The organism is Thiothrix caldifontis (genome assembly GCF_900107695.1).
GTDB classification, from domain to species: Bacteria; Pseudomonadota; Gammaproteobacteria; order Thiotrichales; family Thiotrichaceae; genus Thiothrix; species Thiothrix caldifontis.
This window is the reverse complement of sequence record NZ_FNQP01000006.1, coordinates 115,343-173,013: the sequence shown is the minus strand read 5'-3', so window position 1 is coordinate 173,013 and position 57,671 is coordinate 115,343. Positions and strand designations below refer to the sequence as shown.

54 protein-coding genes and 1 pseudogene (2 of these 55 running past the window's edge) are annotated in these 57,671 nt (G+C 50.6%); 38 read left to right on the top strand and 17 right to left on the bottom strand.

The window, feature by feature from the left end; genetic code table 11:
* Positions 1-390: the 5' end (the start) of an ATP-binding protein gene (locus tag BLV87_RS06880; protein ID WP_093066758.1), read on the bottom strand. 984 nt of this gene lie to the left of the window's left edge; 390 of the gene's 1,374 nt are visible here — the first part of the coding sequence; the start codon lies at positions 388-390; its stop codon lies beyond the left edge, outside the window.
* 2 nt (positions 391-392) lie between these two features.
* Positions 393-1,079: a response regulator transcription factor gene (locus BLV87_RS06875; protein ID WP_093066756.1), complete on the bottom strand. Its 687-nt coding sequence runs from the start codon at positions 1,077-1,079 to the stop codon at positions 393-395.
* 155 nt (positions 1,080-1,234) lie between these two features.
* On the opposite strand from BLV87_RS06875, the gene BLV87_RS19780 reads away from it, so the two are divergent.
* The 15 genes and pseudogenes from BLV87_RS19780 to BLV87_RS06805 all read left to right on the top strand — a co-directional run bounded on the left by BLV87_RS19780 (position 1,235) and on the right by BLV87_RS06805 (position 17,684).
* On the top strand, positions 1,235-1,756 hold the full coding sequence (locus BLV87_RS19780) for a TolC family protein (protein WP_245706938.1): 522 nt from the start codon (positions 1,235-1,237) through the stop codon (positions 1,754-1,756).
* 15 nt (positions 1,757-1,771) lie between these two features.
* Positions 1,772-2,599 (top strand): annotated as a pseudogene (locus tag BLV87_RS19775) (efflux transporter outer membrane subunit); the annotation flags it as partial.
* A 9-nt stretch (positions 2,600-2,608) separates the two neighbouring features.
* Complete coding sequence (locus BLV87_RS06865) at positions 2,609-3,946, top strand: efflux RND transporter periplasmic adaptor subunit (protein ID WP_093066754.1); 1,338 nt, start codon at positions 2,609-2,611, stop codon at positions 3,944-3,946.
* Positions 3,943-4,641: an ABC transporter ATP-binding protein gene (locus BLV87_RS06860; RefSeq protein WP_093066752.1), complete on the top strand. Its 699-nt coding sequence runs from the start codon at positions 3,943-3,945 to the stop codon at positions 4,639-4,641. Before BLV87_RS06865 ends, BLV87_RS06860 begins: the two co-directional genes overlap by 4 nt.
* Positions 4,641-5,858 carry an ABC transporter permease gene (locus BLV87_RS06855; RefSeq protein WP_093066750.1) on the top strand — a complete coding sequence of 406 codons (1,218 nt, stop codon included), beginning with the start codon at positions 4,641-4,643 and terminating at the stop codon, positions 5,856-5,858. Before BLV87_RS06860 ends, BLV87_RS06855 begins: the two co-directional genes overlap by 1 nt.
* Positions 5,859-5,960: 102 nt before the next feature.
* A complete protein-coding gene (locus BLV87_RS06850) occupies positions 5,961-6,794 on the top strand; it encodes an SGNH hydrolase domain-containing protein (protein ID WP_093066748.1) in 834 nt (277 codons plus the stop codon).
* A gap of 83 nt (positions 6,795-6,877) precedes the next feature.
* Positions 6,878-8,434 (top strand): murein biosynthesis integral membrane protein MurJ, encoded by a 1,557-nt coding sequence (gene murJ / locus BLV87_RS06845; RefSeq protein ID WP_093066746.1) that lies wholly within the window; start codon positions 6,878-6,880, stop codon positions 8,432-8,434.
* A 58-nt stretch (positions 8,435-8,492) separates the two neighbouring features.
* Positions 8,493-10,139 carry a DUF945 family protein gene (locus BLV87_RS06840; protein ID WP_093066744.1) on the top strand — a complete coding sequence of 549 codons (1,647 nt, stop codon included), beginning with the start codon at positions 8,493-8,495 and terminating at the stop codon, positions 10,137-10,139.
* Between the two features lie 6 nt (positions 10,140-10,145).
* On the top strand, positions 10,146-11,021 hold the full coding sequence (trxA, locus tag BLV87_RS06835; protein WP_093066742.1) for a thioredoxin: 876 nt from the start codon (positions 10,146-10,148) through the stop codon (positions 11,019-11,021).
* A 116-nt stretch (positions 11,022-11,137) separates the two neighbouring features.
* A complete protein-coding gene (gene grpE / locus BLV87_RS06830) occupies positions 11,138-11,686 on the top strand; it encodes a nucleotide exchange factor GrpE (protein ID WP_093066740.1) in 549 nt (182 codons plus the stop codon).
* Between the two features lie 107 nt (positions 11,687-11,793).
* Positions 11,794-13,710: a molecular chaperone DnaK gene (dnaK, locus tag BLV87_RS06825; RefSeq protein ID WP_093066738.1), complete on the top strand. Its 1,917-nt coding sequence runs from the start codon at positions 11,794-11,796 to the stop codon at positions 13,708-13,710.
* A 78-nt stretch (positions 13,711-13,788) separates the two neighbouring features.
* On the top strand, positions 13,789-14,949 hold the full coding sequence (dnaJ, locus tag BLV87_RS06820) for a molecular chaperone DnaJ (protein WP_093066736.1): 1,161 nt from the start codon (positions 13,789-13,791) through the stop codon (positions 14,947-14,949).
* The gene (gene dapB / locus BLV87_RS06815) at positions 14,949-15,752 is read left to right on the top strand and encodes a 4-hydroxy-tetrahydrodipicolinate reductase (RefSeq protein WP_093066734.1); all 804 of its coding nucleotides are present in this window, start codon (positions 14,949-14,951) and stop codon (positions 15,750-15,752) included. Before dnaJ ends, dapB begins: the two co-directional genes overlap by 1 nt.
* The gene (locus tag BLV87_RS06810; protein WP_093066732.1) at positions 15,752-16,432 is read left to right on the top strand and encodes a cytochrome b/b6 domain-containing protein; all 681 of its coding nucleotides are present in this window, start codon (positions 15,752-15,754) and stop codon (positions 16,430-16,432) included. Before dapB ends, BLV87_RS06810 begins: the two co-directional genes overlap by 1 nt.
* 121 nt (positions 16,433-16,553) lie before the next feature.
* Positions 16,554-17,684, top strand: coding sequence for a YeeE/YedE family protein (locus BLV87_RS06805; protein WP_093066730.1), 1,131 nt, complete (start codon positions 16,554-16,556; stop codon positions 17,682-17,684).
* A gap of 46 nt (positions 17,685-17,730) precedes the next feature.
* Here BLV87_RS06805 and BLV87_RS06800 read toward each other — a convergent pair whose 3' ends face one another.
* A complete protein-coding gene (locus BLV87_RS06800) occupies positions 17,731-18,195 on the bottom strand; it encodes a c-type cytochrome (protein ID WP_093066728.1) in 465 nt (154 codons plus the stop codon).
* A gap of 51 nt (positions 18,196-18,246) precedes the next feature.
* Positions 18,247-18,885 carry a GNAT family protein gene (locus BLV87_RS06795; protein WP_093066726.1) on the bottom strand — a complete coding sequence of 213 codons (639 nt, stop codon included), beginning with the start codon at positions 18,883-18,885 and terminating at the stop codon, positions 18,247-18,249.
* 210 nt (positions 18,886-19,095) lie between these two features.
* Between BLV87_RS06795 and rpsO the strand changes: the two genes are divergently transcribed.
* From rpsO to BLV87_RS06735, 12 genes are all read left to right on the top strand, one after another.
* Positions 19,096-19,365: a 30S ribosomal protein S15 gene (gene rpsO, locus BLV87_RS06790; protein WP_093066724.1), complete on the top strand. Its 270-nt coding sequence runs from the start codon at positions 19,096-19,098 to the stop codon at positions 19,363-19,365.
* A 190-nt stretch (positions 19,366-19,555) separates the two neighbouring features.
* Positions 19,556-21,649, top strand: coding sequence for a polyribonucleotide nucleotidyltransferase (gene pnp, locus BLV87_RS06785; protein ID WP_093066722.1), 2,094 nt, complete (start codon positions 19,556-19,558; stop codon positions 21,647-21,649).
* Between the two features lie 244 nt (positions 21,650-21,893).
* Entirely contained in the window at positions 21,894-23,108 is a 1,215-nt protein-coding gene (gene odhB, locus BLV87_RS06780; protein WP_093066720.1) for a 2-oxoglutarate dehydrogenase complex dihydrolipoyllysine-residue succinyltransferase, read from the top strand.
* A gap of 11 nt (positions 23,109-23,119) precedes the next feature.
* Positions 23,120-24,556 carry a dihydrolipoyl dehydrogenase gene (gene lpdA, locus BLV87_RS06775; protein WP_093066718.1) on the top strand — a complete coding sequence of 479 codons (1,437 nt, stop codon included), beginning with the start codon at positions 23,120-23,122 and terminating at the stop codon, positions 24,554-24,556.
* 113 nt (positions 24,557-24,669) lie between these two features.
* Positions 24,670-25,839: an ADP-forming succinate--CoA ligase subunit beta gene (gene sucC, locus BLV87_RS06770; RefSeq protein ID WP_093066716.1), complete on the top strand. Its 1,170-nt coding sequence runs from the start codon at positions 24,670-24,672 to the stop codon at positions 25,837-25,839.
* Positions 25,836-26,711 (top strand): succinate--CoA ligase subunit alpha, encoded by an 876-nt coding sequence (sucD, locus tag BLV87_RS06765; RefSeq protein ID WP_093066714.1) that lies wholly within the window; start codon positions 25,836-25,838, stop codon positions 26,709-26,711. Before sucC ends, sucD begins: the two co-directional genes overlap by 4 nt.
* A gap of 28 nt (positions 26,712-26,739) precedes the next feature.
* Entirely contained in the window at positions 26,740-28,044 is a 1,305-nt protein-coding gene (locus BLV87_RS06760; RefSeq protein ID WP_093066712.1) for a citrate synthase, read from the top strand.
* Positions 28,045-28,073: 29 nt separating this feature from the next.
* Positions 28,074-30,677 carry a bifunctional aconitate hydratase 2/2-methylisocitrate dehydratase gene (acnB, locus tag BLV87_RS06755; RefSeq protein ID WP_093066710.1) on the top strand — a complete coding sequence of 868 codons (2,604 nt, stop codon included), beginning with the start codon at positions 28,074-28,076 and terminating at the stop codon, positions 30,675-30,677.
* A gap of 135 nt (positions 30,678-30,812) precedes the next feature.
* A complete protein-coding gene (locus BLV87_RS06750) occupies positions 30,813-32,603 on the top strand; it encodes a histidine kinase (RefSeq protein WP_093066708.1) in 1,791 nt (596 codons plus the stop codon).
* On the top strand, positions 32,593-33,243 hold the full coding sequence (locus tag BLV87_RS06745) for a response regulator (protein WP_093066706.1): 651 nt from the start codon (positions 32,593-32,595) through the stop codon (positions 33,241-33,243). The genes BLV87_RS06750 and BLV87_RS06745 overlap by 11 nt, the downstream gene beginning before the upstream one ends.
* Before the next feature lie 237 nt (positions 33,244-33,480).
* Entirely contained in the window at positions 33,481-34,698 is a 1,218-nt protein-coding gene (locus tag BLV87_RS06740) for a DUF3828 domain-containing protein (protein ID WP_093066704.1), read from the top strand.
* A gap of 61 nt (positions 34,699-34,759) precedes the next feature.
* Positions 34,760-35,413, top strand: a complete 654-nt coding sequence (locus tag BLV87_RS06735; RefSeq protein WP_093066702.1) for an SH3 domain-containing protein — start codon at positions 34,760-34,762, stop codon at positions 35,411-35,413.
* Positions 35,414-35,453: 40 nt separating this feature from the next.
* Here the strand turns inward: BLV87_RS06735 and BLV87_RS06730 are convergent, their stop codons facing one another.
* Positions 35,454-36,497 (bottom strand): AAA family ATPase, encoded by a 1,044-nt coding sequence (locus tag BLV87_RS06730; RefSeq protein WP_093066700.1) that lies wholly within the window; start codon positions 36,495-36,497, stop codon positions 35,454-35,456.
* Between the two features lie 96 nt (positions 36,498-36,593).
* On the opposite strand from BLV87_RS06730, the gene smpB reads away from it, so the two are divergent.
* Positions 36,594-37,079, top strand: a complete 486-nt coding sequence (gene smpB, locus BLV87_RS06725) for an SsrA-binding protein SmpB (protein WP_093066841.1) — start codon at positions 36,594-36,596, stop codon at positions 37,077-37,079.
* A 65-nt stretch (positions 37,080-37,144) separates the two neighbouring features.
* On the opposite strand, the gene BLV87_RS06720 is transcribed toward smpB, so the two are convergent.
* Complete coding sequence (locus BLV87_RS06720) at positions 37,145-38,668, bottom strand: alanine/glycine:cation symporter family protein (RefSeq protein ID WP_175517867.1); 1,524 nt, start codon at positions 38,666-38,668, stop codon at positions 37,145-37,147.
* 85 nt (positions 38,669-38,753) lie between these two features.
* Here BLV87_RS06720 and BLV87_RS06715 point away from each other — a divergent pair, with 85 nt between their 5' ends.
* The 7 genes from BLV87_RS06715 to pyrF all read left to right on the top strand — a co-directional run bounded on the left by BLV87_RS06715 (position 38,754) and on the right by pyrF (position 45,779).
* Positions 38,754-39,524 (top strand): RNA methyltransferase, encoded by a 771-nt coding sequence (locus BLV87_RS06715; protein ID WP_093066698.1) that lies wholly within the window; start codon positions 38,754-38,756, stop codon positions 39,522-39,524.
* A gap of 119 nt (positions 39,525-39,643) precedes the next feature.
* Entirely contained in the window at positions 39,644-40,966 is a 1,323-nt protein-coding gene (aroA, locus tag BLV87_RS06710; RefSeq protein WP_093066696.1) for a 3-phosphoshikimate 1-carboxyvinyltransferase, read from the top strand.
* Entirely contained in the window at positions 40,963-41,616 is a 654-nt protein-coding gene (cmk, locus tag BLV87_RS06705) for a (d)CMP kinase (protein WP_093066694.1), read from the top strand. Before aroA ends, cmk begins: the two co-directional genes overlap by 4 nt.
* A gap of 124 nt (positions 41,617-41,740) precedes the next feature.
* Positions 41,741-43,408 (top strand): 30S ribosomal protein S1, encoded by a 1,668-nt coding sequence (gene rpsA, locus BLV87_RS06700; RefSeq protein ID WP_093066692.1) that lies wholly within the window; start codon positions 41,741-41,743, stop codon positions 43,406-43,408.
* Positions 43,409-43,549: 141 nt separating this feature from the next.
* Positions 43,550-43,855 (top strand): integration host factor subunit beta, encoded by a 306-nt coding sequence (locus BLV87_RS06695; RefSeq protein WP_093066690.1) that lies wholly within the window; start codon positions 43,550-43,552, stop codon positions 43,853-43,855.
* Between the two features lie 68 nt (positions 43,856-43,923).
* Positions 43,924-45,072: a tetratricopeptide repeat protein gene (locus BLV87_RS06690; protein WP_093066688.1), complete on the top strand. Its 1,149-nt coding sequence runs from the start codon at positions 43,924-43,926 to the stop codon at positions 45,070-45,072.
* Between the two features lie 17 nt (positions 45,073-45,089).
* Positions 45,090-45,779: an orotidine-5'-phosphate decarboxylase gene (pyrF, locus tag BLV87_RS06685; protein ID WP_093066686.1), complete on the top strand. Its 690-nt coding sequence runs from the start codon at positions 45,090-45,092 to the stop codon at positions 45,777-45,779.
* Here pyrF and hflD read toward each other — a convergent pair.
* The 3 genes from hflD to BLV87_RS06670 form a co-directional block, all read right to left on the bottom strand.
* Positions 45,776-46,411, bottom strand: a complete 636-nt coding sequence (hflD, locus tag BLV87_RS06680) for a high frequency lysogenization protein HflD (RefSeq protein WP_093066684.1) — start codon at positions 46,409-46,411, stop codon at positions 45,776-45,778. The two genes, pyrF and hflD, sit on opposite strands and share 4 nt — an antisense overlap.
* A gap of 65 nt (positions 46,412-46,476) precedes the next feature.
* The gene (gene mnmA / locus BLV87_RS06675) at positions 46,477-47,598 is read right to left on the bottom strand and encodes a tRNA 2-thiouridine(34) synthase MnmA (protein WP_093066682.1); all 1,122 of its coding nucleotides are present in this window, start codon (positions 47,596-47,598) and stop codon (positions 46,477-46,479) included.
* Positions 47,591-48,049 (bottom strand): NUDIX hydrolase, encoded by a 459-nt coding sequence (locus BLV87_RS06670; RefSeq protein ID WP_175517866.1) that lies wholly within the window; start codon positions 48,047-48,049, stop codon positions 47,591-47,593. Before BLV87_RS06670 ends, mnmA begins: the two co-directional genes overlap by 8 nt.
* Before the next feature lie 201 nt (positions 48,050-48,250).
* Between BLV87_RS06670 and apbC the strand changes: the two genes are divergently transcribed.
* The 3 genes from apbC to dcd all read left to right on the top strand — a co-directional run bounded on the left by apbC (position 48,251) and on the right by dcd (position 50,431).
* A complete protein-coding gene (gene apbC, locus BLV87_RS06665; RefSeq protein ID WP_093066680.1) occupies positions 48,251-49,330 on the top strand; it encodes an iron-sulfur cluster carrier protein ApbC in 1,080 nt (359 codons plus the stop codon).
* Between the two features lie 91 nt (positions 49,331-49,421).
* Positions 49,422-49,868: an LEA/WHy family protein gene (locus BLV87_RS06660; protein WP_093066678.1), complete on the top strand. Its 447-nt coding sequence runs from the start codon at positions 49,422-49,424 to the stop codon at positions 49,866-49,868.
* The gene (gene dcd, locus BLV87_RS06655; protein WP_093066676.1) at positions 49,865-50,431 is read left to right on the top strand and encodes a dCTP deaminase; all 567 of its coding nucleotides are present in this window, start codon (positions 49,865-49,867) and stop codon (positions 50,429-50,431) included. The genes BLV87_RS06660 and dcd overlap by 4 nt, the downstream gene beginning before the upstream one ends.
* A 16-nt stretch (positions 50,432-50,447) precedes the next feature.
* Here the strand turns inward: dcd and BLV87_RS06650 are convergent, their stop codons facing one another.
* The 8 genes from BLV87_RS06650 to BLV87_RS06615 form a co-directional block, all read right to left on the bottom strand.
* Positions 50,448-51,266 (bottom strand): DUF2189 domain-containing protein, encoded by an 819-nt coding sequence (locus tag BLV87_RS06650; protein WP_093066674.1) that lies wholly within the window; start codon positions 51,264-51,266, stop codon positions 50,448-50,450.
* Between the two features lie 61 nt (positions 51,267-51,327).
* Positions 51,328-52,077: a tRNA threonylcarbamoyladenosine dehydratase gene (locus BLV87_RS06645; protein ID WP_245706936.1), complete on the bottom strand. Its 750-nt coding sequence runs from the start codon at positions 52,075-52,077 to the stop codon at positions 51,328-51,330.
* 8 nt (positions 52,078-52,085) lie between these two features.
* A complete protein-coding gene (locus BLV87_RS06640) occupies positions 52,086-53,381 on the bottom strand; it encodes an adenylosuccinate synthase (RefSeq protein WP_093066670.1) in 1,296 nt (431 codons plus the stop codon).
* A gap of 40 nt (positions 53,382-53,421) precedes the next feature.
* Entirely contained in the window at positions 53,422-54,609 is a 1,188-nt protein-coding gene (locus BLV87_RS06635) for an ATP phosphoribosyltransferase regulatory subunit (protein ID WP_093066668.1), read from the bottom strand.
* A gap of 9 nt (positions 54,610-54,618) precedes the next feature.
* Positions 54,619-54,816 carry a DUF2065 domain-containing protein gene (locus BLV87_RS06630; protein WP_281241307.1) on the bottom strand — a complete coding sequence of 66 codons (198 nt, stop codon included), beginning with the start codon at positions 54,814-54,816 and terminating at the stop codon, positions 54,619-54,621.
* Entirely contained in the window at positions 54,817-55,689 is an 873-nt protein-coding gene (gene hflC, locus BLV87_RS06625) for a protease modulator HflC (RefSeq protein ID WP_093066666.1), read from the bottom strand.
* Entirely contained in the window at positions 55,689-56,873 is a 1,185-nt protein-coding gene (gene hflK / locus BLV87_RS06620) for an FtsH protease activity modulator HflK (RefSeq protein WP_093066665.1), read from the bottom strand. Before hflK ends, hflC begins: the two co-directional genes overlap by 1 nt.
* Before the next feature lie 147 nt (positions 56,874-57,020).
* Positions 57,021-57,671: the 3' portion of a serine protease gene (locus tag BLV87_RS06615; RefSeq protein WP_093066663.1), read on the bottom strand. The gene runs 309 nt beyond the window's last position; only the last 651 of its 960 coding nucleotides appear in the window; its start codon lies off the right edge, out of view — the gene reads right to left on this strand; the stop codon is at positions 57,021-57,023.

Sequence of the window (57,671 nt, the reverse complement as noted above, 5' to 3'; positions counted from 1 at the left end):
CAGGTAACTTTCTGCGCCGGTTTGGACTTGGCGGACGATGGGCAATTTGAGGTTTTTCCCAAGGCTGGCGCGAACCCGTTGGAGGGTGTCATCCGATACGGTGCGCTCTAGCAACTCCTTGCCGTTGGGATCTACGGCGTAAATTTGCAAGCCTTGGGGGGCTTCATCGCGTTGTTCCTGCAACATATTGCGCATCGCGGCTGTCCCGCCATAAAGGAAGGTGTTGGCGGCAGCTTTGACCGCGAGGACGGAGCTGGGGCGTATCACCACATCTTTTTCTATGTCCTGCAATGCACTGTGGTGCAACCAAACAGCAATGCCCGTAACACCGCCCGCCACCAGCAGCGTCAGCCAAAACGTGAGGAGGATTTTCCAAAACAGTCTGCCCATGTTTATTCCCCGATCAATTGGTAGCCAATGCCGCGCACGGTTTGGATGCAGGAACGCCCATCCGTAAGATTGCCAAGTTTGTGACGGATACTGCTCATGTGTACGTCGATGCTGCGGTCGTAACGGGTCAATGGTCGTCCTAAACCGTGGGTGGAAAGATCGGCTTTGCTGACGGGTTGACCGGCTTGGCGAGCGAGAACTTCAAGCAGGTTGAATTCGGTGCTGGTGAGTTCTAACGGTTGCCCGTGCCAGAGGGTTTGGCGTTTTTCGGGGTAAAGGGTGAGTGCACCGGTTTGCAGCGGTTCGTGATTCGTGGTGGTGGTGTCGTTGCTGGTGCGGCGTAGGATGGCGCGGATGCGAGCCACCAATTCACGCGGCATACACGGTTTTGGCACGTAATCATCTGCGCCGAGTTCCAAGCCGATAATGCGGTCGATGTCGTCGCCACGGGCGGTGAGCATGAGTACGGGCAGTTTGCTGTGGGTGCGGATGCGGCTGAGGGCTTCGATACCGCTCATGCCGGGCATCATCACATCCAACACCACCAGCGCGTAATCGCCGTTGAGGGCTTCGCGCACCGCTGCATCACCGTTATGCACGGCGGTGACGTGGAAACCTTCGCGTTCCAAGTATTCGGTCAGCATGTTGGTGAGTTCGATGTCGTCGTCGACCAGTAATAGCTTGCTCATGGTGTTGGTTTCAGTGTGATGATATGGCTGGAATCATACGGTTATTAAACCGCGAGAGTAGGGTGTTTTACATATCTTTACACGGCGTTTACCCACCTTTACCCGCCGTTAGTCCACACTTGTACTATGCAAAAACGCTAAGGACAAAATTCGGCATGATCGTTTATAAACCATTTACCGTGTTCGCCAGTGTGGCAGTCAGCCTGTCGCTGTTTGCCTGCACACCCGCCAGCAACGTGCGTGATGTTGCAGCAGCAAGTACAACCGCTGCACACCAGTCAGCAGCCAGCAACCCCCGCAAACCTATCCAAGCCGCATGGTGGCAAACGTTCAACGACCCGCTCATGACCGCGCTGATTCAGGAAGCCCTGCAAGCCAGCCCCGACATCAAAACTGCACAAGCCAGCCTGCGAGCTGCCCGCGCCCAACGTGCGATTGCCGGAGCGAGCCTGTTACCCAGCCTCTCCAGCGGCGCATCCGCCCGCCGCAGCGGTGGCAATGACAGCTACGGCGCAAACCTCGACGCCAGTTGGGAAGCTGACATCTTCGGCGGCAATCGTTTAGCCGATAAAGCCTCTGCCGCCGACTTGCAAGCCACCCAAGCCAGTTTGGAAGACGTAAAAGCCTCCCTCGCCGCCGAAGTTGCCAGCAGCTACGTTAACCTACGGCTGGCATAAGCCCGCCTCGCCGTTTCGCGCCAAAGCCTCTCCTCGCGTGACGAAACCGTGCGCCTGATCGGTCTGAAACAACAAGCAGGGCTTGCCAGCGGCTTAGAAGCCGATCAAGCCAAGCTGAGTTTGGGGCAAACCCAAGCCCAAATCCCCGCACTGGTAAACAGCGTTACTCAATCGCAACACGCCCTCGCCATCCTCACCGGCAAAGAACCGGGCGCACTCAATACCCGCCTCGCCGCCGCCAAACCGATTCCCACGACTGGCGGGCAATTGCTGAATAACATTCCCGCCAATGCCCTCCGCCAACGCCCTGATATTCGTGCTGCTGAATACAAAGTCACCGCAGCCGGATTGCGGGTCGGCGAAGCCAAAGCCAACCTCTACCCCAGCTTCAACCTCGGCGGATCACTCAGCCTCAGCAGCCTAAGTCTGACGGATTTGCTGGATACTGGCAGCATCGCCCGTTCCCTCGCTGCTTCCATCAGCGCACCCTTGTTTGACGGTGGTAGGCTCAAACAGCAAGTCGAAGCCAAAGATGCCGCCCGCGAACAAGCCGTTGCCAGTTACCAAAAAGCTGTGCTGGGCGCATTGCAGGATGTTGCAAACAGCTTTTCCACCCTGCAATCGCTGAGCGAACGCCAACCGTTACTGGCGCAAAACGTCGCATTGGCACGCAGCGCCGAACATCTGGCGCAGCTTAGCTATGACGCAGGCACTGCCGATTTCCAAAATGTGCTGGACGCGCAACGCAGCGTCTTGAGCGCACAAGAAAGCCAGTTGTCCGCACAAGCAGAACACACTCAGGCAATGATCAGCCTTTACAAAGCCATCGGCGGCGCGTGGTAGGAGAACCTTATGAGCAACCCAATCAATTCAACCACCACCGATTCCGTCAAAGCGGTATTAGCAGCAGGTGGCAAAAAGAAATCCCAAGGCAGCAAGGGCAAGTGGCTGCTGGCACTGCTGGTCGCGGGGATAGTCGCAGGTGGCACAGGCTATTACTTCATGGGGCAATCGCAAACCAAGAGCCAAGCCAGCTACAAAACCACCCCCGCCAAAACCGGTAATCTCAGTGTTACGGTGACGGCAACCGGCAACTTGCAACCCAAAAATCAGGTCGATATTGGCACAGAACTCTCCGGCACAGTCGATGACGTGCTGGTGGATGCCAACGAAGTAGTGAAAAAAGGGCAGAAGTTGGCAAGCCTCAACACCGCCCAGTTGCAAGACACCATTACCAAAGGCAAAGCCTCGCTGGCTTCCGCCCAAGCCAAAGTCAAACAAACCGCAGCCAGCGTCAAAGAAGCTCGGACTAAACTCAACCGTTTGCGTGAGTTATACAAAGCATCGGGCGGCAAATTGCCCGCCAAATCCGAGATAGATGCTGCTGAAGCGACACTTGAACGTGCTCAAGCCGATGCTGAAGTCGCCAAAACCACCGTGACTTCTGCCACTGCCGAATTACGTTCCTCCGAAACCAATCTGGGCAAAGCCATTATCACTTCACCGATTAACGGCGTAGTATTGACCCGCACCGTCGAACCGGGGCAAACCGTCGCTTCGTCCTTGTCCGCGCCAACTTTGTTCACACTGGCAGAAGATTTGGCACAAATGGAAGTCGAAGTCGGCGTGGATGAAGCCGATGTCGGGCAAGTCAAAGCCGGGCAAAAAGCCGAATTCAGCGTGGATGCATGGCCGGGGCGTAAATACCCCGCTGAAATTACCCGCGTCAGTTTGGGGGCGGATACTTCCGAAAACGTGGTGTCTTACCTCACGGTGCTGGCGGTGCAAAATACCGATCTGACCTTGCGCCCCGGCATGACCGCCACCGCCACCATCAAGACCGAATCGCGGGAAAATGTATTGCTCATTCCCAATACGGCTTTGCGTTTTAGCCCACCAGTCGCTACCGTGCCCGCTGCCGCTAATGCCAATAGCAGTTTCTTGTCTAAGCTGATGCCGCGTCCGCCGGGTATGGGTGGGCAACGGAAACGCACCAATGGTACATCACCTACACCTAGCCCCGATGGAATGCAAAAAATCTGGGTACTGGACAACAACACGCCTGTGGCGGTGGAAGTCAAAACCGGCATTAGCGATGGCAAGCAAACCGAAATCGTCAGCGGCGACTTGAAAGAAGGAATGGCGGTGATCACCGAAAGCACCGGCGGCACAACAGGTGGCAAGCAATGAGTGCGTTAATCGAATTACGCGGTATCACCAAAATCTACGGGCAAGGGCAGGCGAGCTTCAAAGCGTTGGATGGTGTCAATATGACCATTGAACAAGGCGATTTTGTCGCCATCATGGGGCCGAGTGGTTCGGGTAAATCCACCGCCATGAATATTCTGGGGTGTTTGGATGTGCCCAGCGACGGCGAATACCTGTTCCGCGATGTGCATGTGGAACAGTTGTCACGCAACGAACGCGCTTTGTTGCGGCGGCATTATCTGGGCTTTGTGTTCCAAGGCTTCAACCTATTGGCGCGGACTTCCGCACAGGAAAATGTGGAATTGCCGCTGTTGTATCGAGGCGAATCCACCGCAGCGCGTCATAGTGCTGCCCAAGCCGCGCTGAAACAAGTGGGGTTGGAAGGTTGGGGGCATCATACCCCCGCAGAACTGTCCGGTGGGCAACAGCAACGGGTAGCCATTGCGCGGGCGATCGTCACCAACCCAACCATCTTGCTGGCGGATGAGCCGACCGGCAACCTCGACACCAAAACCAGCAATGAAATCATGGCCTTGCTCACTGACCTGAACGGCAACAAAGGCATTACCGTGCTGATGGTGACGCACGAACCGGATATGGCGGAATACGCCAAACGCATCATCCACTTCGTTGACGGCAATATCGACAGCGACGTGCGCAAACGGGAGATCACCTGATGTTATGGAGCAGCTTTTTACTCGCCCTGCGCGAAATCCGCCGCAATTTATTGCGTTCCTTCCTGACGATTTTGGGGATTGTGATTGGCGTATCCGCCGTGATTACAATGGTGACGTTGGGCAATGGCGCAACCCAAGCAGTGAAAAATCAGGTATCCAGCCTTGGCAGCAACTTGCTGCAAATCCGTAACGGGCAACGCATGATGGGGCCGCCGGGTGGCGGCGGCGCGGGCGGTTCACCACCGTTTTCCTTGGAAGATGTCGAAGCTATTCGCAATCAAATTATCGGGCTGGCAGCGGTTGCGCCGGAGGTGAGCAAGAGTGCTACGGTGGTTTCCATGTCAAACAACTGGTCAACCAGTGTCACAGGTTCGACCAACGATTTCTTCATTGCCGGAAGTTGGAAGCTGGCATCCGGGCGCACTTTCAGCGAGGCAGAAGAAAAAGCAGGGCAAACGGTGTGTTTGATCGGGGAAACCATTCGCCGCGAATTGTTTGGCACGCAACAGCCCGTGGGTGAGAGCTTGCGGGTGAATAACTTTTCCTGCGAAATCATCGGCATTTTGGTATCCAAAGGGCAAGCGTCGATGGGGCGTGATCAGGATGATACGGTGATTATGCCGATCAAAGCGGTGCAACGGCGTTTGACCGGCAATCAGAACGTGTCCAGCATTCAGGTGTCGGTCGCGGACGAAAACGACATTACCAGCGTCAAAGAGCAATTGACCAACTTGATGCGCGAACGCCGCAGATTGGGGGATGACAAGGACGACAATTTCAACGTGCAGGATACTCGCCAGATTGCGGAAGCCTTGTCCGGCACGACACAAGTGATGACGACTTTGCTGGCAGCAGTCGCTTCGGTCAGCTTGTTAGTGGGCGGGATCGGCATTATGAATATTATGCTGGTGTCCGTGACCGAACGTACCCGCGAAATTGGTATCCGGCTGGCGATTGGGGCGTTGGAACGTGAAGTGTTGCTGCAATTTTTGATCGAAGCGGTGGTGCTGGCTTCCCTTGGCGGCTTGGTCGGAATTGGGTTGGCAACGTTAGCATCCATCGGCTTGTCGCAGGTGATGAATGTGCCGTATACCTTCAACGTGGGCATTAATTTGTTGTCGTTTGTGTTTTCGGCAGGTATTGGTGTGTTGTTTGGGTATATGCCTGCGAAACGGGCGGCGCGGCTAGACCCGATTGATGCATTGCGCCACGAGTGAGCGAATAGCGTAAAGTTTGATGGGTTGAAGCGTGAAATTCATTCTATAGTATGTGCTCATGATGATTGTGGTTAGGCGCTAAGTGCTATAAAGGAGGTTCACATGTTACGCAAAGCAGCGCTGTTGCTTGCCAGCATGGTTACGATAGGGTGGGTATCGGTCGCGATGGCGGCTGATTCAGCGGTTCAGGGCAATTTGCTGGAAGCGGCTGATACCAAAGCCAGCGGTGAATATGCTTTTTCTCAATGTCGCCAGTTACAGGGCGAGCCTTTTGATGCACGGAGCAACCAGAAAAAAGCGGTGATTGTGGGCGATAGCTATGCTTGTGATTTCATCAACAGTGTGCAAGAAAATGGTTATTTGAAAGATTACCAAATTCGTCTGCGTTTTATTCCGTATAACTGCCAAACGGTTGCAGGTGAGGATGCTGCTAAGTTTATTGAAGCTAAAGACCGTGCCTTTTGTGCTAAACCAGAGCGTGCTGATAGCTTGGAACGTGCTAAAGCCCAGATACAGGAAGCCGATTTAGTGATTTTTGCATCACGTTGGAAGCCAGCGATAGCTGCTGCATTACCACAAACGCTGCACCAATTGGGTTTGACGCCACAGCAGAAAGTGGTGGTGGTCGGGAGTAAGTTTTTCGGCAAAATCTCGGTGAGGCAATACCTGCGAATGCCTGCCAATGAATTAAAAACATTGCAAAATGAAGTGGATGCTGAAGAGGCAAAAGCAATTAATGCGGTATTGGCAAAGCAATTGGATAAGGACGTCGCTTTTATTGACCCTCATGCCTTGCTGTGCGGTGATGACACCAGTTGCCCGTTGTTTACCGATGACCTGAATCTGATTTCGTATGATGGCAGGCATTTGACGAAAGCAGGGGCGCGTTATGTCGGTAAGGTATTGTTCCAACATTCGGTGCTTAGGCAAATGTGAGGACAAATCCACATTTCCTGCATGACCTTTGCACGTGATTCGGGCAGAATCGCGGCTTCGATTTGTGGATACCAACCTGAACTATGAGCCGTTTGTTGCGTTCCGGTGCTGTGATCAGTGCCATGACTATGATTTCCCGTGTGTTGGGCTTGTTACGCGATATGATTGTTGCCCGCTATTTTCCGGTAGATGGGGCAACGGATGCGTTTTATGTGGCGTTCAGGATTCCTAATCTGTTGCGCCGTTTGTTTGCTGAAGGGGCTTTTTCATTGGCTTTCGTGCCGGTGCTGTCGGAGTACAAAGAGAAACGGGATCGTGCCGCGCTTAAGGATTTGATTGATCATGTGGCGGGGTATTTGGCGCTGATTCTACTGGTGATTACGGTAATCGGTGTGGTTGCAGCGCCTGTGGTGATGTGGGTGTTTGCGCCGGGGTTTGAGAGCAAGCCGAGTGCCCGCCCTGATTTAGCCGTAGAGATGCTGCGGATTACGTTTCCCTATATTTTGTTCATTTCGCTGACAGCGTTTGTCAGTGGCATTTTGAATACTTTTCATAAGTTTGCGATACCTGCATTAACGCCTGCTTTGCTCAATGTGGTGATGATTGCGGCGGCGGTCTGGGGTTCATCCTATTTTGCTGAGCCGGTATTGGCGTTAGCATGGGGGGTGTTTTTCGCGGGGTTGGCACAATTGGTGTTTCAGTTGCCGACCTTGGCCCGGCTGGGTTTGTTACCGCGTTTGCGTTTGCGAAAAGCCCATGAGGGGGTTAGCCGGATCATGAAGCTGATGGTTCCTACCTTGTTTGGCTCGTCGGTGGCGCAATTAAATTTATTGATTAATACTTTGCTGGCATCATTTTTGGCGGTGGGCAGCATTTCGTGGCTGTATTATTCCGACCGTTTTGTGGAATTGCCGTTGGCTATTGTGGGGGTGGCTTTAGGTACGGTCATTCTGCCTAAGCTGTCAAGTGATCATGCGAAAGCAGATGCAACACAATTTCGACAGACAATGGATTGGGCGTTGCGCTTGGGGTTGTTGATTTCCTTGCCTGCAACCTTAGGGTTGGTATTGCTGGCAAAACCAATTCTGGCAACCGTGATGATGCATGGTGAATTTGCTTGGCAAGATGTGCAAATGTCATCCTTGAGTTTAATGACGTATGCGGTGGGCTTGAGTGGCTTTATTTTGGTTAAGGTGTTAGCCCCCGGTTTTTATTCGCGTCAGGATACTAAAACCCCTGTTAAAATCGGCATGATCGCGATCGGGGCGAATATGGCTTTAAATGTGCTGATTGTGTTGCCTTGGTACTTTTCGGGTATAGCGGGAGCGCACGCGGGTTTAGCACTGGCGACCGCTTTAGCAGGTTATGTGAATGCCGGATTGTTGTTTTATTATTTACGTAAGCAGCAAATTTTTAAACCAGAGCAGGGATGGCCTATTTTTTTCGCCAAAGTAGGTGGAGCTTGTGTACTCATGACTGCGGTGGTTTGGTGGGTTTCCCCAGCGGATACTTGGTGGCAAACGGCGAGTGTTTGGCTAAAAGTGGGCTGGTTGACCGGATTGATTGCACTGGCATTAACCAGTTACTTTATCGCACTGCGTTTATTAGGAATGCCGTTTAGGCAAATGTTGGGGCGCTGAAACTTTTTTCTCTGTTACACTTTTGGGCGTGAGAGCATTTTAACTACAGGAATTTATAATGAAAAAATTAGTCACATTACTGTCTGTGCCAGTGGTTTTGCTGGTGGCATGGGGCGGCACTAATTGGTATATGGGGCAGCAGACTGAAACGTCGTTGAAACACTTCATCGAACAGCAAAATCAGGCATCTGCACAAAGTGGCATCAAACAAGAATTAGTCAGTTACGAAAAAAGTGCGTTTGGTGCTAAAGCTATCACTAAGTTGATTATTGATGTGCCGCCATTGAGTGGTTTGGGTGAAATTCAATTTATCAACGATATTACTAATGGCCCCGTGTTTATGGGCGGTACTAGCCCGGTTCAATTTGGCACGGCACGTGTTCATACCCAATTGGATATGGAATCGTTGGAGGCTGAGCAGCGCCAATGGCTGACCACCGCGTTTGATGGCAAGCCACCGCTGGAAGGCAATACCGTCATTGGTTTTGGTGGCAGTACCGATTACGACTTCCTTATCAATCCACTCAAGGTCGACCAAGATGGCACAACTGTGTTGCTGGAAAGCATGACCCTATCCGGTACTTCGGCAGCGGATATGACCGGTAATATCAAGTTGCAAGCAGGCAAAATTGAAATTAAAGATGCGACTGCTCAATTTACCCTGCCTTCCTTGCAAATGGATGGTGACGTTACCGGCATGATTGGTGGGCAAGCGTTAGGAACATTTGATCTCAACATGCCGGGAATTTCTATTTTAGCGGAAGATACAACCGTGCCAGTGAGTTTTGATCTGGCGGTACAGTCTGACAGCGGGGTGGCTGATAATGCGTTGTCAGGTAAAGTTGCGCTGCAAGCGACGAATATTCAGGGTGCAGACGACGCACTTAGCAAGCTCGATTTCATGACGGATGTCAGTGGTTTGGATGTGGCTGGTGTGCAAGAGCTTGGCAAGTTGCAAGCTGAGTTGCAAAGTGTCCAGAACCAAATGCTCTGGAGTGCCGAATCGATGGAAACCCCGGAAGGTCAGCAAAAGCAGCAGGCGTTAATGACTCAACTGACCGATACTACGGGTAAAATCGTTGAAACATTGTTCGGTAAAGTGCTGAAAACGGATAAAAGCCGAGTGCACAGTACCCTCTTGGCAGAAAGTGCTAAAGGTAAGTTGAATGCCGATATTGATCTTACTTACACCGGTAAAGAGATTCCCGATCTGATGGCGCTTGCTGGTTATGGTCCGAATGAATGGGCGAAGATGCTGAAGGGTAAAATGACCCTGGATGCGGATAAAGCTATGCTGCCCCCCGGTACTGAAATGTTGTTGACCCCGCTGAGTGAGCAAGGTCTGCTCAAGCTGGAAGGTGAGAAAATCATGAGTGCGGTCGAACTTGCCGGTGAAAACGTTACCCTCAATGGTCAACAAATGCCTTTTGCTGATTTCATCAATAAACTCGCGCCAGCAGGCATGGAGTCAGGTATGCCGGAAGAGGGCGGTGATCCTAATATGGGTATCCCGGATGACTTGATGCAAAAGATTGAGGCAGAGGGTCTCACGCCAGAAATCATGCAATTACTGGAAGAAAGCGATGATGTACCTAAAGAAACCATTGAAATCATGAAGCAATTGCAACAAATGCAACAGCAACTAGGCGTTGAGGGTTTACCCGAAACGGAACCAGCGCCTAAGGCAGACGATAAAAAGGAGTAACGGATAATGGCGGAAAATGCAACCTCCCCCTATATTTTTGAAGCAACCCCGCATAACTTTCAGCAGATTATGGAAAGTTCCTACCAAGTACCAATCTTGGTAGATTTTTGGGCTGATTGGTGCCAGCCGTGCAAGATGTTGCTGCCGATTTTGACTAAATTGGTGAATGAGTACCAAGGTGGTTTTCTGTTAGTCAAGGTCAACAGCGACCAACAACAGCAACTTGCAGCGCAGTTTGGTGTGCGTAATTTACCTACCGTCAAAATCATTAAAGATGGCAGGATTGTGGATGAGTTCATGGGGGTACAGCCGGAAGCTGAAATTCGTAAACTCATTGATCGCCATCGGGTACGCAAGACTGAGCCTTACCGTCAGCAAGCCCTAGAGATGTACAACAATGGTGACTTGATGGGAGCAATCCAACTGATGGAACAGGTGCTTCAGCATGAGCCGGATTTTCACGAAGCGGCTATTGAATTAGCTGGTATGTTGATTCAGCAAGAACGTGCGGATGAAGCGGAAGCCTTACTCCAAGCGATTCCTCCCGAAGCTGTTGATAATCAAGTGATTAGTCAGCTATTGGCTGAAGTGAAACGTGCCAAATTGCAGGCTCAAGTAGTTGGGGTAGATACCTCAGCGTTAGAGCAACAATTAGCCGCAAATCCTGATGATCTGGCGACTATGCTAGAGTTGGCTAAAATTCGGATTGCTATGGGTGACATTGACGCTGGTTTGGAGCTGTATTTCACAGTTCATAAGAAAGACAGCAGTTTTCAAGACGGTGCTGGTAAGAAAGGTTTATTCAGCACATTTGAATTGATTGGCACGAGTAATCCTTTGGTTAAAAAGTATCGTAACAAGTTGTTTGCACTACTTTATTAAGCTTATTGCTATTTATTTTGTCTATTTTCAGCAAATATGACAACTCGCCCTTGAAATCTTCAAACTAAACCCTACTTTCCACGGCGAAATGATTTTTATCGCCGTGGAGTAGCACAATGAATGATCCCAAAGACAATAACCTGCAAGACGCAGCGACAAACGATAACGCAGCAGCCGTGACTGATGTCATGGATATCGAGCCGTTAAACACCGAAGAACTACAAGCTGAACTCGATAAAGCCAAAGCCGAAGCTGCGGATAACTACGAACAATTACTGCGCTCTCAAGCTGAACTGGCTAATCAGCGCCGTCGGGCAGAAAAGCAAATCGAAGATGCTCATAAATATGCAGCACAAAAATTTCTCGAATCCATCATTCCCGTTATTGATAGCCTAGAAATGGGGATGCAAGCGCAAGGCGACATCGAACAAATTCGTGAAGGAATGCAGCTAACGCTTAAGCAGTTCGAGGCCGTCATGGGCAAATTCAATATTGAAGCTGTCGGCAAACCCGGTGATGCATTCAACCCTGAGCATCATCAAGCTATGTCCATGCAGCCACACCCGGACTTTGATAACAACACGGTATCGATGGTGATGCAAAAAGGTTATTTGCTGAATGGGCGTGTAGTACGTCCGGCAATGGTAATGGTTTGTAAAAAATAAAGATTTAAAGATTTTGTCACCTTGGCTCTTGAAAACGGGCAGATAACCCCACATAAACAAGCCAATTGTGAAAACCTTCTAAAGATAAAGAATTCTGGAGATAGATTATGGGAAAGATTATTGGCATTGACTTGGGTACAACCAACTCTTGCGTAGCTGTCATGGATGGCGACAAACCGAGAGTGATTGAAAACTCAGAAGGCGACCGTACCACGCCTTCGATTATCGCCTTCATGGATGACGAAGTGCTGGTCGGTCAAACCGCCAAGCGCCAAGCGGTCACGAACCCGGAAAATACCCTGTACGCCATCAAGCGTTTGATCGGTCGCCGTTTCCAAGAGGATGCGGTGCAAAAAGACATTAAGCTCGTACCCTATAAAATCATCAAAGCGGACAATGGTGATGCATGGGTAGATGTACGTGGCAAGAAAATGGCTCCGCCAGAAATTTCGGCGCGTGTGTTGATGAAGATGAAAAAGACGGCTGAAGACTACCTTGGCGAACCTGTTACTGAAGCTGTTATTACGGTTCCAGCGTACTTCAATGACTCTCAACGTCAAGCGACTAAAGACGCAGGCAAAATCGCTGGGCTGGAGGTTAAGCGTATTATCAACGAGCCAACGGCAGCAGCTTTGGCTTACGGTATGGACAAATCCAAAGGCGACAGCAAAATCGCAGTTTATGATTTGGGTGGTGGTACCTTCGACGTATCCATAATCGAAATTGCAGATGTCGATGGCGAAATGCAATTTGAAGTATTGTCTACCAATGGTGATACCTTCCTTGGTGGCGAAGACTTTGACATGCGCTTGATCGACTATCTGGCAGATGAGTTCCGCAAAACCAGTGGTATTGATCTGAAAGGTGATCCACTGGCGATGCAGCGTCTGAAAGATGCGGCTGAAAAAGCCAAGATCGAATTGTCTACCAGCCAGCAAAGTGATGTGAATCTGCCATACATTACCGCTGATGCCACAGGGCCAAAGCACTTGAACATCAAGGTTAGCCGCGCTAAGTTGGAATCATTAGTGGATGATTTGATCAGTCGCACCATTGAGCCGTGCAAGGTGGCTTTGAAAGATGCTGGTTTATCGGCTTCTCAGATCAATGATGTGATTCTGGTTGGTGGACAAACCCGTATGCCGAAAGTACAGGAAGCTGTTAAAAACTTCTTTGGCAAAGAACCACGTAAAGACGTGAATCCTGATGAAGCAGTTGCGGTGGGTGCAGCGATTCAAGGTGGTGTTTTGAGCGGTGGTGTCAAAGACATCCTGTTGTTGGATGTTACGCCACTGTCATTGGGTATCGAAACCCTTGGTGGTGTCATGACTAAGCTGATCACTAAGAACACCACGATTCCGACCAAGGCATCACAAGTGTTCTCAACAGCGGATGACAATCAAACGGCGGTTACTGTGCATGTATTGCAAGGTGAGCGTGAAATGGCACGTGATAATAAGTCACTGGGTCGTTTCGATTTGCAAGACATTCCGCCAGCACCACGTGGTATGCCACAAATTGAGGTTACTTTCGATATTGATGCAAATGGTATTCTCAATGTTGGTGCGAAGGATAAAGCCACCGGTAAACAACAAACTATCGTTATCAAAGCCTCTTCTGGGTTATCGGATGCTGAAGTCGAGCAAATGGTTAAAGATGCGGAAGCTCATGCGGAAGAAGACCGTAAGCAACGTGAGCTGGTGGATGCCCGTAACCAAGCAGATAGTATGATTCATGGCACTGAAAAGTCGTTGAAGGAGTACGGTGATAAAGTACCTGGTGCTGACCGTGCCAACATCGAATCGTTGATTAGTGAATTGCGTGATGCTGTCAAAGGTGACAATAAAGATGTGATTGAGCGCAAGTCTGAAGCACTGATGGAAGCCTCCGGCAAATTGATGCAAGCAATGTCAGGTCAAGCCGATAGTGGGGCTGCTGGTGCGGGTGCACAACAAGCAGGCGGTAAATCGAGCGATGACGACATTGTGGATGCCGAATTTGAAGAAGTCGACGGCAAAAAGTAATCTAGCTATCTTCTAAAAAGGCAGGCGCAGCGGGATTTTCCTGCTGTGCCTGATTTTGTCTAAGCAGGAACCGAATTTATGTCTAAGCGGGATTATTACGAAGTCCTTGGTGTGCAAAAAAATGTCAGCGAAGATGACCTGAAAAAGGCATTTCGGCGCTTAGCGATGAAGTATCATCCTGACCGTAACCCTGACAATGCAGAAGCTGAAGCCAAATTCAAAGAAGCCAAAGAAGCTTACGAAGTGCTTAACGATCCGCAAAAGCGTGCTGCTTATGATCAGTTTGGTCATGCCGGTGTCGACCAGTCCGGAGGGTTTGGTGGTGGTCGCGGCGGTGCGCAAGGTGGTTTTGGTGATGTCTTCGAGGATATTTTCGGTGATATCTTCGGTGGTGGACGTGGCGGTAGAGGTGGTGGCGGTGCTAACCGTGCTTACCGTGGTAGCGACCTGCAATATAACCTTGAATTAACGCTGGAAGATGCCGTATTCGGCACAACGACTGATATTCGCGTGCCTTCCTTGCAAAATTGTGAAACGTGTAATGGCAGTGGGGCGAAACCGGGTACGCATCCGCAAACTTGCCCAACGTGTCATGGCAGTGGTCAAGTGCGGATTCAGCAAGGTTTCTTTGCTATCCAGCAGACTTGTCCGCATTGTCACGGCAAAGGCAAAATCATTGCAGACCCTTGCCCTGACTGTCACGGTCAAGGCCGTAAAGAAAAGCAGAAAACCCTGTCAGTGCGGATTCCTGCGGGGGTGGACAATGGTGATCGGGTGCGCTTAGCGGGCGAAGGTGAAGCCGGTGTCAATGGTGGGCCAGCCGGTGATTTGTACGTGCAAGTATTCGTCAAACCGCACGAGTTATTCCAGCGTGATGGCGACAATTTGCATTGCGAAGTGCCGATTCGTTTCACGACGGCCGCTATCGGTGGTGAATTTGAAGTGCCAACGTTAGACGGCAATCGCGTCAGCCTTAAGATTCCAGCGGAAACGCAAACCGGCAAACAGTTCCGCTTGCGCAACAAAGGCGTAAAATCGGTACGCAGTGCGGCTGTCGGTGATTTGATTTGCCGTGTTGTGGTGGAAACACCAGTAAACTTGACGAAACGGCAGCGTGAGTTGTTGGAAGAATTGGATGCAACCTTTGTGCATGGCGGCAAAAAACACAGTCCGCAAGAACACGGCTGGCTGGATAAAGCCAAAGGTTTCGTCAAAGACTTGTTTGAAGGTGACAAATAATGACTAGGATTGCCATCGTAGGTGCGGGCGGGCGCATGGGTAAGGCGTTGCTTGAAGCGTGTGCGCAAACCGACGGCGTGGAAGTGACCGTTGCTACGGAACAGCCTGCCAGCTCGCTGATTGGGGCGGATGCGGGGGAAGTCGCAGGCATTGGCAAAAACGGGGTGATCATTGCACCAACACTGGACGATGCGGCGAACGATTTCGATGTATTGATCGACTTTACCCGCCCTGAGCCGTGCTTGCTGCATCTGAACTGGTGTGTTGCCAAAGGCAAGAAAATTGTTATTGGCACGACGGGCTTTGATGACAATGGCAAAACGGCTATCGCCAAAGCTGCTGAGCAAATTGCGGTGGTGTTTGCTCCCAATATGAGCGTCGGCGTGAATTTGTGCCTGAAACTGCTGGATATGGCGGCGCGAGTGTTGGGTGATACGGTGGATATTGAAATCACCGAAGCCCATCACCGTCACAAAGTTGATGCACCTTCAGGTACGGCATTGCGTATGGGCGAGGTGGTTGCGAATGCATTAGGTCGCGATTTGAAAGCCTGTGCAGTCTACGGGCGCGAAGGTGTTACGGGTGAACGTGAGCGCCAAACCATTGGTTTTGCCACGGTACGTGCGGGTGATGTGGTAGGTGATCACACGGTATTATTTGCCGATGTGGGTGAGCGGGTGGAAATTACCCATAAAGCGTCCAGCCGTATGACGTTTGCTAAAGGTGCAGTGCGTGCGGCTGGTTGGCTTCACGATAAAGCATCTGGCTTGTTTGATATGCAGGATGTGTTAGGGTTGAAGTGATGCAAACGACACTGGTAAAACTTTGGGATTTGCCGACACGCTTGTTCCACTGGATATTGGTGGTCGGCATCAGCTTTTCATGGTTTTGTGCGGAAGTCGGTGGTAACTGGATGGTATGGCATGAGCGTAGTGGGATTTTTCTGCTGGCCTTGGTGTTGTTCCGCATCCTGTGGGGATTTATGGGGAGTCATACCTCACGGTTCGCACAATTCCTGACTTCACCTGCTAATGCTTTGGCACATTTGCGTGAACTGCGCAGTAGGGCAGCAGCATTTCATGTGGGGCATAATCCGTTAGGTGCGTGGATGGTAGTGGTATTGTTGCTAGTGGTGTTGGTGCAGGCGGCTACTGGCTTATTTGCCACCGATGATATTATGACGGAAGGTCCATTGATGGGCTTGGTATCGGGTAAAACCGCAGAGTCACTGACTTCTATCCATCATTTCACTTTCAATATCATCTTGTTACTAGCAGCGGTGCATGTTACGGCTGTTTTATTTTACCGTTTCTATAAGCGTACTAATCTGATTAAGGCAATGGTCGTCGGTAAAGTCGACTGGCCTGCACAGCAGCCCCAACCTACGCATTTGGCATTCAAACCTGCATGGTTGGGAATCCTGGTTTTTGCCATTGTCTATGCAAGTGTTGTGGGTGGAATTGCCTTTCTTGCGAAATTATAAGACGCGTTATGCGCAATGTTGATATAGATCATTAGCAATTATTAATATACTTAACTAAGATACTCTCCATTGACTATTGTGTGACTTTATCGTGATCGCCTCACGGTGAGTGGAGAGTAAGATGAATTATGAAACCTTCTTAGAGCAATTGAGTACGGAAGAAATATCTGCCGTCATTGGGGCGTTGGTGGGGCTTACCTTCGGTATTTTTGCACAGCAAAGCCGCTTTTGTTTGCGTGCTGCTTGTGTGGAGTTCTGGCGCGGTCAAACCGGTAAAAAGTTTGCTATTTGGTTGCTGGCGTTTGGTGCTGCAATGCTGGCTACACAGTATTTTATTGAAATGGGGGCGATTGATACCGGTCAAATTCGGCAATTGAATAATGCCGGGTCTATGTCGGGTGCAATTATCGGTGGTTTGTTGTTTGGTGGGGGCATGGTGTTAGCGGGCGGTTGTGCCAGCCGTTTACTGGTGTTATCAGCGACTGGCAATATGCGCACGATGGTGGCAGGGCTGGTCGTGACGATTGTGGCACAAGCTTCTTTGACCGGTGGGCTATCGCCGTTGCGTGAGGAAATATCGTCTTGGTGGTTGGTGGATGGTAATTCACGTAGTTTTTCGGCGTGGTTGCCACCGTATGGTGGACTGCTGTTGGGTGCGGCTTTTCTGCTGTTTGCATTGTGGTTTGCCAAGCGTCATGAGGTTAACAAGTGGTGGAGCATTGCCGCAATGGTGACAGGTTTGTCTGTTGCCTTGGGGTGGTTGTTGACCAGTTGGCAGGCGAGTAATTCGTTTGACATTGTGCAGGTGCAGAGTGTTAGTTTCACTGGGCCTTCAGCCGATACCTTGATGGGCTTGATTAATCAACCTTACTTGCCGCTCAATTTCAATGTTGGATTAGTGCCAGGGGTTTTCCTTGGTTCGTTGCTGGCGGCGCTGGTGACTCGTGAGTTTAAGTGGCAACAGTTTACGCAAGATAGCGGTTTTACCCGTTTCTTCATCGGCGCAGTCTTGATGGGGTTCGGTGGGATGTTAGCAGGCGGTTGTGCGGTCGGTGCTGGCGTTACCGGTGGGGTCATGTTGGTCATCACGGCTTGGGTTGCACTGTTTAGCATGTGGATTGGTGCTGGCGTGATGGATTGGGTGGTAGACCGTAAGGCGGATGAACTTAAAGCCGCCGCAGAAGCAGCACGGTTAGCAACAGAAAATATGCCGGAGTTTGCCCAAGCTCCCGATTTAGTACGGGTCAACTGAGCCTTCCTGAAAGCCTCCCCAAATCAGGGGAGGCTGTAGGCGTTTCTTAATCTTTTTTGTATTCTTTGTGGCAAGCTTTGCAAGACTCGCCGACTTTACCAAATTGGGGTTTGATGGCGGCAATGTCTCCACCTTTGGCAACTTCAGCTAAAGCAGCCGCTTCAACTTGGAAGGTTTCCATTTTCTTTTTGAAATCATCAGCATTGAGTTCAATTTCAGGTTTGGCTTCGGTTTCACCTTCATAACTGCCTGCGATAAAGCCATTAGCAGGGAATTTGCTCAGCGCTGCTACTGCATCCGCATTTTTGGCAAATTCAGCCGCATTGAATTCCATTTCACCTTTGACCATAGCACCCATTGGGCCGAAGTGGTGTTTGATCATGGTGAATGCGCCTTGACGGTAGTCAATCGCTGCTTCTGCTGGAGATTTCTCATCTGCCATGACGTTAGTGACAACGGCAAAACCGGTGGCAGCAATAGCAATGGCTAGGGTTTTTTGTAACAGGTTCATCTGTTCGCTCCTTCAATTATTTATTCGTAAACGGTGTCGTTAGACAGCGCATCATCGCAATTTGTGCCGCAGCTTTTCAATAAAAGCGTAGGAAAGTGAGTAATAGTTGTAAATCGGCGTTAATGTGCCATTGAAGGTGCGTTTGAAGCGGTTGATGCCTTGCATGGTAGGGTCAGTCGCATCTAATGCGTATCCGCCCCAGTCATACGTATGAAATCCCATGGCTTTGAAATACCGCATTCCCTGCCAATGCAGGCAACGATTAGCAAAACCCATGGAGCGGCGCATATCCGCATCATCATTATGCTGTTGGGTACTGGCTGAAATGAGTAGATTGGTTACGCCCATGGTTGCGGATAACAAATAAAAGTGACAAATAATAGCCTTGCCTTCATGCTCAACACTGAAAATACGGTAATTCTCACTGCCGATAGCCGTAGCATCTTCTGGTGTAAATAATGAGAGGCCACGAGCCTGCGCAAAGGCATTATAAAGGGGTATAAACTGCTCTAAGGGTGTGTTGAGGTTGAGATCAAAGCATTTTTCTTGCTCACAACGCCGAATTTGGTTACGGGTATCTTTGGGAAAGTTTTGGAAAATCGTGACTTCATCAGGTTTAAGATCGGTCAGTAGGGTATGGCGGTATTCGGTTTGGAATAGGCGCGGCTTTTCTGAAGTAAAACAGTCCATATAAGCTGTTGGTAATAAAGTGTCTCGCCATGTAGGTTTTATGGTGTGTGCAAAATAGTATTTTCGGATTGGAATGCCATAATGATGGTGTTGAATGCGCATGATACTAGCCGCTAATTATTTTAATGTTGGGCGGAACTATACTACATTTACCTTCATGTGTATAATCTGCGCCTTTTTACCAACCATTAATCTGGAGCCTAGGCGAATATGTCTCTGAGTGCAGAAGTTAAGGCCGGTGTTGTTGCACAATACCGCCAATCAGACACAGATACCGGGTCCCCGGAAGTGCAAGTTGCGTTGTTAACAGCGCGTATTCAGCATCTGACGGACCATTTTGCAAACCACAAGCATGACCACCATTCCCGTCGTGGACTGTTGTCAATGGTCAGCCAGCGCCGTAAGTTGCTGGACTACCTGAAGCGTAAGGATCTGAATCGCTATCAAGCGCTGATCTCCAGCTTGGGTCTGCGCCGCTAAGTCGGGGCAACCACTCCAAAACACCGCCATTGTGCGGTGTTTTGTTATGTAAACATTGATCGTTTATTATTATTCGTCACGCAGGAAGGTTGTTGATAAGGGTTTGTATCACACACTTCCGAATCCTTCTCAACAGCCTGCCCGTGACTTCTCACTTGCAATAAAACCTATTAAAGGAATTTCCAACGTCATGGCAAAAATCACCAAGACCTTCCAATACGGTAACAATACCGTCACTATCGAAACCGGCGAAATCGCCAAACAAGCCACCGCTGCGGTCATGATCACGATGGACGACACCAGCGTGCTGGTTACCGTCGTTGGCAGCAAAGAAACGGTACCGGGGCGCGACTTCTTCCCGATGACCGTTGACTATCAAGAAAAATTCTACGCAGCCGGTCGCATTCCCGGCGGTTTCTTCAAACGTGAAGCGCGTGCTACGGAAGAAGAAACACTGGTCGCACGTTTGATCGACCGCCCACTGCGTCCACTGTTCCCAGAAGGCTTTACCCATGAAGTGCAATTGATTGCCACCGTGGTTTCCATGAACCCTTCTGTCAGCGCCGACATTCCGGCATTGCTGGGTGCATCAGCGGTAATGGCACTGTCGGGTATGCCATTCCAAGGCCCTATCGGTGCAGCTCGCGTGGGCTACCGTGACGGCGGCTATTTGCTGAATCCATCCAAAGAAGACTTGCTCACGTCGGATTTGGATCTGGTGATTGCAGGTACTGATTGTGCAGTGCTAATGGTCGAATCTGAGGCGAATGAACTAAGCGAAGACGTGATGCTGGGTGCGGTGATGTTCGGTCATGAGCAAATGCAGGTAGCCATCCAGGCAATCAATGAATTAGCGGCGGAAGTTGCTACCCCAGCTTGGGATTGGACTGCACCGGTAGCCAATACCGCGTTGGCAGATGCAGTAGAAGCGGCGTGTTCGGCGGATCTGGTTGAAGCCTTTCAAATCGCTGACAAGCAAGCGCGTTATGCCCGTATCCATGAAGTGCAGAATGCTCTGATTGAGAAACTGGCAGCGAAAGAGGGCGAAGAGGGCTTCACTGCTGACGAAATCAAAGGCGAATTCAAAAACGCTGAAAAGAAAGTCGTGCGCGGCAGCATCCTCGATGGCAAGCCGCGTATCGACGGTCGTGCGCTGGATGCGGTGCGTAAAATTACCGTGCGCGTCGGCGTATTGCCACGTACTCACGGTTCGGCACTGTTTACCCGTGGTGAAACCCAAGCCTTGGTTGTGACGACGCTGGGTACTGAGCGGGATGCACAGGTGATCGATGCGATTACCGGCGAATACAAAGATAACTTTCTGTTCAATTACAACTTCCCGCCATTCAGTGTGGGTGAGATTGGGCGCTTCGGTTCCCCTAAGCGTCGTGAAATTGGTCACGGGCGTTTGGCAAAGCGTGGCGTGAAAGCGATGGTGCCAAATCTTGACGATTTCCCTTACACCATTCGTTGTGTGTCTGAAATCACCGAATCCAACGGCTCTAGCTCAATGGCGAGCGTGTGCGGTAGCTCACTGTCAATGATGGACGCAGGTGTACCGTTGAAAGCGCCAGTCGCGGGTATCGCGATGGGCTTGATCAAAGAAGGCGAGCGTTTTGCTGTATTGTCCGACATCCTCGGTGATGAAGATCACCTCGGCGATATGGACTTTAAAGTAGCCGGTTCTGCTGACGGTATTACCGCGCTGCAAATGGACATCAAGATCACCGGCATTACCAAAGAAATCATGCAGCAAGCGTTGGTGCAAGCCAAAGCAGGCCGTTTGTACATCTTGGGTGAAATGGCGAAAGGTCTGGAAGCACCGCGTGATGAGGTGTCTGAATACGCACCACGTTATGTCACCATGAAAATCAACCCGGATAAAATCCGCGAAGTCATCGGTAAAGGTGGCGAAACCATCCGTGGTATTACGGCTGCGACCGGCGCAAGCGTTGACATTAATGACGAAGGCTTCATCAAAATTGCGGCGATTGATGCCAAAGCTGCTTACGAAGCCCGCAATATGATCGAAGCGATTACTGCCGAGGTGGAACTGAACAAGGTTTACACGGGTAAAGTCGTGCGCTTGATGGACTTCGGTGCATTCGTCACTATCCTGCCGGGCAAAGACGGTTTGCTGCATATTTCACAAATCAGCGATGAACGCGTCGAGCGTGTGACCGATTTCGTCAACGAAGGTGATATGGTTAAAGTCAAAGTCATCGAAATCGACCGTCAAGGTCGGATGCGTTTGAGCATGAAAGCCGTGGGTGAAGGCGAGTAAGTTTTTCTCTTTTTCCGATGTTAGCAAAAGACCCTGCGGGGTCTTTTGTTTTGGTGTCGACAATGTTGTATTTATGTTATTGTAGGGTAGCGTTTTTAGCGCAAACATAAGGAATATGTCGACAATATTAAGGTTTTTTGTTGACCTTGTGTATAAAAAGCCCTATAATGTCGACAATTCATAAGATTAGTAAAAAAGCATTCCAGAAATGCTATTCGATACCTACCAAAAAGGATGTGTGCAGATGAGCAGTGAGATTCTGACCCCGGTACTGCCGGAATCCGTCGCCGATGCTACTGTGGTGACATGGAGCAAAAAAGTTGGTGATAGTGTCAAACAGGACGAAGTACTGGTTGAAATCGAAACCGATAAAGTGGTGCTGGAAGTACCTGCTCCTGCCGATGGTGTACTCACCGAAATCGTCCAACAAGCCGGTGCAACGGTTATTAGCAGCCAGTTGTTGGGTCGTATGACCGTTGGCGCAGTTGCCGCTGCTCCAAAAGCCGAAGCAGCTCCTGTGGTTTCTGCTCCAGCAGCAAGCACTGAACCACAAACCGCTCCCGCTGCCCGCAAACTGATGGCAGAAAACAACCTCTCTGCTGCTGATGTCGAAGGTTCCGGCAAGCAAGGTCGTATCCTCAAAGAAGACGTGCAAGCCGCTGTTGCCGCGAAGCCTGCTGCCGCACCAGCTCCTGTTGCTGCTCCAGCACCCGTCGCCGCCGCACCTGCACCAACTGTTGCCGTTACTGCTTCCGGTGCTCGCATGGAACAGCGCGTGCCGATGACCCGCCTCCGCGCCCGCATCGCCGAACGTCTGATGTACGCCAAGCAATCCACCGCGATGCTGACCACCTTCAACGAAATCGACATGAAGCCGTTGATGGATCTGCGTAACGAATACAAAGACGCATTCGAGAAAAAACACAAAGCGAAACTGGGCTTTATGTCCCTGTTCGTGAAGGCAGCCGCTGTCGCGCTGCAACGTTTCCCTGAAATCAATGCCTCGATTGATGGCAATGATGTTGTTTACCACGGCTTCTGCGATATTGGGATTGCCGTGTCATCTGATCGCGGACTGGTCGTGCCTATCCTGCGCAATACCGAAAACATGGGTCTGGCTGACATCGAATCCGGCATCGCCGGTTACGCTGCCAAAGCTCGTGAAGGTAAGCTGGATATGAACGATCTGTCTGGTGGTACGTTCACTATAACCAACGGGGGCGTTTTTGGGTCGTTGCTATCAACTCCAATTCTCAACCCTCCTCAAAGCGCGATCCTGGGGATGCACTCGATCCAGAAGCGCCCTGTCGTTGTCAATGATCAGATTGTTATTCGCCCGATGATGTATGTGGCTCTGTCTTATGACCACCGCATTGTCGACGGTCAAGGTGCTGTTACCTTCCTTAAAACTATCAAGGAATTGGTTGAAAATCCGGTTCGCTTGGTTCTGGATGTGTGAGGTAACACGCCATGACTGATAAATATGATGTCATCGTCGTCGGGGCAGGCCCCGGCGGTTATGTCGCTGCGATCCGTTGCGCCCAACTCGGTTTGAAAACCGCGTGTGTGGAAGAATGGATCAACAAACAGCAAAAGCCTGCCCTTGGCGGTACTTGCCTGAATGTCGGTTGCATTCCTTCCAAAGCCTTGCTGGAAAGCTCCGAACGTTACGAAGAAATCGCTAAACACAATGCCGACCACGGTATTACGGTTGACGGTTTGCAGATTGACGTTGCCAAGATGATTGCCCGCAAGGACAAAATTGTCAGCCAACTGACTGGCGGTATTGAACAATTGTTCAAGGCCAACGGTATCACTTGGTTGCAAGGTCGCGGCAAGTTACTGGCTGGCAAGCAAGTCGAAGTTACCGCCCATGATGGCACGGTTGCTACCCACGCTGCTGACAACGTAATCATCGCGGTAGGTTCCACCCCAATTGAACTGCCGATTGCCAAGTGGCTGGATACCCGCATTGTGGATTCTGCCGGTGCGCTGGATTGGGAAACCACTCCCGGCAAACTCGGCGTGATCGGTGCAGGCGTGATCGGTTTGGAAATGGGCAGCGTGTGGCGCAGGCTCGGCTCCGAAGTGGTCGTTATCGAAGCGATGGACGATTTCCTCGGTGCGGCTGACCGTGACGTGGCTAAATCCGCGCAGATGCAATTCAAGAAGCAAGGGTTGGACATCCGCCTTAGTTCCAAGGTTGCCAAGGTCGAAGCAGGCGATAATGGCGTAACCGTCACTTACAATGATCCGAAAGGTGAGCAAACCTTACTGGTTGATCGCTTGATCGTGGCAGTTGGGCGCAAGTCCAATACCGCTGGCGCATTCGCGGACGATTCCGGGGTGCAATTGGATGATCGCGGACGTGTCGTTGTCGATGCGCATCTGCAAACCGCTGTGCCGGGTGTTTACGCGATTGGCGATTGCATCGTAGGGCCAATGCTGGCGCACAAAGCCTCGGAAGAGGGTGTGCTGGTTGCCGAACAGATTGCCGGTCAAAAGCCGCACATCAATTACGATGCGATTCCGTGGGTTATTTACACTCACCCGGAAATCGCATGGGTAGGCAAGACCGAAGCCGAATTGAAAGCCGCTGGCGTTGCGTATAACACAGGCAGCTTCCCGTTTGCCGCTAACGGTCGCGCCAAAGCGATGGATCAAGCCGATGGTTTGGTGAAAGTGCTGGCAGATGCCAAAACAGATCGTATTCTTGGTGTGCATTTTGTGGGGCCATTGGCTTCCGAACTGGTCGGTCAGGCAGTGATTGCGATTGAAACTGAATGTTCGTCAGAAGATTTGGCACGCATGACGTTTGCGCACCCAACCATTTCCGAAGCAATACACGAAGCCATGCTGGCAGTGGATGGGCGGGCATTACATGCCGTTGGCAAAAAGCGTAAGTAAGCCACACCGTTAACCCCTACGCTTTAACGCCACGGTCTGCTGCACGCAGATACGTGGCGTTTGTACGATTATAACCCGCGTTTTCGCGGTGAACTACCAAAGGAAAACTGAGGATGAATTTACACGAATATCAGGCCAAAGCGGTTTTTAGCCAATACGGTATGCCTGTACCCACTGGCAAAATCGCCTCCACAGCGGCGGAAGCCGAAGCAGCAGCGGCTTCTTTAAGCACGGCGACAGTAGTGGTCAAGGCGCAAGTCCACGCAGGTGGACGCGGCAAAGCCGGTGGCGTGAAACTGGTTAAAACTCCGGCTGATGCAGCCACCTTCGCAGCCAGTTTGCTGGGTACAAACTTGGTTACATACCAGACCGACAAACACGGTCAACCCGTCAACACCATTCTGGTGGAAGAAACCTGCAATATTGCCCGCGAACTGTACCTCGGCGCAGTGTTGGATCGCTCCAGCCGCCGCATCGTGATCATGGCCTCCACCGAAGGCGGCATGGAAATCGAGAAGGTTGCGCACGAAACCCCAGAAAAAATCCTCAAAGCGATGGTTGATCCGCTGGTTGGCGTGATGCCTTACCAAGGGCGTGAACTCGCCTTCGGCTTAGGCTTGCAAGGCGCACAGATTGGGCAATTCACCAAATTGCTGGTTGGCTTGGGCAAAATGTTCAAGGAAAAAGACCTGTCTCTGGTCGAAATAAACCCGCTGGTAGTCACGGCTGAAGGCAACTTGTTGTGTCTCGATGGCAAAGTGAATGTAGACAGCAACGCGCTCTACCGCCAGCCTGAACTGGTAGCGATGCGTGACAAATCCCAGGAAGATGCCCGCGAACTGGAAGCGGACGAGTGGGAACTGAACTACGTCGCACTCGAAGGCAATATCGGTTGCATGGTCAACGGCGCAGGCTTGGCAATGGCGACGATGGACATTATCAAACTGTCCGGTGGTCAACCGGCTAACTTCCTCGACGTAGGCGGTGGCGCAACGGCTGAACGGGTAGCGGCGGCTTTCAAGATCATTCTGTCCGACGCTGCGGTTAAAGGCATTCTGATTAATATCTTCGGTGGCATTGTGCGTTGCGATTTGATTGCCGAAGGGATTATCAAAGCGGTGCAAGAAGTTAACGTTTCTGTCCCTGTTGTAGTGCGTTTGGAAGGCAATAATGCCGAAAAAGGTGCTGAATTGCTGACTAATAGCGGCTTGGCTGTGATTGCTGCAAGCGATCTTGGCGATGCTGCCCGTAAAATCGTTGCTGCCGTAGGAGATGCCGCATGAGCGTATTAATCAATAAAGACACCAAAGTCATTTGCCAAGGTTTCACCGGCAAGCAAGGAACTTTCCACTCTGAGCAAGCGATTGCTTACGGCACGAAAATGGTCGGCGGGATTACACCGGGTAAAGGTGGCACAACGCATTTAGGTTTGCCGGTGTTCAATACCGTGCGCGAAGCGGTGGAAGCGACCGGCGCGGATGCCAGCGTGATCTACGTTCCGGCAGCATTCTGCAAAGATTCGATTATTGAAGCGGCTTACGCGGGTATCAAGCTGATCGTGTGCATTACCGAAGGCATTCCGGCGCTGGATATGCTGGATGCGAAAGTGGTGGTGGATAGCCTTGGCGTGCGTCTGATTGGCCCCAACTGCCCCGGTATCATTACACCGGGCGAATGCAAAATCGGCATTATGCCGGGTCACATCCATAAACCGGGCAGTGTTGGCATTGTGTCACGTTCCGGCACGCTGACTTATGAAGCGGTCAAGCAAACCGGCGAATGGGGTCAAAGTACTTGTATCGGCATCGGTGGCGACCCCATTCCGGGCACAAGCTTCATTGATGCGCTGACCTTGTTCCAAGCTGACCCGCAAACCGAAGTCATTTTAATGTGTGGCGAAATCGGCGGTTCAGCGGAAGAAGAAGCAGCGGAATTCATTAAAGCCAATGTCACCAAGCCAGTGGTTTCCTATATTGCAGGCGTTACCGCACCCAAGGGTAAGCGCATGGGTCATGCTGGTGCGATTATTGCAGGTGGGAAAGGCACGGCGCAGGAAAAGTATGCTGCACTGCAACAATCTGGCGTGTATACTGTTCAGTCTCCGGCTGAACTAGGGAAGGGTGTCGCTGCTGCATTCGCAGCCCTGCAAGGATAAGTTTTCGTTAATTTTTTGGAGTGCCTGCATGACCAAACAAACTGTCACCATTACTGATAACACCACTGGCAAACAAGTCGAGTTGGATGTACTTCAGCCTAGCATCGGGGTCAAAACCATTGACATCCGTAAACTGTACAAGGAACTGGGGTATTTCACTTACGATCCCGGTTTCATGTCGACCGCTAGTTGTTCCAGTGAAATTACGTATTTGGATGGGGATGCAGGCACGCTGCTCTACCGTGGTTATCCGATTGAGCAGTTGGCAGAACACAGCAGCTTTTTGGAAGTCTGCTATTTGCTGCTGAATAAAACCTTGCCCACCAAGCAAGAGTTGGCAGATTTTGAGTACATGATCTCGCGCCATACCATGTTGCATGATCAGGTACAGTATTTCTTCCGGGGTTTCCGCCGTGACGCGCATCCGATGGCAACCGTGGTTGGGGTCGTGGGGGCGTTGTCCGCGTTCTACCACGATGACATGAATATCCATGACCCAGAACAACGTAAGCGTTCTGCGCACCGTTTGATTGCGAAAATGCCGACGATTGCGGCATGGAGCTACCGTTATTCCGTGGGTTTGCCGTTTGTCTACCCGCGTAATGATTTGTCGTATGCGGAAGATTTCCTGCACCTGATGTTCTCCGTGCCGACGGAACCGTACACGCCTGATCCGTTGCATGTGAAAGCGTTGGAAGTCATTATGATTTTGCACGCTGACCATGAGCAAAATGCATCGACCTCAACCGTGCGTTTGGCGGGCAGTTCGGAAGCGAACCCGTTTGCAGCCGTGGCAGCCGGGATTGCATCCTTGTGGGGGCCTGCGCACGGTGGTGCGAACGAAGCCGTGATCAATATGTTGCGTGACATTGAAAAGTCTGGCTTGCCATTGTCGCATTGGGTAGACCGCGCCAAAGACAAAAATGACCGTTTCCGCTTGATGGGCTTCGGGCATCGCGTGTATAAAAACTATGACCCGCGTGCCAAAATTATCCGTGAATTGGCGAATGATATTCTGGATCGTTTACCCGCCAATGACCCTAACCAGAAACTGTTTGCGATTGCGCGTGAGCTGGAACAGGTGGCATTGAACGATGAGTATTTCAAAGCACGTAACCTGTACCCGAACGTCGATTTCTATTCCGGGGTGATTTTCCTGAGCATGGGGATTCCGGTCAGCATGTTTACGGTGATGTTTGCGTTGGCACGTACCATCGGCTGGATTTCACAGTGGGATGAAATGATGGGTGATGAGGAGTCGCGCATCGGTCGTCCACGCCAGTTGTACATGGGTGCGGAAAGCCGCGATTATGTTCCAGTGAATGAAAGATAAGTTTTGTTGTTTTGAGGAGTCTATAGAAAATGTTGCAAGAATATCGCCAACATGTTGCCGAACGCGCAGCCCAAGGTATTCCACCTAAACCATTGGATGCGGCACAAACCGCTGCACTGGTGGAGCTGCTGAAAAACCCTCCGGCAGGCGAAGAAGCATTTCTGGTTGATTTGCTGGAAAACCGCGTTCCGGCGGGGGTAGACGAAGCTGCTTATGTGAAAGCCGGTTTCCTTGCTGCCATCGTCACGGGTGAAACTGCTTGTGCATTGATTAGCCCGGTGCGTGCGGTCGAAGTTCTGGGCATGATGTTGGGTGGTTACAATGTACAACCGTTGATTGCTGCGCTGGATGTGCCTGCAACGGCTGACGCAGCGGCTACCGCTTTGTCACACACGCTGCTGATGTTTGATGCGTTCCACGACGTGGAAGCCAAAGCGAAAGCGGGTAATGCGTCTGCACAAAAAGTCATGGAATCTTGGGCTGCGGGCGAATGGTTTACCTCCAAGCCTGAAGTGGCTGAGAAAATCACCGTTACGGTGTTCAAAGTTCCCGGTGAAACCAACACTGATGACTTGTCGCCTGCACCGGATGCGTGGTCACGCCCTGACATCCCACTCCATGCCAACGCGATGCTGAAAATGCCGCGTGATGGTATTGAGCCGGAAGTGCCGGGTTCGGTTGGCCCCTTGAAGCAAATCGAGGCGATGAAGGCGAAAGGCTTCCCAGTGGCTTACGTCGGTGACGTGGTAGGTACAGGTTCTTCACGTAAGTCTGCCACTAACTCCGTGCTGTGGTTCTTTGGCGATGATATGCCGGGGATTCCGAACAAGCGTGTGGGCGGGTATTGCTTTGGTAGCAAAATTGCGCCGATTTTCTTCAATACGATGGAAGATTCTGGGTCATTGCCAATTGAGATGGACGTTGCCCAAATGAACATGGGTGACGTGGTTGATGTTTACCCTTACGAAGGCGTTGCCAAGCGTCACGGTACGGATGAAATCATTTCCACTTTCAGCCTGAAAACCCAAGTATTGTTGGACGAAGCCCGTGCGGGTGGTCGTATCAACCTGATCATCGGACGTGGTTTGACCGCCAAAGCGCGTGAATCACTGGGTTTGCCGCCGGTTGATTTGTTCCGCACCCCAGAGCAGCCTGCTGATACGGGTAAAGGCTACACACTGGCACAAAAAATGGTCGGTAAGGCTTGCGGCATGGCGGGTGTACGCCCCGGCATGTATTGCGAACCTAAAATGACTACTGTGGGTTCACAAGATACTACGGGGCCAATGACCCGTGACGAATTGAAAGACTTGGCTTGCTTGGGCTTCTCGGCGGATTTGGTGATGCAGTCTTTCTGCCATACGGCTGCTTATCCTAAGCCGGTTGACGTGGTGACTCACCACACGTTGCCTGATTTCATTATGACCCGTGGCGGTGTTTCGTTGCGCCCTGGTGATGGCGTTATCCACTCTTGGTTGAACCGCATGTTGTTACCGGATACCGTGGGTACTGGTGGTGACTCGCATACCCGTTTCCCGATTGGTATTTCCTTCCCGGCGGGTTCTGGTCTGGTAGCGTTTGCGGCGGCGACTGGCGTTATGCCGTTGGATATGCCGGAATCTGTGCTGGTACGTTTCACCGGCACAATGCAGCCGGGTATCACCCTGCGTGACCTCGTGCACTCTATTCCACACAAGGCGATCCAGATGGGTCTGCTGACTGTTGAAAAGAAAGGCAAGAAGAACGTCTTCAACGGCACGGTGCTGGAAATCGAAGGTCTGGATCACCTGACCGTTGAGCAAGCCTTTGAATTGTCTGACGCTTCTGCGGAACGTTCTGCGGCGGGTTGTACGGTTGCGCTGTCTGAAGCATCGGTTGCTGAATACCTGCGTTCCAACATTGTTATGCTGAAGTGGATGTTGTCGGAAGGTTACGGTGATCCACGTACTATCGAACGTCGTATCGGCAAGATGGAAGAGTGGCTGGCGAACCCAAGTCTGATGCGTGCTGACGCGGATGCGGAATACGCGGCAGTGATCGAAATCAACATGGATGAGATCAAAGAGCCTATCCTGTGTGCGCCGAATGACCCGGATGATGCACGTCTGTTGTCGGAAGTGGCAGGTCGCAAGATTGATGAAGTGTTCATCGGTTCGTGCATGACCAACATCGGTCACTTCCGTGCGGCGGGCAAGCTGTTGGATGCAACCACCAAGCAAATCCCAACACGCATGTGGATCACACCACCAACCAAGATGGATGCTTCCCAGTTGAGTGACGAAGGTTACTACAACATTTTCGGTCGTGCCGGTGCACGGATGGAAATGCCGGGTTGCTCACTGTGCATGGGGAATCAGGCGCGTATCGCTGAAAACTCCACGGCGGTGTCTACTTCTACCCGTAACTTCCCTAACCGTTTGGGTACTGGCGCGGATGTGTTCTTGGCTTCGGCGGAACTGGCTTCTGTGGCGGCAATCATGGGCAAACTGCCTACGGTTGAGGAGTACATGGAATACGCGAAGAAGATTGATAGCATGGCGGGTGATATTTACCGTTACCTGAACTTTGACAAGATGGAGCATTATCAGAAGGCGGCGCAGAAGGTTGTGCCGATTCCGGTAGTGGCGGGGTAAGGAAGAGATTCCCCCCATCCCCGACCCTTCCCCCGCAAGGGGTGAAGGGAGGAAGAAAAAGAAGCCTCGCCGTTGTGCGGGGCTTTTTTTATGGGCTAATATTGGTGCTCACCATCGAACCCGGTCAAACTGAACATGCTGCAACTGTTCTGGACTCCTCTCGCCATCAATTTCTTCATCGAATTGCTGATGGTATCGCTGTTGACCGGCTATTTTGCAGTACGCTTGGCAAACGCGCTCCGCACGTGGGTAAACGTTAAAGTAGCGTTTTTCTTGTTGCTGACCTTTGCCTCGGCAAGCTGCGGCACACTGCTGCAATTTCTCGGTATTGCACTTCCCCCCGACTATGCGGAATTCGCCCTGCCTTTTGTTAGTGTGTTTGGCGCATTGGCGATGTCAGGTTTTTTACTGTTTGCGTTCTATTTTCAACGCCAATTCCGCCCAAAATGGTGGGTCGAAGCCACGATTTTGGCGGGTATTTGCCTGATTATTGGCATTGAAAGTTTCGTTGCCATGCAGCGTATCGCATTGCTGAGCCAAGGAATTGTGGAATATCGGGATCATTGGTTGAGTATTCCCTTTCCCTTGGAGTTTTTTGCCGTACACGCCATCTTGTTGTTTCGACTGGTGGATGCGATGGGTCAGGAACAGAATAGCCGTTGCTACCACGCTGTGTGGTTGGCGATTCAATCATTGCTCATGCCTTCCACCCAGCTTGCAACGCAGGCAGCGGCACTCCGGGCATTCTTCTATGTGACCGTGTTGCCCGCCGCTATCGGGATTGTGCTGATCGTGCGTGGTTTGGGCTGGATCGACTGGAGCTTAGCCGAGTTGCTGAACTGCTGGCTGGCCTTGCTGACCTACGTCGCTTTTACACTGGTATACATTAACCATACCCCGGAATATTCGTCATTCCAGTTCAAGCTGGTGGGCGTAACCTTGGCGGCTGTGCTGTCAATCCTGTCGGGCATTGCGTGGATCATTGGTTCGGTGTACACGGGTGCTGATCCGAACCGTATCTATCAGCCAATCGTTGTTTTCATCCTTGTTTCCACCTTCGCCATTCTGCTCATTTTGCCGCGCTTCTTCCATGTCAGTTTGAACCGACCCTTGCAAGCCATGCTGCATGGTGTGCGGGAAATTCAGGCTGGCAACCTCACCACCTCAATAAAAGTGCCATACCACGATGAAATTGGCTTTCTTGCTACCTCCTTCAATGAAATGGCAGCAACACAGCGGGATTTGGTGCAGCATCTGGAGGAGCGGGTAGCGGAACGCACGGCGGAAGTGGCGAGTTACGCGGCGGAAAATGCCCGGATGGAGGAGCGCAACCGCCTGTCCCGCGATTTGCACGATGCCGTAAGCCAAACCTTGTTCTCTGCCAGTTTAATGGCGGATACCTTACCACTGGTCTGGCAACAGAATCCGCAACAGGGGCAGCAGGTGCTGGATGAACTGCGCCAGCTTAACCAGAATGCTTTGGCGGAAATGCGTATTTTATTACTGGAACTACGCCCCTCCGCCCTGATTGACAAGCCGTTCGGTGAACTGTTGCAGCAGTTAAGCACCCGTGTCGGAGTACACGCACCGCTAACGGTCAAGCTGGAAATTGAACAGGACTGCATTTTACCCCCGGAAGTGCAAACCACGTTCTACCGCATTGCACAGGAAAGTCTCAACAATATCAGCAAACACGCCGGGGCAACGCTGGTCAGCCTGTATTTTGAAGGGATGTCAGCGCAAGCTATACTCACGATTAGCGATGATGGCTGCGGTTTTCACCCCCAGCAGGGACTGGCGGGGCATTTAGGCCTGGATATTATGCGGGAACGAGCTATAAACATTGGCGCAACGCTGGAAATCGAGGCGCAACCCGAACACGGGACAACCATTACACTGATTTGGAACCAAGCAGATGCCGGATAAAGCCATCAGGATTATCGTCGTGGATGACCACATGGTGGTGCGTAAAGGGCTGCGGCACGTCATTGCATTTTTTGCGGGCATTGTGGTGGTAGCGGAAGCTGACAGTGGTGAAGAAGCCTTGTGCTTGAGCCAACAACTTCAGCCTGACGTGGTGTTAATGGATGTGAAAATGGATGGCGTTGGCGGTATCGCCGCGACTCAAGCCATTCGCCAATGTTGTCCACAGACGCGGGTTATTGCTCTCAGCACGTTTCAGGACACAGAACTGGTCAAGCAGATGCTGCAAGCCCAAGCCAACGGTTACATCCTTAAAAACACCTCTGCCGAAGACATGGAGCAGGCTATCCACGCCGTTCACGCGGGTGAAACCGTGTTTTCCCCGGTTATTGCCAAGGCATTGGCGGCAGAAAAACCGGCTGCCAGCAGCATGAATACCAAGTTGAGTGCGCAACAGCACAAAGTCCTCGCCTTGCTGGTGCAAGGTTTCAGCAATACCGAAATTGCAGGCAAACTACATATATCCCAGCCCACTGCCCGTTATCACGTCAGTGCGATTTTACTCAAACTGGGCGTTGCCACCCGTGTGGAAGCGGCTGCCCAGGCCATCAAACAGCGGTTGCTAGACGATCCCACTTTTTGAAGTGTCATTGAAAATTCACAAAATACTGTACAACTGTACAGTTACGGTTCAAATCTATCGGTGGCACAATTTTGTTATTGGGCACTTAATGTTACTGGGGGATTTATTGTGCTGGATATTTTTTGAACCCAAAAAAACTGTTTATTGCATTGATAAATATCAACATAAGTTCTATGTTAATGATGAGTGTTTTTTATTGGTTACAATGATCCCTGTGCGAGGGGTAGAGGGTTGTCTATGAAAAATCAGGTTTCTTTAGCGGTGATGGCAGTGTGTGTGTTCTTGTCATTGACGGGCTGTGCAACCAGCACTGCTGCGGAAAAATCACCAGTAAAAACCGTCGAAAAAGCGGTTACGGCTGCTGATACAGTACGTGGGTTTTATGAGCGTTATTTTGCTGCCGCTGCTAACAATGTGCTGACACCGGATATTGCCATGTCCAAAGCCTTCAAAGCCGACATCCAGAAAAGCGAGCAAGCCTGCAAAGGGCACAATGATGAGCCTTGCGGTTGGGGGGCTGATGCGAATCCGTATCTCAACTCCCAAGACTATGATGACAAGTTAAGCTATGCCAGCTCCGGCATCCGTTTCAAGGAAACAGCACCCAATACCGTGCGTGTTGACCTCAATGTGACACCTTCTGCGCCTCAGGTATTTAAAAATACGATTGTTTTCAAAATGGTGCGGGAAGACGGGCAGTGGGTAGCGGACGACATTCTGTATCCCGAGGGCAAAAGCCTTTATTCCACCCGCAAGGCGCTGGCAGATGAACGTGCAAGCCTATCGAAAGCCGTTCAGACTGCACAGGGTAAGGATTGGCGCAAGGGTGCGGATGGTCGCGAAGTGGATTGCTCCCTCAAGGTCAAAGGTAAAACATATCTTAACGGTACGTGCATGTATGATGCTGACAAGGATGGCTCTTTCCGCCTGTTTGGTGACAAGTATTTTGTTTACCTGAATATGCTGGAAAAAGGCGTGGCAGGGGCTTCGTGGAACGGCACATCTCAGGCATCCCACGCACAGGAATTGCTGGGCGAAGATTTCAAGCTGAAAAAGGGTTGCTGGGTTGGCAAAAATGCTGAGATTTGCGCTTTAGATAACAAGCAAGCTGCCAAGCCTATCAATAAAGCTGAACGTATTCAGTTTGCCAAGGGTGCATCCAGCGCTACGGTCACTGGCAAGTTGGCGGATTTTGATACCGAGCAAAACTACGTCATGGGTGTAGGCAAAGGTCAGACCATGACGGTTGAGCAGCTAGACAACAAAAGTGATGGCAAGGTTTCCATCTACATCACCGACCCCAAAGGTGAAAATGCCAACGACATGGATTTGTCTTGCCACAGTAAGGCAACGGTCAAGCCAACCATAGCGGGCGACTACAAAATTCAGGTGGTCGAATGCAAGAAAGCCGATCCGTGGAAGGGCAAATATACTGTCCGTGTTAACGTGAAATGAGCCAATGCCCTGCCGTATGAGCGGGGCATTTTTTTAGCAATACGCTAGAGGGAGATAACCTATGCGAATCCGTGCTTTATTAGCCGCCAGTTGTTTGGGCTTGATGCTGGCTTTTCCGGTCTTATCACACGCTGTTACCTTGCTGCCAGTGGATGAAGCTGCCAAGCAGCCGGACTTTTTCACGTTCCGTGCCCAATTGCAGGTTGCCGTTGCTAAACGCGACAAGGCGGCGGTGTTGGCAGTTGTCAGCAAAAATATCCAGAATGGCTTTGGTGACGATAACGGCATCAACGACTTCAAGAAAAACTGGGCAATCGACAAGCCTAACAGCCCGTTGTGGGAAACACTGGGTACTGTGTTGGCATTGGGGGGCGGTTTCAATCAAGATGGCAGTTTTAACGCGCCTTACATTTCATCCCATTGGCCTGTAAAGGGTGATTTGGATGCGTTTGAAAACATCGCCATCATTGGTAACAAGGTCAATGTCCGTGCCACTCCTAAGCCGGATGGCAAAATTCTGCAAACCCTAAGCTATGACATCGTTGCGCTAAATTCGGCGGATCATGGCAATGATCAATGGGTGGCTATCAAGCTACCCAACGGCAAGAAAGGTTATGTTGCCCGCAGCTTTACCCGCAGTGCGGTGGATTACCGGGCTTTTTTTGAAAAGGTGGGGGGGCGTTGGCAAATGACGGCGCTGCTGGCGGGGGATTAAGTCGAAGAGCGGGGCGCAACACGGGTGCGCCCCGCTGAAATTAATCGTACAGCATAATATCGCCAATCGACTGCGCCCATTGCGCAAACGCGGGAATCCCGAAAATCTCATCACCGACAGCACGTAACATATCCGACACCAACATCACGCCCATTTCCTTCAACGGAAACGCTTTGGCGTAATTGAGAATATGCCCATAAGTTTCCGCCGCTTCTGGCGTGCCTTTCGCCCGAATTGCCCGACCGACCAGCGATGAAGCCACCGCGTATTGCAAATCCACTTCCTTGGGTGCTTTGATGTCTTCACCGCGTAAAATCGCATCCAAGTCCGGCATTTGATCAAGGCTATCCACAAACGCTTTCAATTCAATCCCCGCCGCTGGCCCGACACAGGCTTGCAAGGTTCCCAGTAATAAATTGGGGGAATTGCCAAATTTCTGCAAGGCGCGGTGTGCAAATTCCCACGAACGCGGGGTAGGGAAGGCGACCGGATTGTGTGCCGGATCAAAGTTAAATAATTGTTCAGGGCGAAAGCGCAAAAAGCCGATAATGCGTTCGTCGATATGGTGCTTGTATGCCCACGCTACCCAGTCATCCAGATTCAAATCGACTTCAAAGTGTGAAAAGCGGTTAGCTAAAGGCGCAGGCATGGTGTAAGTCACGCCCCGGTCGCCTTGGCGATTGCCAGCGGCAAAGATTGCCCAGCCATCCGGTACACGGTAATCACCCAAGCGTCGATCCAGAATCAACTGATACGCGGCTGCGGATACGCTTGGCACGGCGGAGGTGATTTCATCCAGAAACAAAATGCCCATTGCCCCGTGGCGCTCCTCATCCGGTAGCATGGAGGGAATCGCCCATTCCACCAGCTCTTTGTCACGAAAGGGGATGCCGCGTAAATCGCTGGGTTCCATCTGTGATAAACGCACATCAATCACGGGAACCGTATGGCGAATCCCGACTTGTGCCACAATTTGCGACTTACCCACGCCCGGCGGCCCCCACAACATCACGGGGGTATGATGACCTTCTAACGTGCCGAGAAACTCTTTGTCGAGGATGGAACTGAGCGAAGCTGGGCGCATAGGGAATCCTGTAGTATTGTCACAAAGCGCTTGATGATACGGCAAACCCGCGTATCATTTCATGTTTCCTTAACTTGCATGGCGATTATTACCCTCATGGCAAAAGCGACGACCAAAAAGAAGAGCGCCCCCGGCAACAAAACCATTGCCTTGAATAAACAGGCACGCCACGACTATTACATCGAGCAAACCTTCGAGGCTGGTTTGGTGCTGCAAGGCTGGGAAGTGAAAAGCCTCAGGGCAGGGCGTATCCAGCTTAAAGAAAGTTACGTGATTCTCGAAAAAGGCGAAGTATTTTTATTTGGCGCACACATTAGCGCCTTATTATCCGCTTCCACCCACATCATTCCCGATTCATTGCGCACCCGCAAACTGTTATTGCACGATACCGAAATCGTCAAACTCAATAACGCGGTCGATCGTAAGGGGTATACCGTTGTACCCTTGGCGATGTACTGGAAAAATAACCGTGTCAAAGTCGAAATTGGCTTGGCAAAAGGCAAACAACAACACGACAAGCGCGATTCTGAAAAAGAACGTGATTGGGGCAGAGAAAAAGAACGCCTGATGAAACGGCATTAATTGTTGAATAATTGCTCTTGTTCCTCCCCTGATAAGGGGAGGTTAGGATAAGGGCTAATCGTTAATTACCGCTTTGTTTCACGATCTAGCTCGCCACTTTTTAGCTTGGCAGTGTAATCATTCAGGGCTACCCGCACTTTACCACTCAGCAGATACAAGCCGATCAGGTTCGGAAAAGCCATCGCTAATACCAGTAAGTCAGTAAAGTCCAGCATATTGGCTGCACTTGCTACCGAAGCTAACAACACAAAGACTAAAAACATCACTTTGTAAATGATCGAAAGTTTTTCGCCAAATAAATATACCCAGCAGCGTTCACCATAGTATGACCATGCAATCATGGTACTAAAAGCAAACAAAAATACCGACAGCGTGAGGATAATTGGGAACCAATCTGCTACTGTGCGGAAGGCGACGGCCGTTAATGCAGCGCCTTGGCTCGCGGCACGGATACTTTCTGTTTCTGGCGAGTTGTAAACGCCTGTCAAAATAATTACCAGTGCCGTCATAGTGCAAATAATCACGGTGTCAATGAATGGCTCATACAATGCAACCATTCCTTGACGTACCGGGTATTTAACCGAAGCTGTGGAATGCACTATCGCGGCTGAACCCAAGCCCGCTTCACTGGAGAACGCGGCTCGTTTGAAGCCCTGTACAATCGCCCCGACAATACCACCTGCCACTGCGATGGGGGAGAAGGCTTCAACCACAATCTTACTCAATGCATCGGGCACACCGCTGATATTGTTGAGGATAATCCATAAGCAGGCTAGTAAATATACGATGATCATGGTGGGTACAATGGCTTCCGCTGTGTGCGCAATACGCTTTAATCCACCAATGATCACTAACCCGGTTAACACTGCCATCAGAATACCGTAAGCAATTGGCATTTCTGCAAAAAACGGAATCTGTTCCTTTACCGCACCTAAGGATTGGCTGACTTGGAAAGCGCTACCCGCCCCAAATGAGCCAAAAATGGTGAATACCGCGAACATGATGGCGAGAAATTTGCCCAGACCCTCCATGCCTTGCTCAGCAAAGCCTTTAGATAAATATTCCATTGCACCGCCCATTAAGCGCCCATCTGGGCGTACTTCGCGATACATTTGCGCCAAGGTTGCTTCGGTAAACTTAGTCGTCATACCGAGAAAGCCCGCTACAATCATCCAAAAAGTTGCGCCCGGCCCACCAATCGAGATCGCAATCGCTACCCCAGCGATATTGCCTAAGCCCACGGTTGCCGATAACGCAGTGGTTAACGCTTGGAAAGACGTCACTTCACCTTTGTCATCTGCGGTTCGGTATTTACCCCGTAATACGGCGAAAGCATGTCCTATCATGCGTAAATTGACGAAACTGAAGCGTAGCGTCAAAAAGACAGCACCTGCAATGAGCCATGCCACAATGAACGGCATGGCTGGCTCACCAGGAAACACATCATAGAAAATGACGGTTGATAACCAACCATTAATAGTGCCAAACCAAGCATCTAAGCCGCTGCCGTCATTCGCTGTTACCCAACTAGGCATCAACGTTAAGAGCATGGCAACCACGACTGTGGGCAGTGAAACGATTTTTCTCATGCAGGAACTCCTCTTCCAAGCGATTCATTTATTGGTCATATTGCCGTAAAGACTATAGCATAATGCTCACTTTACGAAATATCGAATGGACAACCACACCGTGCCTTACACTACGCTTCAACACTTACGCATCGTTATGGTAGAAACCTCACACCCCGGTAATATTGGTTCGGCGGCGCGTGCCATGAAAACCATGGGCATTAAAGATTTGCGCTTAGTGACGCCGCGTAAACCGTATTCTCAAGAAACGTGGGCGCTGGCCTCAGGTGCGAACGATATTATTGAACAAGCAAAAATTGTGCCGACTTTGCAAGATGCAGTCGCTGATTGCCAAATTGTGATCGGAGCCAGTGCGCGTTCTGAGCGGACTTTGCAATGGCCGCAGATGGATGCGCGGGAATGTGGCACTTTCGTTGCGGCGCATTTGCCGCAGCAGCAGAAAATTGCGCTGGTGTTTGGACGTGAGCGTACCGGTTTGACCAATGAGGAGCTGGATCACTGCAATACGCTGGTGCATATCCCGATGGCGTTTGATTTTCTGTCGTTGAATATTGCGATGGCGATTCAGGTGTTGGGGTATGAATGCGCAACGGCGGTGCGTTTGGCAACGCCTGACCAGTCTGTTACGGCTGATCCTGAAGAAGCGCTGGCGAGTGCGGAAGCATTGGAAGGGTTTTACACACATTTGGAACAGTTGATGATTGATACGCGCTTTCTTGACCCCGAAAATCCGCGTTTGCTGATGCGGCGGATGCGGCGATTGTTTGGGCGGGCAGGGGTGACAGTGAGTGAGATGAATATTTTGCGCGGCATGTTGGCAGCGTTTGCGGGGCGAAAGTTTCGGGAGAGATCCTAACAGAAGCGTTTGGTGAAATATGAAAATTGCTTGCAAATGCTCTGCTACAACTTGGCAAAGTTTATGGTGTATGTTTGAATGCCAGCCTACTTTTTTACGCATTACCACAGGAATTCCCCGTGAGCCATTCCAGCATCAACCTACAATTCATCGTCCAACCCGGCGGCAGTTTACACGGCAGTGTGCGCGTACCCGGCGATAAATCCATTTCGCACCGTTCTATCATGCTGGGCGCACTGGCGGAAGGCACGACCCACGTTAGTGGTTTTCTGCAAGGTGAAGATTGTCTGTGTACCTTGAATGCCTTTCGTTCTATGGGGGTGGAGATTGAAGGCCCAAGTGATGATGGCAACGTCACCATCCATGGCGTAGGGCTGCACGGCTTACAAGCCCCCACGCACGATTTGGATATGGGGAATTCCGGCACCTCCATGCGTCTGATGTCAGGTTTAATGAGTGGACAGGCGTTCGACATAAAGATGACAGGTGATGCCTCGCTTTCCAAGCGTCCGATGAAGCGCGTGACTGTACCTTTAGCCCGTATGGGCGCAAATATTGAAGCAACGGCAACAGGTACACCGCCATTATTGGTGCATGGCGGCAGCAAGTTACACGGTATTCATTATGATATGCCAATGGCAAGCGCACAGGTGAAATCATCGTTGTTACTGGCGGGCTTGTATGCTGAGGGAGAAACGTCGGTGACGGAACCTGCACCAACCCGTGACCACACTGAGCGCATGTTGCGTGGTTTTGGTTATGAAGTGAAAACCGAGGGTAACCGTATTAGTTTGCAAGGCGGCGGTAAACTCACCGCAACCGATATTGATGTACCTTCCGACATTTCTTCGGCTGCTTTTTTTATGGTAGGGGCAAGTATTGCACAAGGCTCTGATCTGACCATTGAACACGTCGGTATGAATCCAACACGCACGGGTGTAATTGATATTTTGCGTCTGATGGGGGCAAACCTTGATGTGCTGAATAAGCGCGAAGTGGGCGGTGAGCCTGTAGCAGATATTCGGGTGCGTGCAGTGCAGTTAAAAGGTATCCAGATTCCTGAAAGCCTTGTGCCGCTGGCTATTGATGAATTTCCTGCGTTATTCATTGCTGCCGCATTTGCAGAAGGTCAAACTGTGCTGATAGGTGCCGAAGAATTACGCGTCAAAGAAAGTGACCGGATTCAGGTGATGGCGGATGGTTTGATGGCGTGTGGTGTCGATGCGCAACCGACGCCAGATGGGATTATTATCAACCCCGGCAATTTTACAGGCGGCACGATTGACAGCCACGGCGATCACCGCATTGCGATGTCGTTTGCAATGGCTGCATTGTGCGCTCAAGCACCGATCACGATTAATGATTGTGCGAACGTCAACACGTCATTCCCCGGCTTTGTAGCGTTAGCCGCCAAGGCTGGTGTGAGGATTACGGCAATATGAGTATGCAAATTCCTGTCATTACGATTGATGGCCCGGCTGGCGCTGGCAAAGGCACGATTGCGTGTATGCTGGCGGATAAACTCGGCTGGCACATGCTCGATAGCGGTGCAATTTACCGCGTAGCAGCGGTGGCAGCTTTGCGACGCGGGTTGAATCTGCAAGACGAAACCACGTTGGCTGCGATGATTCCTACTTTGAATATCGAATTCAAAAATGGCGAAGCATGGCTGGATGGTGACATTATTACCAGTGAGATTCGCAATGAAACCTGTGCCAGCGCGACCTCGCAAATTGCCGCATTGCCTATGGTACGCGCAGCATTATTGGAGCTGCAACGCCAGTTTTGTCAGCTTCCCGGTTTAGTTGCTGATGGGCGAGATATGGGCACGGTGGTGTTTCCTGAAGCTACCCACAAGTTTTATCTCACTGCCAGTGCAGAAATCCGTGCAGAACGTCGCCTGAAACAGTTGAGCCAACAAGGACTTAGTGCTAAACTTTGCGACCTAATTCAAGAGATCAATGCTCGCGACGAACGCGATACCAACCGCCCGGTAGCTCCCTTAAAACCTGCCGCTGATGCGTTGGTCATCGACACCAGTTCGTTGGATCAAGCCGAAGTGTTCGCCACCGTGTTGCACTACATCGCTTAAGCATTTCATTGGATACCGTATTTTCTAGGGAGCCCTGACAGGAAGTCTGGGCTTTTTGCGTTTTAACCCGTCAATGCAGGATGCGAGTGACGATAAATCATTTTATTAACAGGTATTTTTATTCATGACTGAAAGTTTTGCTGAACTGTTTGAAGAGAGCCTTTCTTATACCCAAATGCAGCCGGGCGCTCTGCTGAATGCAACAGTTCTCGAAGTCCGCTCCGATTTCATTATCGTTAGTGCTGGCCTGAAATCTGAAGGTGTTATCCCTGCGGAACAGTTCAAAAATGAACGCGGCGAAATCAACGTTAAAGTCGGTGATTTGGTTGAAGTAGCGCTGGATACCGTCGAAGATGGTTTCGGTGAGACCCGCCTTTCCCGTGAAAAAGCTCGCCGCCTGCGTGCTTGGGAAATTCTAGAAGAAGCCTTCACTAACGAAGAAATCATCACCGGTATTATTACTGGCAAAGTTAAGGGTGGTTTCGTGGTTGAGTTGGGTGATATTCGTGCATTCTTGCCGGGTTCACTGGTGGATGTACGCCCAGTCCGCGACACTTCCTACTTGGAAAACAAGGAACTGGAATTCAAGCTCATTAAGCTAGACCAGAAACGCAACAACGTGGTGGTTTCACGCCGCGCAGTCGTTGAAGAAGAATACAGTGCAGAACGCGATGCGCTGATGGAAAACCTGCAAGAAGGTCAAGTCATCAAGGGCGTGGTCAAGAACCTTACCGATTACGGTGCGTTCCTCGATCTCGGCGGCATCGACGGTCTGTTGCACATCACCGATATGGCTTGGAAGCGCGTCAAGCATCCTTCAGAAGTTGTTAACATCGGTGACGAAATCGACGTTAAAGTCCTCAAGTTCGACCGCGATAAGAACCGCGTATCACTGGGTCTGAAGCAATTGGGTGAAGATCCATGGCAAGATCTGGTTCGTCGTTACCCGTCTGGCACGCGCATCTTTGGTAAGGTCAGCAACCTGACCGACTACGGCTGCTTCGTGGAAATCGAAGACGGTGTTGAAGGTCTGGTACACGTTTCCGAAATGGATTGGACTAACAAAAACGTTAACCCAGCTAAGGTTGTTACCTTGGGTGACGAAGTTGAAGTCATGATCCTCGACATTGACGCAGAACGCCGCCGCATCTCTCTGGGTATGAAGCAATGCCAAGCTAACCCTTGGGATGAATTTGCTGGTACTCGCAACAAGGGCGACCGTGTTTCCGGTAAGATCAAGTCTATCACTGACTTTGGTATCTTCATCGGTTTGGATGGCGGTATCGACGGTCTGGTTCACTTGTCTGACATTTCTTGGAACGTTCCCGGCGAAGAAGCCGTGCGCAGCTACAAGAAAGGCGACGAAGTGGAAGCGGTTGTATTGGCCGTTGATCCAGAACGTGAACGCATTTCCCTCGGCATCAAGCAGATGGAACAAGACCCGTTCTCCAACTTCGTGGCCGCCCATTCTAAAGGCAGCGTCGTGAAAGGCACTGTGGTTGAAGTTACCCCTAAAGCCGCGAAAATCGACTTGGGCGAAGGCATCGAAGGCATTTTGCGTGCCTCCGAACTGTCACGCGACCGCGTTGAAGATGCTCGCACCTTGCTGAAAGAAGGCGACACTGTTGAAGCGAAATTCATGGGTGTTGACCGCAAGACGCGTTCCATCAACCTGTCGATCAAGGCGAAGGATGATGAAGATGAGGCGCGGGTAATGCGTGAATACACCGGGCGTTCTTCCGGTGCAGGCACGTCACTGGGTGACATCTTCAAGGAACAGATGGGCGAATAAGTTTCACCATCAGGATGGCACGCAGGTCAGGGATGACCTATAGTTCAGGCGGTGCAGATACACTATCTGCACCGTTTTCCAAGACTAGAAAGCTGCAACAACGATCATGACAACCCCGTCGTTTGTTCAGGAGTGGAATGGATGACCAAATCTGAAATCATTGATATTCTGTCACGTAAACAAAGCCATCTGAGCAGTCGCGACGTTGAATCGTCCGTTAAACTGTTGCTCGACAAAATGAGCGAATCACTGTCTAGTGGTGGGCGTATTGAAGTCCGGGGCTTTGGCAGTTTTTCCCTGCATCATCGTGCGGCGCGTAAAGGTCGCAACCCTAAAACGGGTGATCAGGTCGCTTTACCACCGAAACATGTGCCTCATTTTAAACCGGGTAAGGAATTGCGTGAGCGCGTGAATGAATCGCGTGCTACTCATCCCATTCAGGATTAACAAGCCTGTTATCGTGTGTAATTATGAAAGGGGAGGCACTAAGCCTCCTTTTTTACGTCTAAGGCATTATGCAAGAAATTCTATTTTTATTATTGCCCATCGCATTTTATTCCGGTTGGCACGCGGCGCGTAAGCGTTACAAAGAGCGCGAAGAGCAACGTAAGGATGTTCCGCAGCGTTTTGTACAAGGCATTAACTACCTATTGAGTGAAGAACCTGATAAAGCACTGGATGTGTTTCTCAATTACGCCGAAGTTGATGAGCACACAGCTAATACCTTTTTATTATTAGGTAACCTATTTCGCAATCGAGGCGAAATAAACCGTGCGTTGCGTATACATCAGAACTTGGTTGCCCGTTCCGATCTCAGTAAAGCGCAACGTATCTCTGCCATGTTGGCGCTCGGAGAGGATTTTTTCGCGGCTGGTTTATTGGATCGTGCCGAAAGCGTATTTAGCGAATTACTCAAAGATGACCCGAAACATGCTGATGCGTGTGAGCCATTACGTAATATTTATGAACAATTACATGAATGGGACAAAGCAATTGAGATTGCACAGTTAGCACAGCAGCGTAGCAAACTTGATCATAGTCGTTTGATTGCGCACTACTACTGTGAAATAGCTGCACAGGAGCTGCAAAAGCAAAATTTGTTTCGTGCAGAAGAAACCATCAAAAAAGCTGCTAAAGTCTACCCAGTCTCTGCCCGCGTTTTGGTGTTGAAAGGTGATTTAGCGTATGCCCGTAATCAGCGCGAAGAGGCTTTGGGTATTTATCACCAGGCGATTGAGAAAGATACGCGTCTGATTGGTGTTTTATTCAATCAGTTAGTGAATAATTTTAATCAAAAAGATGAGCTTGAAAGTCTGCGTAGCTTCATTCAACAAACGTTTGCGAAAACCCAAGATACGAAGTTATTTGGTTACTTACTGCAATTGGCACGTAAATTGGGTAAGTTACCGGAAATGCGTACTCAGGTTGAAGAATACTTAACTAAAGGCAAACCTAGTTTGAACACCGTAGTGCATTCGACAGAAGTCTTGTCATCATTGTGGCAGGAAGAAAAAGTCTGTGATATTGCCCAACTACAAATCGCCTTGCAACGTTTGTCTGCCAGCCAACCAGATTTCCAGTGCGCCCAGTGTGGGTATAAAATGCATGGCTATTTGTGGCGCTGTCCTGCTTGTCACCAGTGGGATACGGTCAGTAACGTTTAATTTGTAAGGAATATCATATGTCTAGCCGTTTGATTATTGCCCTCGATTTTGCCACTGCGGAACAAGCACTGGCGTTTGTTGCCGCTCTCACCCCTGCACAATGTAAGCTTAAAGTCGGCTTTGAATTATTTGTTGCTGCTGGCCCTGAGTTTATACGTCAATTAACAGCGCGTGGCTTTGATGTGTTTCTGGATCTGAAATTCCACGATATTCCCAATACCGTAGCATCAGCGTGTAAAGCAGCCGCAGCTTTGGGCGTGTGGATGATCAATGTTCATGCATCAGGTGGTGCAAAAATGATGCAAGCAGCACGAGAAGCATTACAGTGTATTGAAAATCCACCCAAGTTAATTGCAGTCACGGTGTTAACGTCAATGGATAAAGTGCAATTGGCGAGTACGGGGGTCATTGCCGATCCTGCACAACAAGTGCAACATTTAGCACAACTTGCAGCAAGCAGTGGGTTGGATGGAGTGGTGTGTTCTGCGCAGGAAGCAGTCATGTTACGGCAAGTGTTAGGGGAGGATTTCTTGCTGGTAACGCCTGGTATTCGCCCAGCAGGTAGTGAGCTGGGTGATCAATCACGGGTCATGACGCCTGCACAGGCACAACAAGCAGGAGTGAGTTATGTGGTGGTTGGCAGGCCAATTACGCAGGCGGCTGATCCGCAGGCTGTGATTGCACAAATTAATCAAGATATGTCTTAGCTTTTCAGCAAGCGTTGAGCCTCTTTTTGCATTGCCCCACGTGAGAAAATGAGCTTCCAACGGCTACCTCCGGCTTGTCGCCACAATAAGGCTGCACGTATGCCAGCCAGTAATAATGCGCGAATTTTGGCAGCATTCTCAGGGTTGGCAAGGTGATTTTGGTCGCCTTTGATCATAATACGCGGCCCCAGTTTGCTGACGGTATTGCTATATATTTCAGCCAGTCGCGCAATCATATTGGGGTGAGTCATGGCAAAAAAATCGAGTTGTTGTTGGGCGTTTTCGATGTTCTTTAATAATGCTTGAAACATATCGGGGTCATTGGCAAGTTTCTTCTCCAGATACAGCAGGTTAACCGCATAACGGGTAGCCTCGATATCTTTGGGTTTGCCATCGGGGTTCATAGTGCCAGCACCCAATTGGTACATTAATACGCGAAAGCCCGTTCTGAGTGTATCTATACCACCATAAAGAGCTTCGGGAGATGAGTCGTCTTCGGTCAACATGCTGTTAATACAGGACTCAAATAATTCGCTATCGACATTGCCATGAGCGGCGATTTGAGTGACACCTTCTACACACTGGAAGAGCGCGGCAAGGGCAATGGTTCGGTTACGGTTATTGGCTTCCACAGGTTTTTATCGTGTCCGTTTCTGGTATGTGTTGAGAGAATAAGGGTTTACGTAAATAATTCAAGTTAGCTTGAAGGATTAGGACAATTTGTTGACATTGCATCAATGATGCCGCCACCTAAACAGGTATCGTCTTGATAAAACACAATGGATTGTCCGGGAGTAATGGCACGTTGTGCGTTGGGGAAACAAACGGCGCAATTGCCATCTGTCTGTAGGCTGACCTGACAGGTTTCTTCAGTCTGGCGATAACGAATTTTTGCTTTGCATTCAAACTGTTGGGCTAATGCTTGACCAGAAACCCAATGCAGTTGTGAAGCTAACAAGAAATGTTTCATTAGCAATGCGTGTTGGTGGCCTTGAGTGACAATCAGGTGATTATTTGCGATGTCTTTATCGACAACGAACCACGGGGATTCATCGGCATCTTTACGTCCGCCAATACCTAAACCTTGGCGTTGTCCAAGGGTGTAATACATTAAGCCGTGGTGTTTACCGATGATTTCACCGGCGGGAGTAACAATGTTACCGGGTTGAGCAGGCAAAAAGCGTTGCAGGAAATCGCGGAATTTACGTTCACCAATAAAACAAATACCCGTGCTGTCTTTTTTGCGGGCAGTGGTGAATCCGGCGGTTACGGCTAAGGCGCGGACTTTGCTTTTTTCCAATTCACCCACAGGGAACAAACTGCGTTGTAGTTGGTGCTGTTGCAGGGTGTAGAGGAAATAGGTTTGATCTTTGTTGTTATCCACGCCTTTGAGCATCCGCACTGTGCCGCCGGAGTCACGTGCAATGCGGGCGTAATGCCCGGTAGCGATATAGTCTGCACCCAGTTCCAATGCTAATTCAAGGAAGGCTTTGAATTTGATTTCCTTGTTGCACATGATGTCGGGGTTGGGTGTGCGTCCAGCTCGGTATTCCTCTAAAAAGTAAGTGAACACGCGCTCCCAGTATTCGCTGGCGAAATTGCGGGTGTGCAGGGTAATGCCTAATTGGTCGGCAACAGCTTGTGCATCTGCAAGGTCAACCGCAGCGGAGCAATAGTCTTCGGTATCGTCCTCTTCCCAGTTTTTCATGAACAAGCCTTCGACTTGATAGCCTTGTTCGAGCAGTAACAAGGCCGCAACGGAGGAGTCTACACCGCCAGACATGCCAACAATGACTTTTTTGGTGCGTGTGTTAGTCATTGGCAACGAAGTATTGCAGGCTGTCGAGGGAATGGCGTACACCAGATTCGTACATGTCGAGTGAACGCCCGACCAAATCACTGCGCCAAATGCGTGGTTGCTGGTTACGAATTTGTTCGCGGGTCAGGAAGTGTACTGCCGTAATATCTGAATCTATTTGGTAGCCAGGGACAGGTTCGAGCAGCGTACCAGTGAAGGTAAAACGCAAGTACACCCGGTCAGGGTCATCACGGTGCATGTGGAAAATACCGAGTAGGGCAGTTGGTTCAAACATCCAGCCGGTTTCTTCCAGCGTTTCACGACGTACTGCATCCAGTAGGCTTTCACCGTGTTCCATGTGTCCGGCAGGTTGATTGATGGTAAGTTGCCCAAAGTGCATTTCTTCCACCATCAAAAAGCGGTTTTCATGTTCAATGACACTGGCGACGGTGACGCGGGGTTTCCAAACCATAATGGGCATCCTGTAGGGCGTAAAGAGGTTATTCTACACAACTTCAAACGTTGTCGTTATCCCTTGTCAATAAGGTCTATCCATTCTTGAGTATCCCACTAGGTAATACCCATCGCTGAATGGGTGCTTATTTCGAGTCTGGCATTAGATGGTGTAGAATGCCGGTCATGTTTTCAAGCCCATTTGAGGAGTTCCCCTAACATGACACGCGAACAGGTTGAAGCCGTACTGAAAGGCATTAAAGACCGTTATCTGGATCAGGACATCGTGAGCCTGCACCAAGTGAAGGACATCACCACCGACAATGGCAAGGTAGCCGTGCGCGTTGTGCAAGGCTACCCTGCTGGTGGCTACCGCGATGAACTGGCAGCCGAGATCAACGCTGCCTTAGCTGCTGCGGGTGTTGCTGATGCTGACGTAAGCGTGACTACCCAAGTCGCAGCCCATGCCGTGCAAAAAAGTGTGAAGCGCAAAGACGGTATCAAAAACATTATCGCAGTGGCCTCTGGTAAAGGCGGCGTTGGAAAATCTACCACAGCGGTTAACATTGCGTTAGCACTTAAAGCTGATGGTGCAAGCGTTGGTATGTTGGATGCGGATATTTACGGCCCCAGCCAACCGCGCATGTTAGGTATCAGTGGTCAACCCGAATCCTCCGACGGCAAGAGCCTAGAGCCGATGCAGAACCACGGCATCAAAGCCATGTCCATCGGCTTTTTGATCGAAGAAGATACCCCGATGATCTGGCGTGGCCCGATGGTTACGCAAGCCTTGGAACAGTTACTCGGCGACACCAACTGGGGCGATTTGGATTACCTCGTCATCGACCTGCCCCCTGGCACAGGCGACATCCAATTGACGCTTTCTCAGAAAATTCCAGTGTCTGGCGCGATCATCGTGACTACGCCGCAAGACATCGCTTTGCTGGATGCGCGTAAAGGTTTGAAAATGTTTGAGAAGGTCGAAGTTCCTATCCTCGGTATCGTCGAAAACATGAGTATGCACATTTGCAGCAACTGCGGCACGGTTGAACATATCTTCGGCGAAGGCGGCGGTCAGCGCATGGCAGAACAATACGGTGTGAACTACCTTGGTGGTCTGCCTCTCGACATCAAAATCCGTGAACAAGTCGATAACGGCAACCCCACCGTTGTGTCTGACCCCGATGGCAAAGTCGCGCAAATCTACAAAGATATTTCCCGCAAAGCGGCTGCGCGTCTGGCACAAAAAGCCAAGGACTACAGTACCAAGTTCCCGACGATTAAGATCATGAACGTATAAAACGTTGTGAGTTGAAAAAGTATGAAGCCGTGGTATCTGCCACGGCTTTTTTGGTAGTATTCAGCACGTCCCTTTATATGAAGAACAATCCATGCTGAAACGAATTTCTACCCTGTTATCCTCTGCATTATTATTACAAGCCTGCGCCAGTGGTGTCCCCGGTGTTATTGAACAACCTAAAATCTCCATCCAGAACATTGGGTTGCAAGAAGTATCCTTGACCCAAGGCACGGCAGTTGTCACGCTCAACGTGGCTAATCCCAATGCCTTCCCGATTCCGCTCAAGGGTATCCAGTATGGTTTGAGTTTGAACGGTCATCCGGTTGCTAGTGGTGATCAAGCGCAAGATATGAGTATCGGTGCGCGTCAGGAAATGCCGATCAATATCCCCGTCAAGTTAGATTTCATGCAATTGCTGCAACTCGCACCCGAAGCGATGAAGACCCGCAGCCTGCAATACGATTTAACGGGCGCGGTAAAATTGCCGTTTATCAGTGTGCCGTTCCAACGCCAAGGCGGGGTAGGGGTACGTCAATGAGCATCAAATCCGACCATTGGATTCGTCGCATGGCAGCCGAAACGAACATGATTGAACCGTTCGAGTCGGGGCAAGTGCGTTCTGTGAATGGCGAAAAAATCGTATCCTACGGCACATCCAGCTACGGTTACGACGTGCGTTGTGCCAACGAATTCAAGATTTTCACCAACATTAATAGCACGATTGTTGACCCGAAGAACTTTGACGAAAAGAGCTTTGTGGATTTCAAAGGCGATGTTTGCATTATCCCGCCCAACTCGTTTGCATTAGCACGGACGGTGGAATATTTCCGTATTCCGCGTAGCACATTGGTGGTGTGTTTGGGGAAATCGACGTATGCACGTTGCGGCATCATTGTGAACGTAACGCCTTTAGAACCTGAATGGGAAGGTCACGTTACCTTGGAATTTTCCAATACGACGACACTACCTGCGAAAATCTACGCCAACGAGGGTGTGGCACAAATGCTGTTCTTCGAGTCGGATGAAGTGTGTTCTACGTCGTACAAAGACCGTGGCGGCAAATACCAAGGGCAAACCGGCGTTACCTTGCCCAAAACCTAAGGTTTCAGTACCCGGATCAGGCGGCTGTATCCGGGTCTTGCTGCCATTCATCGCCGATAATGGTTTCCCGATAGCCCCGCCAACTGGCATAGCCGATCACTGGCAAGGTGACGACAAAAGCAAGAAACAGTGTCAGGAAGCCCAGCAACACCGACCCCAAAATAATCAGCGCCCACAGCAACATGGCAGCCTTGTTTTTCAAGACAGCATTGACACTGCTCAGCACGGCGGTAATCGCATCCACCTCCCGATCCATGATCATCGGCAGGGAAAACACGCTGGCGCAGTAAACGACCAAGGTAAACAGCAAACCCACGACCGAGCCGATGATCAGAAAGGTCATTAATTCTGAGGCATTAGGGCTTCGCGCCATCGGTAGAAAAATATTGACAATGGCGGCGGCTCGCGCCCAGACCAAGAAAATAACCAACAGTGCAAAAGCAAACACCATCTGATTACCGAGGCGTTTCTTGCCCTGTGTCAGGCAAAACCCGATGCGCGGCTTCATGCCCCGATCCAGTTGGCAACTGACGGAATACAAACCCATTGCCAGCGCAGGACCAAGAAAAACGAAGGCGGCGAACAAAACGATGAGCATGGTGAAACTGCCCACTTGCCATGACCACAAGGCAATCAGCCAACTGGCGAGCATGAATAGCGAGCCGTATGCCATGCTCAATAGTGGCGCTTGCTTAAAGTCCTTAAAGCCTTGTTTCAACCAACGCAAGGGGGCAGTTGGGGAAATTTGGTGGCAGGGGGCGATAAAGGGTCGCAAGCGGACGCTTGCTGCGGCTTCAGGTGCTTGAGCGTTATGGTTGGTATCTTCTGTTGACATGGCGAAATCCTCCTCTGGTTTCTATTGATGAGAATACACCAGAAATGGCTGATTCGCTGATTTAGTGGATTGCTAGTTTTCCCAATACGTGGCTGACGGCGACGAAGGCAAAACTCGCCGTCACCGTTGTCACCGACCCAATCCCCCCCGCGCAACTCAAATCACACGCGCTTGCACCTTCCGCCCGCTCCGGCAAAGTCATCGCTTCCTCCGACCACACGGCAGGCACGTCAAAACGGCGTTTGGGGTTGCTGCTAAAACCGTAATGCTGGCGCAATTCCTTACGCACTTTTGATAGCAACGGGTCTTGCATGGTTTTAGTCAAGTCGGTCAGGCGGATTTTAGTCGGGTCTTTTTGCCCACCCGCGCCACCGGCAGTAATTAAGCGGATTTTGTTACGACGGCAATACGCAATCAGTGCTGCTTTGGTGCGGGCATTGTCGATGCAATCCAGCACGTAATCGAATTCGGGTTTGATGAGAGTCGCAAGGTTATCCTTGTCGATAAAATCTTCAACGAGATGCAATTGGCAGGCAGGATTAATGTCGAGGCAACGTTCCTGCAATACGGCAATTTTGGCACGCCCAAGCGTGCTGCCGAGGGCAGGTAATTGGCGGTTGATATTGGATTCAGCAACGTTATCAAGGTCGATCAACGTGAGTGTGCCAATACCACTACGCGCCAAGGCTTCGACAGCCCACGAACCTACGCCACCCACGCCAATCACGCAAACATGCGCGGCGGTGAAGCGGTTAAATGCCGCTTCACCGTAGGTGCGGATGATGCCGCCAAACCGACGGCTAACATCCATCTCCATCATTATGCTGCGTAAGGATCGCGCAGAATAATGGTCTGGTCGCGGTCAGGGCCTGTCGAAATAATGTCGATAGGTGTTTCCACCGCTTCTGCCAAACGTGCCAGATAGGCTTTAGCATTCGCTGGCAGCGCGTCATAGCTGGTTGCGCCAAACGTGGATTCTGTCCAACCCGGCATGTCTTCGTAGACTGGCTCGCAACGTGCAAATTCATCGGTGTCAACGGGTGGCACATCAAGGATATTGCCATCCAGCTTGTAAGCGGTGCAAATTCGTACCGTTTCCAAACCATCCAACACGTCCAGCTTGGTGATACACAGCCCACTAATGGAGTTAATGTGCATGGCGCGACGCAACGATACCGCATCGTACCAACCGCAACGGCGCGGACGACCCGTGGTAGAGCCAAACTCATTACCTTGCTTGGCAATGTAAGCACCGGTGTCATCAAATAACTCGGTCGGGAATGGGCCAGAACCAACGCGGGTAGTGTAGGCTTTGGTGATGCCGAGGATGTAATCAAGGTTACGCGGGCCAATGCCCGAGCCTGTGCAAGCGCCGCCAGCGGTGGTACTGGATGATGTGACAAACGGATATGTGCCGTGGTCGATGTCCAGCAATGTGCCTTGTGCCCCTTCCAGCATCACGTCCTTGCCCGCTTTACGCAGTTCCGCCAAACGGTTCGGAATGTCGGTAATCATCGGCTTGATGATTTCTGCCATTTGCATTGCTTCGGCGAGTACCACATCGGCATCAACTGTGTCGCACTTGAAGTAATGTTCCAGCATGAAATTGTGGTATTCCATGATGCCACGTAGCTTGGTTTCAAACTGTTCTGGATTTAGCAAATCGCCAACGCGCAATCCACGGCGGGAAATTTTGTCTTCGTAAGCCGGGCCAATGCCACGCCCCGTCGTGCCGATCGCTTGTTTGCCACGCGCTTTTTCACGTGCTGCATCCAACGCAACGTGGTACGGCAGAATCAACTGGCAGCTTGCAGAAATTTTTAAACGGTCACGCGCAGGAACACCACGCGCTTCCAGCATGTTGATTTCTTTGAGCAGGGCATCAGGAGCGACGACCACACCGTTGCCGATCATGCACTCCACGCCTTCGCGCAAAATGCCGGAAGGTACCAAATGCAACACTGTCTTTTCACCGTTGATTACCAACGTATGTCCGGCATTATGCCCGCCTTGAAAACGTACTACGGCGGAGGCATTTTCAGTCAGCAGATCCACGATCTTGCCTTTGCCTTCATCACCCCACTGCGTGCCCAATACAACGACGAATTTTCCCATGTCAGTCTCGCTCAAATGTGCTAAAAGGTGTTAGTAAAGATTAAACAGCCACGACGTTCCAGTGACCGTCTTGCTGAATGATTTGTTGGCTGCAACCGAGTGCTGCCGCGTCATGTGTTTGCCCGTCAAGCGCACGGATAACTTGTTGCTGTTGACTGCGCAATGTCCGAATCAATTGTTCTAGCGTCACATCTTGTACCGCCGGTGCAAAAATACTGGAGTTGCCCGTGCGTTGTTGCTGTGGCAAAGCAAACGTCGCTAAGGTGCGCAAATCGGTGCTGAAACCGGTGGCAGGGCGGATACGCCCAAAGGCTTCGCCAATGCCGTCGTAACGCCCGCCGCGTGCGACTTCACGCCCCATGCCCGATGTATAAACACCGTACACAATGCCGGTATGGTAGTCGTAACCACTCAATTCAGCCAGATCAACATGAATCTTGCAGGCAGGAAAGTGCGCTGATACCCGTGTGGTTAGGGTGCGCAAATACCTTAGAGCATCCTGCACGTCGCTCGGCGCACTCGCAAACAATGCTGCGGCTTGATCCAGCACGTCGACTGCCCCATTTAATCGCGGCAATTGCTGCAAATAGGTGCTGATGTCAACGGGCAGGTTGGCTGTTACTAGCCATGTATCAATTTCGGGCAGGGATTTGCGTACCAGCATGTCATAGAAATGGCGTTCCTGCGTCGCATCCAACCCGGCAGCACGTGCTAGACTACGAAAAATACCAACGTGTCCAATGTCCAGTAACAAATTAGGGATTTGGCAATGTGTTAATGTTTCCAGCAATAGGCTGATAACTTCAAAATCACTATCCAAACCGGCATGGCCAAACAGTTCTGCGCCCACTTGTAAAGGGGAGCGCGAACCGTCGTGGAAACTGCGGGTACGCAATACACTGCCGATGTAACACAGGCGATTTGGTTGTTCGGTTTGCAATTTATGCGCATCAATCCGCGCAATTTGTGGAGTCATATCCGCCCGCACGCCCATCATCCGCCCGGTCAATTGATCGGTCAGTTTAAAGGTTTGCACGTCAAGGTGCGTGCCGTGACCGGTGCGCAGCGATTCCATGAATTCCACCAATGGCGGCATGACCAAACGGTAGCCCCAGGTGGCGTAAAGATCGAGTAAGCGGCGGCGCAATTGCTCCAGCGCTTCGGCTTCGTCAGGCAGGGCTTCGCTAATGCCATCGGGAAGCGCCCAATATTGGTGAGTATTCAGCATGGTTTGTGACTAATCGGTCAAAAAGAGCAGTAGGATACCAGCAATTACACCTACCAGACCAATGGTTCGTAAGGTTTTGTCGGGTAATTCGATCAATTCGCGGTAGGTTTGCTTGAGGCGGGAGGGGCTTAAGAATGGCATAAGCCCCTCCAAAATTAACAGGAGGGCGATGGCAGTGAGCAAATCGTTCCAGTTAAATGTGACCACTTATTGTGGCAGCGCTTGCTGCTTAAAATAACGGAAGAACTCGGAAGTCGGTTCTAACACCATCACATCACCGTTTTTGCCGATGGTGTTGCGGTAGGCGCTCAAACTACGGTAGAACGAGTAAAACTCTGCATCTTGCTGGTAAGCTTGGGCGTAAATTTCGGCGGCTTTAGCGTCGCCTTCACCGCGAATTTTTTCCGCTTCTTTATATGCTCCGGCCATAATGATGGTGGATTCACGGTTAGCATTGGCTTCGATTTTTGCGCCTTCTTCCTGACCGCGTGAGCGGAAGTCTTGAGCAACCCGTTCACGGTCGGAACGCATCCGGTTGTAGACGGAATCGCTGACGGTATCGGGGAAGTCGATGCGGCTAACGCGCACGTCGACGATTTCTATCCCTAATTGTTTGGCGACTTCCTTGGATTTGCTTTCAACCCCTTGGAGGATGCTGCCGCGTTCACCAGACAAGGCTTCTTGGATGGTGCGGCGGCTGAACTCGTTACGCAAGCCGTCTTTCATGAGCTGTTCCAGACGATTTTCAGCATCAGTAATGCGTCCACCGCCGGTTGAACGGTAGAATGCCGAGACATCTTCAATACGCCATTTCAGAAAGAAATCCACCGTGACATACTTTTTCTCACCAGTGAGGAATTGCTCCGGGCGTGAGGCAAGTGTTTGAATCGTTGCTGGAAATCTGCTAACGGTGGTAATAAACGGCATACGGAAGTTTAACCCCGGTTTGATGTCAGCATTCACGATTTCACGGAATTTGAACAAGATTGCTTTTTCGCGTTGATCCACGGTATACACGGATGAATAGATCAGCAAAGCAAGCGCACCCGCGACGACCGCGAGTATGTTTTTAATATCCATTAGCGGCTCTCCCTTACGCCAGTTTCCCGACCTGTGCGCGTGACGTCGGCACTATTAACAGTGGCATCGCTAGGTGTTGGTGTTGTATTCGATTTGTCAGTCGCATTTTGTATAGCGGCGGCGGCTTGAGCCGCAGTGCTGGTTTGAGCGTTCAATTGATCCAACGGCAGGTACAACATATTATTGCTATTGGAGTCAATCACGATTTTGCGGCTACCAGCCATGACAGTTTCCATCGTTTCCAAGTACAGGCGTTCGCGGGTAACCTGAGGTGCTTTACGGTATTCCGTGACCAACTGCATGAAACGTGAAGCATCACCTTCCGCTCTGCTGACCGTTTCCTGACGGAACGCTTCGGCTTCCGCTTTTAAGCGTGCGGCTTTACCACGCGCTTCAGGGATCACTTTATTCGCGTAAGTTTGGGCTTCGTTTTGATAGCGGTTGGCATCTTCACGTGCTTTATTGGCTTCATCAAACGCTTCTTTGACTTGTGGCGGGGCTTCAGCATACGTTAGGTTGACCGTAATGATTTGCAAACCTGATTTATAATTATCCAGTACCTGTTGCATTTGGCTTTGAATATCACCGGCAATTTGCGCACGACCTTCTTTGAGGATGAAATCCATATCATTGCGTCCAATCACTTCACGGGTAACACCTCGCATGACTTGATAAAGTGTCCCTTGGGTTTGATCAGCCAAGAAATCCGGATTGAGGATATTGAAGGCATAATCTTCAGGATTACGAACTTTGTATTGTGCCGCGACCCCGACCTCGACGATGTTTTCGTCTTTGGTCAACATGGTGTTGCGATCTTGGGCACTGCGGTTTTGTTCGGTATCAATAATTTCAACAGTTTCAATGGGGTAGGGTAAACGCCAATGCAAACCAGCATCCGTGGTGGCTTGATAAGCCCCGAACCGTAGCACTAAACCTTGTTGACGTGCGTCAACCGTGTAAAAGCCTGATAATAACCAGCCGATAACAAACAATATTAGTAGAAAAATGATACCTTTATTGCTGTTTTGACTGGAATTATCGCCATTACCACCGGAACCGCCGAACAGCTTGCCTACTTTTTCGTTAAGTTTGCGAATCAGCTCTTCAGGGTCATTGCCGCCTGAGCCACGTTTTTTTCCTGACCAAGGATCTTGTTGATTCCCACCCGGTTCGTTCCAGGGCATAGTTGAAGCTCCTAAAATGTTCTACTGTTTGCTAGTATTGAAATGACAAAATAAATTTCAATGCGAAGCATAACAGATTAGGTCGTGGAGTTCCCAACTCACCCTGAAAAAATGGTGTTGAAATCCCGAGAAGGCTATGAGTTCAGGTTAGATGCCTTGTGGTTGTGATCTGAACCGATACTTTTTTACTAAACACAACAGTAACGCCAAGAAGCCAAGCCAAGTTATATTGAGCGTACCTGCACCACCGGGATAATTGGCACGGGGATCACTAGCTTGTGCGACGGGGGCTTGCGCATACGGTGGTGGGGCAAACTGCTGGATCCACCCTGCGTAACTCGCTACACGGGTATAAATACCGTATTTTCCTGCCATGGCACAGCCTTCTCCTTGACTCACAATACCGATTTGTCGGTAAACACCGTTTTGTTGAACCATCAGCGGCCCACCACTGTCGCCAACACAAGCATCTCGGCCTCCTTGAGGGTATCCAGCACACAACATGCTTGATTGAATTTTGCCGCCGTAAGAATTCGGCGCATTGCATACTTCATTGGGAACGATAGGTACAGTGACTTGCTCCATTTGTCTTGGATAATTGCCGGGATAGCCATTGTTGGCTTTGGCAGTGCGTGCACCCCAGCCCACTACTGTAGCTGGTGTTCCTGGTGCGGGATTGTCGGCATACACTGGCATGGTGGCTCCTTCTAAGGGGGCTGATAACATTAGCAGTGCCACATCGTTGGCACCATTACTCATGTTATAATTCGGGTGTACGACGATGCGTTGAATTTGCAT

Coding starts and splice junctions, on each gene's coding strand:
- BLV87_RS06875 (WP_093066756.1), bottom strand. CDS start 1,079: ATGAGCAAGCTATTACTGGTCGACGACGACATCGAACTCACCAACATG.
- BLV87_RS19780 (WP_245706938.1), top strand. CDS start 1,235: ATGATCGTTTATAAACCATTTACCGTGTTCGCCAGTGTGGCAGTCAGC.
- BLV87_RS06865 (WP_093066754.1), top strand. CDS start 2,609: ATGAGCAACCCAATCAATTCAACCACCACCGATTCCGTCAAAGCGGTA.
- BLV87_RS06860 (WP_093066752.1), top strand. CDS start 3,943: ATGAGTGCGTTAATCGAATTACGCGGTATCACCAAAATCTACGGGCAA.
- BLV87_RS06855 (WP_093066750.1), top strand. CDS start 4,641: ATGTTATGGAGCAGCTTTTTACTCGCCCTGCGCGAAATCCGCCGCAAT.
- BLV87_RS06850 (WP_093066748.1), top strand. CDS start 5,961: ATGTTACGCAAAGCAGCGCTGTTGCTTGCCAGCATGGTTACGATAGGG.
- murJ (WP_093066746.1), top strand. CDS start 6,878: ATGAGCCGTTTGTTGCGTTCCGGTGCTGTGATCAGTGCCATGACTATG.
- BLV87_RS06840 (WP_093066744.1), top strand. CDS start 8,493: ATGAAAAAATTAGTCACATTACTGTCTGTGCCAGTGGTTTTGCTGGTG.
- trxA (WP_093066742.1), top strand. CDS start 10,146: ATGGCGGAAAATGCAACCTCCCCCTATATTTTTGAAGCAACCCCGCAT.
- grpE (WP_093066740.1), top strand. CDS start 11,138: ATGAATGATCCCAAAGACAATAACCTGCAAGACGCAGCGACAAACGAT.
- dnaK (WP_093066738.1), top strand. CDS start 11,794: ATGGGAAAGATTATTGGCATTGACTTGGGTACAACCAACTCTTGCGTA.
- dnaJ (WP_093066736.1), top strand. CDS start 13,789: ATGTCTAAGCGGGATTATTACGAAGTCCTTGGTGTGCAAAAAAATGTC.
- dapB (WP_093066734.1), top strand. CDS start 14,949: ATGACTAGGATTGCCATCGTAGGTGCGGGCGGGCGCATGGGTAAGGCG.
- BLV87_RS06810 (WP_093066732.1), top strand. CDS start 15,752: ATGCAAACGACACTGGTAAAACTTTGGGATTTGCCGACACGCTTGTTC.
- BLV87_RS06805 (WP_093066730.1), top strand. CDS start 16,554: ATGAATTATGAAACCTTCTTAGAGCAATTGAGTACGGAAGAAATATCT.
- BLV87_RS06800 (WP_093066728.1), bottom strand. CDS start 18,195: ATGAACCTGTTACAAAAAACCCTAGCCATTGCTATTGCTGCCACCGGT.
- BLV87_RS06795 (WP_093066726.1), bottom strand. CDS start 18,885: ATGGACTGTTTTACTTCAGAAAAGCCGCGCCTATTCCAAACCGAATAC.
- rpsO (WP_093066724.1), top strand. CDS start 19,096: ATGTCTCTGAGTGCAGAAGTTAAGGCCGGTGTTGTTGCACAATACCGC.
- pnp (WP_093066722.1), top strand. CDS start 19,556: ATGGCAAAAATCACCAAGACCTTCCAATACGGTAACAATACCGTCACT.
- odhB (WP_093066720.1), top strand. CDS start 21,894: ATGAGCAGTGAGATTCTGACCCCGGTACTGCCGGAATCCGTCGCCGAT.
- lpdA (WP_093066718.1), top strand. CDS start 23,120: ATGACTGATAAATATGATGTCATCGTCGTCGGGGCAGGCCCCGGCGGT.
- sucC (WP_093066716.1), top strand. CDS start 24,670: ATGAATTTACACGAATATCAGGCCAAAGCGGTTTTTAGCCAATACGGT.
- sucD (WP_093066714.1), top strand. CDS start 25,836: ATGAGCGTATTAATCAATAAAGACACCAAAGTCATTTGCCAAGGTTTC.
- BLV87_RS06760 (WP_093066712.1), top strand. CDS start 26,740: ATGACCAAACAAACTGTCACCATTACTGATAACACCACTGGCAAACAA.
- acnB (WP_093066710.1), top strand. CDS start 28,074: ATGTTGCAAGAATATCGCCAACATGTTGCCGAACGCGCAGCCCAAGGT.
- BLV87_RS06750 (WP_093066708.1), top strand. CDS start 30,813: ATGCTGCAACTGTTCTGGACTCCTCTCGCCATCAATTTCTTCATCGAA.
- BLV87_RS06745 (WP_093066706.1), top strand. CDS start 32,593: ATGCCGGATAAAGCCATCAGGATTATCGTCGTGGATGACCACATGGTG.
- BLV87_RS06740 (WP_093066704.1), top strand. CDS start 33,481: ATGAAAAATCAGGTTTCTTTAGCGGTGATGGCAGTGTGTGTGTTCTTG.
- BLV87_RS06735 (WP_093066702.1), top strand. CDS start 34,760: ATGCGAATCCGTGCTTTATTAGCCGCCAGTTGTTTGGGCTTGATGCTG.
- BLV87_RS06730 (WP_093066700.1), bottom strand. CDS start 36,497: ATGCGCCCAGCTTCGCTCAGTTCCATCCTCGACAAAGAGTTTCTCGGC.
- smpB (WP_093066841.1), top strand. CDS start 36,594: ATGGCAAAAGCGACGACCAAAAAGAAGAGCGCCCCCGGCAACAAAACC.
- BLV87_RS06720 (WP_175517867.1), bottom strand. CDS start 38,668: ATGAGAAAAATCGTTTCACTGCCCACAGTCGTGGTTGCCATGCTCTTA.
- BLV87_RS06715 (WP_093066698.1), top strand. CDS start 38,754: ATGGACAACCACACCGTGCCTTACACTACGCTTCAACACTTACGCATC.
- cmk (WP_093066694.1), top strand. CDS start 40,963: ATGAGTATGCAAATTCCTGTCATTACGATTGATGGCCCGGCTGGCGCT.
- rpsA (WP_093066692.1), top strand. CDS start 41,741: ATGACTGAAAGTTTTGCTGAACTGTTTGAAGAGAGCCTTTCTTATACC.
- BLV87_RS06695 (WP_093066690.1), top strand. CDS start 43,550: ATGACCAAATCTGAAATCATTGATATTCTGTCACGTAAACAAAGCCAT.
- BLV87_RS06690 (WP_093066688.1), top strand. CDS start 43,924: ATGCAAGAAATTCTATTTTTATTATTGCCCATCGCATTTTATTCCGGT.
- pyrF (WP_093066686.1), top strand. CDS start 45,090: ATGTCTAGCCGTTTGATTATTGCCCTCGATTTTGCCACTGCGGAACAA.
- mnmA (WP_093066682.1), bottom strand. CDS start 47,598: ATGACTAACACACGCACCAAAAAAGTCATTGTTGGCATGTCTGGCGGT.
- BLV87_RS06670 (WP_175517866.1), bottom strand. CDS start 48,049: ATGGTTTGGAAACCCCGCGTCACCGTCGCCAGTGTCATTGAACATGAA.
- apbC (WP_093066680.1), top strand. CDS start 48,251: ATGACACGCGAACAGGTTGAAGCCGTACTGAAAGGCATTAAAGACCGT.
- BLV87_RS06660 (WP_093066678.1), top strand. CDS start 49,422: ATGCTGAAACGAATTTCTACCCTGTTATCCTCTGCATTATTATTACAA.
- dcd (WP_093066676.1), top strand. CDS start 49,865: ATGAGCATCAAATCCGACCATTGGATTCGTCGCATGGCAGCCGAAACG.
- BLV87_RS06650 (WP_093066674.1), bottom strand. CDS start 51,266: ATGTCAACAGAAGATACCAACCATAACGCTCAAGCACCTGAAGCCGCA.
- BLV87_RS06645 (WP_245706936.1), bottom strand. CDS start 52,077: ATGGATGTTAGCCGTCGGTTTGGCGGCATCATCCGCACCTACGGTGAA.
- BLV87_RS06640 (WP_093066670.1), bottom strand. CDS start 53,381: ATGGGAAAATTCGTCGTTGTATTGGGCACGCAGTGGGGTGATGAAGGC.
- BLV87_RS06635 (WP_093066668.1), bottom strand. CDS start 54,609: ATGCTGAATACTCACCAATATTGGGCGCTTCCCGATGGCATTAGCGAA.
- hflC (WP_093066666.1), bottom strand. CDS start 55,689: ATGGATATTAAAAACATACTCGCGGTCGTCGCGGGTGCGCTTGCTTTG.
- hflK (WP_093066665.1), bottom strand. CDS start 56,873: ATGCCCTGGAACGAACCGGGTGGGAATCAACAAGATCCTTGGTCAGGA.